The organism is Bacillus sp. JZ34, assembly GCF_053903205.1.
Genome location: NZ_CP096403.1, coordinates 115,343 through 173,013, shown reverse-complemented (window position 1 = coordinate 173,013; position 57,671 = coordinate 115,343). Strand labels below are relative to the sequence as shown.

Here is a 57,671-nt window from a genome sequence, read left to right as displayed (position 1 = left end):
CTCCGACAGGCCCGACAATAGCTGAAACAGGGATCCACAAGGTGGACCATCCTAAGTAAATGACGCCGCATGCAACGGACAAGATCACTGCCATCACGACTTCTTTCATGTTCCAATTCATCGTCTCACCGCCTCCATTTCCACAGGCCAATCTTCAACTGTATAAGCCATCTCCCAAAAGCCGTATTCAAGCTGACAGCTTTGCAAAAAAAGCTCCTTCATTTTTTCTTTTTCAGCCTTGCCCGCTGTTTCGGCCCATTCATCCAGGCGGGCGCAAAACTTCGTCGTGATTGAATCGGTTCTGTCTCCGTAAAAACAGATCCAGTCATAAAATGGATGCGACGGGTCAGGCTGAACGTCCATCATCAGTTTTTTTCCGATCTCCCAATATGTCCACGGACAAGGCAGCAAGGCGGCTAATATCTCTCCCAGCGTGCCTTCGTGCGCCGCCGTCAGCATATGGTGGATATAATGATGGGCAGAAGGCGCAAGCGGATAGCCCTGCAGAGATTCATACTCCACCCCCGCGGCCCGGCACAGGTTGTTGTGCGGGTGCACTTCGCTGTTTAATACAAATGAAATCTGCTCATGAAACATCTCCATGTCTTTCCGGTTTTGACACTTGGAAATCGCAATTCCGTAGATTTGAATAAAAGCGTTCAAATACTCGTAATCTTGCTTCACATAATGAATAAGCTGCTCCTTTTTCAGCTTGCCGGACGCCAGTCCCAATACAAACGGATGCTCAAAAATGGCTTCAAAAATAGGGTTTGCCTCGCGGCGAAGTTCTGCAGAAAAACTCATGTAGATAGCCTCCTCAGCAATCGGTTTTATAAGGAAGGCACAGGGGGAGCGAGCCGCTTTTTACGCAAAAAAGCCGCCCCAAAATGGAGCGGCCTTTGTATGATGAAATCATAAAGACACCGGCTCCACTTCCCTCCGCTAGTATGAACTAGATCAGGTTCAAAGGGTCCAAGATCGCTTCTTGTCTCAGCCGGCTTACGGCTCCCCTAGTGGACTTCCTATTACATTAACTTTTACTCTACACATCAATGAATATGATGTCAACCTGAGTTTTTCAGTTTTATTCTTGTATAGAACCGCCGGGTTTCATACAGAAGATGAGGTGGGTAAAAATATTTATGGAAAAATGTTAATTTTCTGAAACCTTTTGCGGGCTTGTTCGTCTAATATAGTGAAGACAAAAAAATTTGGAGGGGATATTTATGATGATGTTTATCTTGATTTTGACAATGGCTGTGTATTTGTTCTATTCTTTCAGCAAAGACAACCGGCCGGCCAAAAGAAACAACAAGAATCATCAGACACTGACTGTTATTAGGGAAAACCCTTTTACCGCCCCTTCCAATGATGTCAATTGCTAACTTGATAGACAACAAGCAAGCCGCCCCATGACGGGCGGCTTTTTACGTTTTTAGGATTGAAATTGTTCCGCTTCAGTCGATCCCTTCAGTGCAGTGGTTGATGAAGTCCCGCCTGTCACAACCTGGGCGACTTCATCAAAGTAGCTCGTTCCGACTTCGCGCTGATGCCTTGTCGCCGTATAGCCGTGGACTTCGCTGGCAAACTCGGCCTGCTGCAGATCAGAATACGCCGCCATTCCGCGGTGTTTATATTGACGGGCCAATTCAAACATGCCGTGGTTTAAGGCGTGGAAGCCTGCCAGTGTGACAAATTGAAATTTATAGCCCATTTCACTGAGCTGTTTCTGGAAGTTCAAGATGGTGTTGTCATCCAGTTTGGCCTTCCAGTTGAACGAAGGGGAGCAGTTGTAGGCGAGCAGTTTGCTCGGGAATTTTTCATGGATCTCCTGTGCAAACCGGCGGGCTTCTTCAATATTCGGCTCAGACGTTTCACACCAGATCAAATCGGCATACGGCGCATACGCCAAACCTCTCGCAATCGCCTGATCAAGACCCGGCTTTGTTTTGAAGAACCCTTCCGCTGTTCGCTCTCCCGTCAAAAACGGCGCATCATATGAATCGACGTCGCTTGTGATCAGGTCGGCCGCATTCGCGTCCGTACGGGCAATAAGAATGGTCGGGACTCCCATCACGTCTGCGGCGAGGCGCGCGGCAATCAAATTACGCACCGCCGTTTGCGTCGGAAGCAGCACTTTCCCGCCCAAATGCCCGCACTTTTTCTCAGACGACAACTGGTCTTCAAAGTGAACTCCCGCGGCGCCGGCTTCAATCATACCTTTCATCAGCTCGAACACATTCAGCTGTCCGCCGAAGCCTGCTTCAGCGTCGGCCACAATCGGGGCAAACCAATCGATGTCTTCTTTCCCTTCCATATGATGGATTTGATCGGCGCGCTGCAGCGTGCGGTTAATTTTTTTGACAACTTCCGGCACGCTGTTTGCCGGATAAAGGCTTTGGTCAGGATACATGCTCCCTGACAAATTGGCATCAGCAGCCACCTGCCAACCGCTTAAATAAATCGCTTTCAATCCGGCTTTTACTTGCTGCATGGCTTGGTTTCCGGTCAAAGCGCCCAGCGCCGGGACGAAATCCTCTGTGTGGAGAAGCTTCCATAGCTTTTCGGCGCCGCGCCTTGCAATCGTGTATTCAATCTCAAGCGTGCCTCTCAGCCGAATAACGTCAGCCGCCTGATACGGCCTTGTGATCCCTTTCCAGCGTTCTTCATGCTCCCAGCTTTCTGCGAGTTGTTTTTCTTTCAGCATCGCACATTCCCCCATCATATTTTTTCATAAGCGGGTATCGTTAGAAATTCCGCGAATTCATCATCCAAAATCAGCTGTTCAAATAACTGTCCGGCCTCTTCGAACCGGCCGCTCCGAAAACGTTCTATGCCGGCTTCTTCGAAGATTTTCTGCATTTCTTCCTCTTTCATCATCTTGACCATTTCGGCGTTGACTTTCCGGCCATCGTCAAGAACCCCTTTCGGATGGCGAATCCATTGCCAAAGCTGGGCTCTGGAAATCTCCGCCGTTGCTGCGTCCTCCATTAAGTGGTCGATCGGAGCGGCGCCTCTGCCCGACAGCCATGAAGCTAAATAGCGGATGCCGGCGCTGATATTGGTACGGACGCCTGCTTCTGTAATCCGGCCTTGCGGTACTTCCAGCAAGTCTTTTTCCTCGACCTTTACGTCTTCCCGCTTTCTATGAATCTGGTTCGCCGACGGCATATGCTGATTGAATACATCGAGCGCCGTTTGAATCATGCCGGGATGCGCGATCCATGTTCCGTCATGTCCGTCTTTTACTTCACGTTCCTTATCTTCGCGGATTTTGGCAAATGCGGCTTCATTGATCTCAGGTTTGTCTTTAGCGGGAATTTGCGCCGCCATTCCCCCGATCGCATGGACGTTGCGTTTATGACACGTTTGAATCGCCAAGAGGGAGTACGCCCTCATGTTTGGAACCGTCATCGTCACGGCTGAGCGGTCTGGAAGAATGACGTCTTCCCTGTTCCTGAATTTCTTAATAAAGCTGAAAATATAATCCCACCTGCCGCAGTTAAGTCCGGCTGAATGCTCCTTCAATTCATAGAGGATTTCATCCATTTCAAAAGCCGCCAGGATCGTTTCAACGAGAACCGTCGCTTTAATCATCCCCTGCGGAATGCGCAAGTCGTTTTGCGCATAAACAAACACGTCGTTCCACAGCCTTGCTTCCAGATGGTTTTCGATTTTTGGAAGGTAGAAATAAGGGCCGCTTCCTTTTTTGATCAGCTCTTTTGCATTATGGAAAAAATAAAGGCCAAAATCGAACAGGCTTGCTGACACGGGCTTGCCGCCGATCAGCACATGCTTCTCTTCCAAGTGCCATCCCCTCGGTCTTACAATGATGACGGCGGGGTTTTCTTTCAGCTCATAGCGTTTGCCCTGTTCATTCGTAAAAGAAATCGTCCCGCGAACCGCGTCCCGCAAATTAACCTGGCCTTCAATGCAGTTTTTCCATGTCGGCGAGTTCGCATCTTCAAAGTCGGCCATAAAGACTTTGGCTCCTGAATTTAAAGCATTGATGACCATTTTTCTGTCGACCGGGCCGGTGATTTCAACCCTGCGGTCCTCCAAATCCCGGGGGAGCGGCGCGACCGTCCAGTCCGCCTCGCGGATGTGCTTCGTTTCCGCCAAAAAACCCGGATTCTTCCCTTGATCAATTTCAGCCTGCCTGATCGTTCGCAAATGCAGCAATTCCCGTCTTCTTCCCCCGAAATGTCGTTCAAGACGTCCGATAAACTCCAGCGCTTCTTTTGTCAAAATCTCTTCATACTGCGGATTCATCGATCCGGTTATCTGAGTTCTCTTCTCCTCTGTTTTCATGTCTCCCTACCCCTTTACATGCATTGTTATAAAACAGTTTGCTTACTCGCCTTTTTTGGAAAGACAGCGCTCACATTCCATAAAGTAAGATTCAGCCTGCTCCTCCATCTTTTCACCGCATTCAGGGCAAGTTTTTTTTGGAAGCGTTCTGAAAAATTCCATCGGACTTTTCAAGCTCATTTGTGTCACTCTCCTTTTTATAGAACAGTTTTATATTTTTTATTTCTGTTGTAGTACAGTATACAGCGCAAAAAGAAAAAAGTACACACCTTTTTCCAAAAAATATTTATTTTTTTTCATTCAAACAAAAATAGATTGTTCTCTTTTTATTCATAACTTGTTCATATTTTTCTTCTAGAATAGGGAACATAAAGAGGTGAAAGTGATGATGAAAATAAAAAACAAACAACTTGATGTCACTCTGATTCTGATTTTGTTGGCAGCTCTTATTCTGAATACATATAACATTTGGCAGGACAATGCCGCCAACCAGTATTACTTGGCGGCGGTCAAAAGCATGACGCAAAGCTTCCACAATTTCTTCTTTGCGTCATTCGACTCTTCCGGGTTCGTATCAGTAGATAAGCCGCCCCTCGTTTTATGGATTCAGACCATATTTGCGAAAATTTTCGGCGTGCATACGTGGAGTGTGATTTTGCCGCAGGCGCTTGCAGGTGCGGGTTCCGTCTATCTGCTATACGCACTGATTAAACCGAAATTCGGAAAAGGAGCCGCCCGCATTTCAGCGCTGGTGATGGCGCTGACGCCGATCGCGGTTGCCGTAAGCCGGACGAATAATATCGACAGCATGCTCGTCTTCACGCTCCTTCTTGGTACATGGTGCCTGATGAAGGCGGTCAAACAAGGCAGGCTGCTCTGGCTGCTCGCTGCATTTGGCCTCATCGGCCTCGGGTTCAATATGAAGATGCTTCAGGCATTCATGGTGCTTCCCGCGTTCTTGCTGTTTTATCTCATCGCGGCCCATGCGAATTGGAAGAAAAAAATTGTGTCCGCTGTTTTATCGCTTATTGTTCTCACCGGCGTTTCGCTTTCTTGGGCGCTTGCTGTCGACTATACATCGGCCGACAGCCGCCCGTATGTCGGAAGCAGTCAAACCAACTCCGTGCTTGAACTGGCTTTCGGCTACAACGGCACAGAGCGGCTGCTCGGCCAGACGACGGGCAACGTCCGCGGCGATATGAACGGTTTTAGAGGAGACATGCAGCAGCCGAACGGCAATGCACACACTCAGAACAGGAACAATGCAGCCGACAGCTCCAATGGACAAAATGGCGCGATGCAGCCGCCGGGTGCAAGCAGCGCGACCAACGGCAATGCGCAAACTCAAGACGGAAGCCGTTCATCCGACGGCTCCGATGGACAAAACGGTGCAATGCAGCCGCCGGCTGCGGGCAACGCGACCGATGACGGTTCTCAAGGAGCAAACGGCGGCAGTCAGCCGCCAACCGGAGGCGGGCCCGGTGGCAATGGCGGACCGGGTGCAGGTCAAGGCAGCGGACAAAGCATGAACATGTTCGGCACCGGTGACGCAGGACCCCTGCGGCTCTTCCAATCTGCTTTATCGGGCCAAATTAGCTGGATGCTTCCATTCGCATTATTCGGACTGCTCGGCATGATCATCAGCTGGCTCCGCAGCCGCCGCGAAAATGCAGGCGAAATGAAAGAAACAATCTTTTGGGCTGCATGGCTCGTTCCTGTTGCCGGGTTCTTTAGCATCGCCGGATTCTTTCACCACTACTACTTGATTATGCTGGCGCCGCCGATCGCCGCACTGTCAGGAATTGGATGGTACGCGATGTACGCCCTTTACAAAAATCACAAAGACTGGGCAAGCTATCTGCTGCCGGCGGCCGTTCTGACAACGGCAGCATTCCAAGTGTATATTTTAAGCGCATATACAAGCCAAATCGGCAGCGCCTGGATGTATGTCATGGGCCTCTTGGGGCTGGGTGTCACCATCGCCTTACTGATGCTGAAGCGAAGTCATCCATTCGGAAAGCAGCTCACCATCATCAGCTTGTGCGTGCTTCTTTTGACACCGGTCTATTGGTCGGCAACACCGATCCTTTACGGAGGAAACAGCGTTCTTCCTGAATCGGGGCCTCAGCTGCAAAGCTCCAACGGAGGCGGAATGTTCAGCTCGGATGTGGACACAGGACTGCTCACATACCTCCGGAAAAATAATACCGGCGAAGAGTACCTGTTCGCGACATTGACAACAGTAACCGCAGCCCCGTATATCATCAATGCCGACGAAAATGTCATGGCGCTCGGAGGCTTCAACGGCACAGATCCGATCTTGTCGGTCAGTGAGCTGAAAAACCTCGTCAAGGAAGGAAAAATAAAATACTTTCTGATCAGTGACAACTCAGGCAACAGTGAGCTCGTCTCCTGGATTAAAGAAAACGGAACCGAAATTTCGTCTGATGAATACAACAGTACCACGAACAATACAGACAGCTCCGCACAACAGGGCGCAAGGGGCGGCCTGGGCGGCGGACAGCAGCAAACACTCTACAAGGTTGAGCTGTAGGAAATGAGGAAGCCCATCGGACTCACCCGATGGGCTTTTGATTATGCTTTTCTAAAAATAACCGGCGGGTGATGTTCAATATGGTCAAGAAGTTTTTCTCCATATAGGGTCATCGTTTTCCGCCGACCTGCACGAGATTCCACACGGCTCAGCTACAGCGCCGACTTGATCACTTTCTTACCGTAAAGAACGGACAGCAAACCGAAAATAGAATACAGAACGGTGTACAGCACCATCACGATGATCATCGGCGTCCGCACCTCTGCTCCGAATAAGAACCAGCCGGATTGGACGGCGAAGTAACTGTGAGACAGGCCGATAGCCAATGGAATGCCGAAGTTATACATTTGCTTGATTCGTATCCCCTTCAGAAGGTCCCCGCGCGTGAAACCAAGTTTTCTCAAGATCGTGTAATTCGGTTTCTCATCTTCGCTTTCATCCATTTGTTTAAAGTAAAGGATGCATCCTGATGTGATCAGAAACGTAAGTCCTAGAAATCCTACGATAAACATGGCAAGTCCGAAAAGCGATTTTTGAGCTGTGCTTGCATCGAGGAGCGATAAATGCTGATCGCTTTGATTCACTGTTGCAAACAATTCATTTGCCTGCTGAATCTGATCTTCATCTTTTAAATTGATCCCGTAAAAAAGACTCGACTTCTGCTGTAATTTTGGATCTTTGTCTTGGCTCAGACGTTTAAACAGCGCATCATCCACAACGGCTACAGGCAATCCGCCGCTGGTAAAGTTGAAGGATAAGAGGGACTCTTTTCTCAGCCCTAAATAGTTTAATGGAATCGTCTCATGCTCGCTCTTTACCTTAATGGCCCCCGTCTCTTTTAAAGCCATAAGTTTCTGGAGAAGGTCGTTATATCCTGAGAAAATGACGTCTCCTTTGTGCACGTCAATCCCGTCAATCTCTGCATCGCTGACTACGGCGAGGGGTAATTTCCCCGGGTCACCAGCCATATTTTCAGGATCCCCTTCGACAACTTGTTCCAGATTGAAAGTCGCCTGAATGACATGAATTTCTTTTTTGCTGTATGAAATGTTGTTTTCATCCAATAGTTGTTCGAACCGTTTTGCATCCTTTTGATTTGTCATAGCGAAATCAGCCGCCACATTTTGTTCGGCGGCTTTCTCTGCAGAGTAGTACGAAATATAGCACAAGGATAACAAACCGATCGCCAGTGCCGTAACAGTGGTGATGATCGTTAATAATAGAGCGTTTGATTTCAGCCGGAACATGATCGATGAAAGGGACAGCACTTCATAAATATTTAAGTAGCCTCCTTTGCTTTTGCGGATGATATTGGAGACAAAGCTGACCGATCCTTTATAAAAGAGGTACGTTCCGATGATAACGGTACCGAGAATAAAGCTCATCGCATAAAACAGCTCATCTATGGTCTTGAATTTTCCGCTGAACAACTCAGTGGAAATGTAATATCCCGACAAAATAAACAAGATGCCCAATAAGCCAATGATCATTTGAAAAACGGATATTCTCTTTACCTTATCTTCCGTAGCTGATGTCGCTTTAAATAATGACAAAATGCTTTGCTTTTTGATAAACGTATAATTCATCACCATCACCAGCAGGTAGATTCCGCAGAATACAATGACAGTTTGCATAAGCGCTTCTCCGGAAAAATTCAATTCGGTTTCAGCTTGAACATCAACTATTTTAAATAAAGTCATAAGCACGAGCTTTGAGATCGAAAACCCGGCAAACACCCCAATGACCAAAGAGCCGAAATACAGCATGACATTTTCCAAACTTAAAATACGGAAGATTTTTTGCTTCCTCATGCCGATTAGCTGGAATAAACCGATTTCTTTACTGCGCCGCTTAATAAAAATCGTATTGGCATACAAAATAAAAACTGCTACTACTGCCACTAGAAGAATGGAAGCTGCTTTCAAAGCCGCTGCACCTTTTATCGATGCCTTCACTTCATCGATCGCCGGATCATACTGCAGCGTAACAAACGCAAAATAAAGCGCCACGCTGAAGATTAACGCAAACACATAAAGGTAATAGTTCCGTATATTCTTTTTCAGGTTGCGGAAGATCAGCTGATTAATACTCATGCTGAACCCCGCCTAACACGCCTTGCGTTTTCATGATGTCCTGAAAGAACATCTGCCTGTCTTGTCCGCCTTTATTCAGCTGCGTATAAATTTGTCCGTCTTTAATGAAAACCACTCTGCTGCAGAAGCTCGCGGCGACGGGATCATGGGTGACCATAATGATTGTGGCCCGGCGCTTTTGATTTAACTGGCTCAGCTTGTTTAACAAGTCTGATGCGGATTTCGAATCAAGCGCACCGGTCGGTTCGTCAGCGAAAATAATGCTCGGTTCATGAATAAACGCCCTAGCTGCTGATGTGCGCTGTTTTTGCCCGCCGGAAATTTCATTCGGATATTTATTCTTCAGCTCAAAGATGCCTAATTCTTTCGCGACTTCCTCAAATTTTTGACCGGCTTCTTTTTTTGATATTTTCGTAATCGACAGCGGCAGAAGGATATTTTCTTTCACTGTCAGCGTATCGAGCAAATTGTATTCTTGAAAGATAAATCCTAAATGCTGCTTCCTGAATTCAGCAAGCTGTTTTTCCTTCAGATTCGTCATCTCAGCTTGGTTGATGTTAATCGTTCCGCCGCTCACCTGGTCAATAGAGGACAGAACATTGAGCAATGTTGTTTTGCCTGAACCTGACGGGCCCATAATACTGACAAATTCACCCTTTTGGATCTGAATGTCGATTCCCTTTAACACTTCGTGTTTATTGTGCTTATTTCCATAGCTTTTTCGTATTTTTTTCGCTTCTAAAATCATCATTTTTAAAATCTCCTTTTGACTGGATATTTTTATTATAGAAAGGAGGACAGCCGTTTTCCTTCGATTCAGCGAACAAAAAAGAAAAGCGTGTGACACTTTTGTCACACGCCAAGCACACGGGAAAATTCGTTCCGCTTCGGAAAAATCAGCGTAAAGGTTGTCCCCGTTCCTGGTTTAGAATCAACCTCGATATGAATCAGGAGCGGCTTTGCCGCTTTTTTCGCCAAATACAGCCCCATTCCCGTGGCGGCCTGATCATGATGCTCCGTTGTTGATGTGAAACCTTTGTCAAACACACGCGGTATATCTTTTGGATCGATGCCCCGTCCAAAATCTTGAACTGCGAGATGCACCTGGCCATCTTGTTCATAGCTTTTAATCAAAATATCGGATGCTTCGCTGTATTTCACTGCGTTTGTCAGCAGCTGCCTCATGATAAAAGACAGCCATTTCGCATCGCTGAGCACTTCCCCGGCCTCAAGCTGTATATCAAACCCGATCCCTTTTGGAATGCACCATGATTGCAAATCTTTTAGTTCTTTAAAGATTAAAGGTTTGAGCTCTAGAGCTTCAAGAGACAAGTCATTTTCGATAAACGACATCCGCTTTTGATGAAGCTGGCGATCGAGCAGCAGGTGAACGCGCAGCCATTCATAGTCGAGTCTCGATTTTAATGATTGATCGTCAATCGTCTCCATGATCAAATGCATGGCGGTAAGCGGCGTTTTGACTTCGTGTATCCAGGCCATGAGCTCATCTTTTTCATTCTCCAATGCCAGGCGATGCTGCGCCGCCTCTTGCTTTAACTGTTTCGTTTGTTCGGCTATGCTTTTTTCAATCATCGTTTCGAAAGGCGTTTCCGCCTCTCGAATGTTTGTCACATCGAGATTGTGATCCCATTCTTCCAGGCTTTTATAAAACTTCGTTTCCCTCCGAAAGCGGACAAGTACAAAAACGATAAAAATAAATGAAGACAAATAGGTCATATATAAAATCGATGCAAAAGGAATGGATGAATCGACATAAGCGATAAACAGAAAGACGATCTGCTGCAAGACAAATATGGCGATCCAGCTTCGCCTCTCGGTCAAAAACGCTTTCAGCATTCTCATCATCCTTCTTCTTTCGCCATATAGCCCTGGCCGACCTTTGTCTCAATATATTGCCCCAAGTTCAAGGTATCCAGTTTTTTTCTCAAACGGTTTACGTTGACCGTCAGCGTGTTATCGCTGACAAAACGCTCATCGTTCCATAAGCTTCTCATCAATTCTTCCCTGCTGACAATTTTGTTTTTTTGGTCGATCAATTGTTTTAAAATGAACATTTCATTCCTCGTCAACTCGATCGACCCCGCCTTATTGCTGACGCGGTTTTGCTCGGGATCAACGGTTGCACCGCACCACGCTTTCTTCAGAATCTCAGGCTCCGTATTATAGTCGTAAACACGGCGGAAAATCGCCTGGATTTTGGCAATCAGCACGTCAAAATGAAACGGTTTCTGAATATAATCATCTGCTCCAAACTGCATGGACATGACCATATCAGCCGGATGGTCGCGCGAAGATAAAAAGAGAATCGGAACGTTGGAACGGGAACGGATCTGCCGGCACCAATGAAACCCGTCATATTTCGGCAGCTGAATATCGATAATGACGCAATCGGGCTTAATCGCCGCAAACTCCTGCATCACTTCGCTGAAATCGTCGATGCCGTACACCTCGTATGACCACCCGGTTAACCGTTCTTTTATTTCCTGAAACAGCGATTCATCGTCTTCGATCAACAGCAGTTTAAACATTTGCCTCACCGCACTTTTTGTCTTTTTTCTAAGTCAAGTGTATAGCAAATCGTTTTCATGCGCTACAGAGAAAAAAGCTGTCCTGTAAAGGACAGCCATTTTAAATATCACAAACTCTCGCCATTCGTTTCGATCACTTTTTTATACCAGTAAAAGCTTTTCTTTCTCGTTCTTGCAAACGTGCCGTTTCCTTCATTGTCACGGTCGACATAAATATAGCCGTAGCGTTTTTTCATTTCGGCGGTGGATGCGCTGACCAAGTCGATCGGGCCCCATGATGTGTAGCCGATTAAGTCGACGCCGTCTGCGATCGCTTCTCTTACTTCTTTTAAGTGATCGCGCAAATAGTTGATTCTGTAGTCATCTTGTATCGAACCGTCTTCTTCGACGACATCGACGGCGCCGAGCCCATTTTCAACAATGAAAAGCGGCTTTTGATAGCGGTCGTACAATGTATTCAGCGTAATGCGGATTCCTTTAGGGTCGATCTGCCAGCCCCATTCGGACGATTCAAGGTACGGGTTTTTAACCCCTCCGAGCAAGTTGCCTCCCGTTTTTGCCAAATCTTCCGGATTCGTGCTCGCAACCATTGACATGTAGTAGCTGAAACCGATATAGTCGACTGTGTTTTCCTTCAGAATGTCTTCATCACCTTCAGCCATCTCAATCGCAATTCCATTTTCCTTAAAGAAGCGCTTCATATAGCCCGGATAAGCTCCGCGTGCCTGTACGTCCGAGAAAAACAGCGTTCTTCTCTCATTTTCCATCGCGGCGAGCACGTCTTCCGGTTTTGGCGTCATCGGGTATGTCGTCGTTGCGGCAATCATACAGCCGATTTTAGCGTCCGGAATAATATCCTTGCCTGCTTTTACCGCAAGGGCGCTTGCAACAAATAGATGATGCGCCGCTTGGTACATCGCATTTAACTGGTTTTCGCCTTCTTCAAATACAAGGCCACCGCCTGTAAATGGCGCATGCAGGACCATGTTGATTTCGTTGAACGTCATCCAATATTTCACTTTGTCTTTATAGCGGGTGAAAACCGTTTTCGCATAATGTTCATAGCACTCGATCACTTTCCGGTTTTTCCAGCCTCCGTATTTTTTAATTAAACCGAGCGGCATTTCATAGTGGGATATCGTCACGACTGGCTCAATATTGTATTTTAATAGCTCATCAAAGAGGCGATCGTAAAATTCGAGTCCCTCTTCATTCGGTTCACTTTCATCACCGTTAGGAAAAATCCGCGTCCAGGCAATCGATGTTCGAAACGCTTTAAATCCCATTTCGGCGAAAAGAGCGATGTCTTCTTTGTAGCGGTGGTAAAAATCGATGCCTTCGTGATACAGGTTCAATGACTCCATCGACTCATCGAATGGATACATGACCCCGTTCGGCGACACATCAGCTGTCGAGAGCCCCTTTCCGCCGACATTATAGGCGCCTTCTACTTGGTTTGCGGCAACCGCTCCGCCCCATAAAAAACCATCAGGGAATTTTTTCGTTTGTTCAGTCATATCCTTTCACCTCATCCAAATTTGTCGAGCTTTCCTCTCTCTACGCCAGCGCGATCAGCGCTTCCTCAATGTCAACGCTTTCATCTGTTTTCAAAGGCTTGATCGACTGGTACCGGTCCGTATTTGTGATGATAACCGGCGTGATTAACTGATAGCCCGCATCCTTAATCGCATCCATATCAAATGAGACAAGCTGGTCTCCCGGCTTTACAGCGTCTCCTTTATTGACATGCACGGTAAAGTGCTCACCGTTCAATTTCACCGTATCGATTCCGATATGAATAATAATTTCTGCCCCATTGTCGCTAGTGATGCCGAGGGCGTGCTTCGTTTGAAAAACGGTCGTGATCGTGCCTGATACAGGCGACACCACTTTGCCTTCTTCTGGCTCAATGGCAACACCTTTTCCCATGACTTCTCCTGAAAATGTCGCATCATCCACTTCACTCAATGCTTTGACTTCGCCTTTCAGCGGGCTTTGAATAATTTCACTACCGCCAGTCGTAGAAGAAGCAGCAGCCGGTTCATCGGATTCATCTGACGGAATGTCTTCAAATCCCAATACAAAAGCAAACGCTGTAGCGGCAAAGAACGCGATGACGATCCCGATCATGGCCTGTATAAAAGTCGGACCGATAAACGTTGTAATTCCCGGCAAACCGACGTTTCCGCCAATAATATATGCTGCTACGCCGGTGATGCCGTAAAATGCACCTCCGACAGCGGCGCCGAGAAGCGCAGAAACAAACGGCTTTTTCAGCCTCATGTTGACACCGTACATCGCCGGCTCTGTAATCCCCATCAAAGCCGTGATGCTTGTCGTCAGCGACAATGATTTGAATTTCTTATTTCTGGATCGCAGGAAGACGGCAAATGACGCGCCAGCCTGCCCCATATTCGCCAAGAACATCGCAGGTATCAAATAATCGTAGCCGTTTTGCGTAATGTTGTTGAACATAACCGGAATGAAAGCATAGTGCATTCCTGTCATGACGATCAGCGAGAACGTTCCTGCTAAAAGGATCATCGTGATTAAACCGGCGTTTTCAAATAAACCGTTCACACCGATTGACAGATAGTTCCCTGCAATCGCACCGAGCGGACCGACTGTAATTAATGTGACAGGCACGACAATCAGCAGCGTCAGTGTCGGTACAAAAATCATCTTTAACGAAGTCGGGGTGACTCTGTCAATCCATTTCTCAACATAAGATGCAATCCAAATCGCGAGCAGGATCGGAATGACTGTGGACGAATAAGTGGCAGCGGTTACAGGCAATCCGACAAAAGAAATGCTTTTCCCTGAACCGAGGAGCGCTGTCAGATCGGGATGCAGAATCGCCGCTCCGATCGCCGCCGCAACATAAGGATTGCTGCCGAATTTTCTCGCGGCGCTGACCGCCAGCAAAATCGGCAGGAAGTAAAATGCTCCGTCGCCGATAGCCGATAAAATGGTATGGACCTGGCTATTTTCACTCATCCAGCCGAACGTGACGGCGATAGCAATGATCCCCTTGATCATACCCGCTCCAGCAATCGCCGGGAGAATCGGCGTAAATACGCCTGATATCACATCAAAAATGGCGGACAGCACGTTTTTCTTTTTGTCGGCTTGCTGCTCGCCCGCTTTTTCATCGCTGAGCCCGCTGTTGGCAATGATCGCTTTGTACACCTTAGGGACATCATTTCCAATGATGATTTGAAACTGCTGGCCGCTGATGTTGGTGCCCATTACAGCCGGAAGACTTTCCAGTTTCGCGCGGTCTGCCTTCGCATTGTCATAAAGGTTGAAACGCAGTCTTGTCATGCAGTGAATCACGCTCTGTACGTTCTCTTCACCGCCCACGAGTTGTAAAATGTCCTTCGATACTTTATTATAATCCATATGAGTACCTCCTCTTTTGGGGGAATCTGCCGGACTGAAGGTGGCCGCCTTCACCCGGCTTTTTTATTGGCTTGGAACCGCAATGAATCCTCGGAATCTCACATCACCTCCTCATTTAGGGTATAAAAAAAACCTAAATTACGCCGGCTTGAACGGGACGATGTCCCAGAAAGCTGTACGCAACTTAGGTTTTGCCTGCAAAAGCAGTAACAATCCTTAAGAAACTTGCTGATATTAGTTTGTAACTATACTGTAGCACCTGTTTTTGTTCATGTCAACGCTTTCATTACAAATGTCTCATAAAAAATAGAATACACGTAAACTAGAAACCAAGACTTTATACCTTTATTTCTATGTTTTCTAGCTTTCGCCGCCTTTTTCATAAGCAATGCAGGGCTTCGCCTTGCTTTCCTTCGCGCTGCCGGCTGTGCAACTGCGTCTTTCGGTTCCTGCTGCTTATGAAGAATGAATCCGGCGGCCATGAACGGAATCCCTGATAAGTTTGTGAAAATGTTTTTAATGCCCATCGCTAAAATAAAAGAGCCCCATGGAGAAAACGGATCTTTTTTGATTTTCACGTAAGCGGTGATTTCCAGGGCAATAAAAATGACCGACTGTACTAAAATTACAATCAACAAGCTCAAAATGAACAAGAGAGCCAAATTAAACAACGTGCCTGAGTAGATCATCAACTTCAGCGCGGCCACGAAAGTCCCAGCCTCCATATATCCGTCCGTGACATTCGGATTCCAAACGGCATAAACGTCAAATTGATGTTTGAAATGAAAAAACAAAAATAATATAAACAACCAATATATGCTATGTAAGCTAATGCCTAATAAAATGAGTCTGTTTGCTGCTTTGTTTTGCAATATTGTTCCTTCTTTCGTTTATGATTGAAGAGAATGAAACGTCTCTTCCTGCTTTGGCGGAAACGCCTTTATTTCGTTGCTGTCCAGGTCTTCCTGTAATATGCAAACCTTTTGAATCTGCCTGTTTTGATAATGGTGAAAATAGTAGCTGCACGTCTCGCTGCACATCACCGCCGTATATTGGGTGTAATCGTCTTCGCCATTGTCAGTTATGACAATCCCTTTGGGAATATTCATATGGGAGAGAATATGAAACGCGGCAGAAACGCCTTCTGTTTCATCGGACACGGGCTTCATGTGCTCTTTCAAAACTGCTGCCCTGACAAAACGGGATGGCGGTGTAAAGTCTCCCGGCAATCCGGACAGCCCGGAACCTTGGCCAAAAGCCGACAGCGTCAGGTCTCCCATCTTTTTCGCGGCAAACTGTCCCGGCTGAAGACCGATATAATTGCGCAAATTGGTCAAATGCCAAGGAAAATCCGGACTGTTCGTCAGCACGCCGACCGGATTATCATGAATTTGAATGCCTCCGGCCGCCGGTTCAACAACGATGCTCGCACCGGAGCGGTCCGTTAATAGCCAATGAAGCGGCGTCACCGTACCGAGCAAGCTGACCTCTCTCTCAACAATGTTTACGGAAACAGCCGCTTTTTTCACTTCCTCCAAATCGCCGCATTCCGACAGCACCCATGTCACAAATTCGTGCGGCGCAAGATTGCGGCATTGCTCTTTCGTCTCGCTTTCATACACAGCATAATCCGGGAAATAAAGCGCCGCGCAAGACAATCCTTTTTCATTCACACCATCGGCAAACAGCGCATTATTGAGCCTTCTGCCCATCCCGATAAACGCATACCGGCCGGCATGCTCGCTGCCGTCTGCTTCACTTTTCCATTTGTAGCGACGCGGATGCAACAGCACTTCCCCGTTAAGCTCAAAATCAAAATCCATCGTCCTCGCCAATAAATGCTCCCGACCCGCAGTCGTCAACGTGATACTTGTACACATTGCGTCTCATCCTTTTCGTTTGATATTACACTTCGTGAACAATTTATTTCCATGTTATCGAATTGGAAATGATTCGTCAAAATGAAAGGGATTAAGATAAAAATGACCTCCAGAACAGAGGTCATTTTTAATCACATCATTTACTCCCCCAAACCGCATCTCCCTCATGAGACAACGCACTAAACGTCATCACCTTCCGCTCAGAAGCCGCATCCCACTGGCGCAAAAATACGCCATCATATGTTTTTCCGTCGAGCTTGAGTTCGATTTTGTTGTCTCCCGTGTTCTTCCACGTCCCGGCCGCTGCGCCGGTTATTTTGCCGTTTTGATTTAAGCGGATTTCTTTCGATTCTTTAATATCTGCAGATATGTCTTTTCCATGACGCACCAATTCGTAGGCGCCAATCACATCTGACTTTTTCACCTTGTCGAGCTTCTCTCCGGCATAGCGGTGAGGGGCGGCAACCGGCCAGCCTTGTTCGTTCATCAACAGTTGGTGGACGCGTACTTCGTGCTCCTCGCCCCGTCCCGGGAAGCGGGTGTGGAAGATTAAATACGATTTGCCGCTTTTTTCATCGTAAAAGGCAGAGTTATGGCCCGGCGATACATAGCCGTTTTGATTGCTAAATGAGAAATTCCCCATCAGTTTGACACCGTACGGTTCGATTGAGCGATCGTCAAAAAACGTTCCTTCTTTGCCGCGGACGTCAATCATCGCATGGCCTTCTGCGTCATAATAAGGGCCGTCAGGGTTTTTTGAGCGGGCGACGCGAATGTTGTACCCGCCGTCAGCGGCAAGCCCTCCGAAGGACATGTACAGGTAGTAATACTGTGTTTCAGGATTGTAGAGAATGTATGCGCCTTCAATCCGGCTGTGATTGCCTCCGATCAGCTTTTTGCCGTACCCCTGTCCCGGAAGCGGAAGTCCGGTTTTCTTATCCATTTCTAAAATAAAAATTCCCCCGGAATAGGAACCGTACACCATCCACAGCTTTCCTTTTTGATCAAAGAATGTATGCGGATCGACGACATTTGGGTGCTTTGTCGCGTCATAAGGCGTGCCGTCATTGCTGATCCCGTCCATTCCCGACTTTAGGAAAATGCCTTTATTTTTGTATGGGCCTTCAATGTCGTCCGCGACAGCAAGTCCGAGCGCAGATCTCGGAGAATCCCCGCGGCAGGCGTTGTAATACATATAAAACTTGCCGTCCTCAAGCTGGGTGACATCAGGCGCCCACAACGTATCAGATTCAGCCCATTCAAAGGCCTCTTTTAATTCTTCATACACGTTCGGAATCAGAGGATTGCCGTCGTGGACACTCGAGGAAATTTGCGTCCATTTCATGAGGTCCGTCGATTTTGCCGAAGCTAAATGGGAGCCGAAGACATAGTACGTGCCATTCGCTTTAATAATGGATGGATCGTGAACCGCCACTTCTGAAAATACAGGTTTTTGAGTTTGTGCAGAAGCTTGGTTTGGCGCGAAACATGCAGCCATGATGAAAAGCAATGCAAGGACTTGGATGAAACACTTTCTCATATTCATTTGTTCTCCTTTCTTTTGAAGCGCTTTCATTTTTTGACAATTCATCATATGCTGCTTATCCAAGGTTTATTACGAACAAAAAAGCTCCCGACAAAGTCGGCAGCCTAAGTTCATTTCCTCGCTTTATGCACTTTCAGCAATTTCCCTTTCACGGTTGTGTTTTTCATCGCTTCTAAGACGAGCGGTCCTTTGCCGTTTAAAATTTCAACGAATGAACCTTGCTCTTGTATCGTGATAATCCCAATATCCTCAGCGGAGACGCCGTCAATTTTAGCAATCGTCCCAACGAAATCAACAGCTCTCAGCTTCTTCTTTTTTCCCCCGTTAAAGTAGAGCCTCATAATTTCTTTATTTAACGATTCGCTCTTGTCCTGTTTAAGCTCGGGCTTCCTATTGATTTTCTTTTGAAACGCCGCTTTTGCCCGTGCAATTTCTCCTTTTGACGGCGCCTCAATAATAGGAATGGAAAAACCGATATAGTCTTCAATGTCAGCGATCATCCTTTTTTCACGCGGGCTGGCAAGCGTAATCGCTTTTCCCCGGCTGCCGGCTCGGCCTGTTCTGCCGGTACGATGCACATAGCTTTCTTGATCTAATGGCAGCTCATAGTTGATAACATGTGTGATGTTCTCAATGTCGATGCCCCTTGCCGCTACATCTGTCGCGATTAAATAGCGAAACGCTCCCCGTCTAAAGCGGTTCATCACGGCAAAACGTTCCTCCTGAGGCATGCCGCCGTGAATTTTCGCGCACGGATAACCCAAACCGGCTAAGCGCCGCTGCAACTCATTCACTTGCTCCTGTGTGCGGCAAAAGACGATGCAGCTGTCCGGATTCTCAACAATGAACAGATCCACTAAAAGCGAAAATGGATCATTTTCATTTACAATGATCAGTTGATGCTCGATATCTGCAGTTGTCGTACCGCCTTCTTGAATCTCGATTTTCAAAGGGTCTTTCATATATTGAAGGGACAGATGCTCTACATCCTCCGGAAAAGTTGCTGAAAACAGCATCGTCAGCCGTTCTTCAGGCAAATGGCGGATGATCGCTCCTACTTGATCGATAAATCCCATATTCAGCATTTCATCGGCCTCATCGATGACAAGGTATTTCAGTTTTTCTAATGGAAAGGTCCCTTTTTCAATGTGATCCAATACGCGTCCAGGTGTCCCGACAACGATATGGCATTTTTGCTTGAGCTCTGTTTTTTGCCGTTCAAAGGACGATTTCCCGTAAACAGCCGCTGCTTTTATTCTTTTATAGCGGCCGATGTTCGTCAAATCTTCCTTAACCTGAGCGGCAAGCTCGCGCGTCGGTGTCAAAACCAAAGCTTGTGGTTTGTTCTCTTCCCATTCGGTCAGCTCGCAAAGCGGAATTCCGAACGCGGCCGTCTTCCCGCTCCCCGTTCGCGACTTCACCACAACATCCCGCTTTTTAAGCGCTGCGGGAATCACTTCGCTTTGCACCGCAGTCGGCTGCTTATACCCTAAATGATCGAGCGCTTTCGTAATATCGCCGCTTAATGCATAGTCTTTAAAACTGGCTTTGCTCATGCATGAACTCCTTTTGGTCATATGATTTCCAATGAATGATGGTGTTATGAATGTGATTATACGCGAATCATGACTGATTTCAAAAAGACATGAAAAAGAGGCTACAATAAACGCAGCCCTAAGAAACACCCTAATTAACTTATAAAGCTGTTAACACAAAAGAATGATAAAAGAAACGACTGTTTTTTAAACATTCAATTTCCCTTTTAAAACATTGAAGAAATCAAAAATATATTTATGAGCAAAACAAATATAAAAATAATACCCATTAACCGTTGCAACAGAAATGGGAGCCGGTATAAAACAACTTGAACCTCATAGTTAACCGACCATGCGAAAAACAAAAAAAACCGAAGCAAATCGCTTATCCACCCATTCGGCACTTCATATATATTGTATTCATATATTTTTATTACCCATGAGGGAGCGATTAAAGAGTATATAGCCATTATTAAGTTGACAGTTAATGAAATATAAAGTAATGAACTTGGAAAAGGTACCATATCATTTAATGCATAACTAAAAAAGATACTTATGAAAAGAAATACTAAAATACCTTGTATAACATTTGACTTCTTAAGTATTCTTTTTCGTGGGCTGGTATATGTTTTTTTTGTTTTAGTACCGTATACCAAAGAAAGTAATATTAAGAAGCATTCAGATACAAAAGCAAATAAAAAAATTGAGATACCGCTCTCATTCTCATTTCTATAAGGCAAACTTGCTAACAAAAAAGCTATAAACAATAATATAACAACGTTGCTTCTTAACCAAAAAAAGAAGCTTTTTTTTATTGAAAACATAAAATTAGTCCTTTCTACATTCTATAAATCATAAAATTCATTCATAACGGCCACTATTTTCTCAAAATATTCACCCACTGCTACCGGCTGAAGATAAAGAGAACCGGTTTTTTTAATATTCTCATAATCTAAATGCCAAATGAAATCGTCGCTTTTTAATAAAAACACAACTTGATCTAATCTTGTTTGGTTTTGAATATAGTCACTTTCAACAAAAGAAATATTATCAAGTTGTTGATCGTTCGCTAAAAAATCAAAAGAAAATTGACTAATAGACGGATGCGTTTTCGGGTCTTCCGCCATTCTCTTGATGACTTCAGCTTCCACCTCATGAAACTCATCAAATGAATCTTCATCCATTTCAAAAATTTCATGTTCTGGTTTTTTATCCGTATATGAATGATAAAATGTTTTCAACATTTCTAAAAATCGGTCTCTGCTTCTTAAAATCGAAAAACTATGATTTTGTTTTTCAATCTCCTGCACAATGAATTCATTATTTTGAACATGGTGTACAATCAACACCCTTTTTCGATGGATACAGCGGACTTTTCGCTTTGATTGAATGAGCAAGTGAATTAAGTTTTCTAACCCTTTTTGTAAATTAGATTCTGTGTCATCAGCCCAATATCCTCTTTGTTTTAAAAGATTTTCAGTTTGAGTTGAAAAAGGTTCAATATCTTTTTCATTTTGAATTAATAGCTGATCATTAATTATATCCTCCGCGGCTTTATCATACCTACACAGTAACAATGCGGCAACGAGTTCATTTGTTGTTAATATAATTTTAGAATCAATCATTAAAACTCCTCCTCTTTAACGGAACCAACTAGTCACAAATTCCTTGGCCTTTGAAAACCCATCTGATACTGAATCTGAAATATTCGAAACTTGTTCTTCTGACCATTCCTTCACATCATTTAGTTTATCTTCTACCCATTCACCTGTGTCTTCTCCCCACTGTTTCACTGAATCTCCAGAAACTATAGATCCGGTAATACCAATTCCTGCTCCAATCGCTCCTCCAATAAGGGTTCCTGGACCTGGACAAATAAGGGACCCTATCGCGGCTCCACCAGTTGTTAAGCCCGCAACTCCGACATCCATTCCTATTCCTGCGGAGAACCTTCCCCATTTTTCCCCATTGCTTTTATCTCTGTTTTCATCACTAAAAAACTCAGATGAATTCGTTAATAGAGAAAATGCAGTTCCAAAACCAGGAACCCTTTTAACTAACTTTCCAGGAGCTACTTCATCCTTAAACTTCCCAAGAGTCCCTTTCACATCAAGCTTAGTCTTATAACTCTTCAGTTCCTCTGGCTTATGCTTTAGGAAACTTTGGCTTTCTAAAATCTTTTCATATGATATTCTTGTTGTGTTAGGCCCCAACCCAACAATCTTTCTCAAAAGGCCGCTTGGTTTATTTTGAAATTTGCCGAGCCATTTTTTGATTGGTTTGCTTGAGTTTGGATCGCCTTTTTTCAGGATATTGTAAACAAACTGAGCCACCTTGGAATCGTATTTTCCGTTAGCTCCCTGCGTCCATTTCGGAGAGGCTTTCACACGGAAGTTTCCTTTTCCGTCTTTTTCAAGCTCAAGCATTTTCGTCGCCAGTACATTCACGGCTATGACGCCTTTTGTTACAGCCAAAGCGCCGTTTCCTGTACCGATTAAATCGAGCCATTCAGCGATTCTGCCCATCATTGTCGGATCGTCTTGTTTTTCTGCTAAATCAACGGCTTCGTCAATCATTTGTTTAACGACATCTGTTTCAGAAAAGTAGTTTTCAACCTCTTTAATCGTTTTTTTAGATAGGATCGCGCCTCCCTTTGACCAAGTGTTCACTTTTTCAGTGAGCTTGGAAAGCTGAGCGATCGAATTTGACGATTGTTTTAATATAGAATTAGTATCACGATCAAGCTCTTTTAAATCAGACACTGTGTTGTTCACATGTTTTTTTGCTTCGGAAATATGCTCATTAAATGACGCCAAAGAGATAGATCCGCCCCCAATCAACTGGCTGATTTTATCAAATTCGTCATTAATCGAATCAACCGTATCATTGGTTTGACGTTTCAGTTCTGTTAAGCCCTTTTTGACATCATGCGTCAGAAACTCTTCTTTTACAAAACCCTCTGTTGATTCATAGGTTCTGATTTTTGCTTTAATATCTTTTAAATTCTGTATGTATTGATCAATAAAGTGCTGAAAATAAAGCAGCACAGGAAGATGAAGAACCGAAAAGTGTTCTTTGATCGCATTTCCGCCTTCTCCTTTTAATGCATCATCAAGCTCTGCAATTTTTTGTACACTTTCCCTTATGGCATTGATTTCTTTTTCCTCTTGCTTTTTTTCCTTAATCAATTGGTCTATCGCGTCAATGACTTCAGAGACATCTAAAACTTTCAAGAGAAAACCAGCCCTCCTTATTTCATTTTTTGAGAGATGTTTTTATCAGTATCAATCAGGACTTTAATGTTTGACCATGCGTCCTTTTCAACTGAAGATAGCGCCTCCTTGTATTTTTTTAATAGCTGCTCGTATTCCTTTTCGATTTTTTTTATTTTGTTCACTACATCCATTGAAGAATTAGTGATATCGGCTTTTGAACCTGCTATCGAAAGTGCGCTGATTTTTGTCTGAAGGCTTGAAAACGCCGTTTTGACTTCTTCTGCTTTTACCTTTATTTCTGCCATTCTTTCACCTCAATGATTGACTTGTTTTTTTATATCTGTAAGCTGTTGTTTTTGTATACTTAGAAACATCTCCATATTAGAGATTTGCATTTCAAGATTTTCAATCTCTTGCTCAATATGTGAAATCAGACCATCTGTTTCTCTCTGTATATTTTGATAGCTGTGTGCAATATTTGATCTTATATTGATAAATTGATTTGTATGTCTACCGTTCCATATATGCGAAGTAATATCTGGCTGATTGATGAGATTGGCATTGTTTGAAAGGGTGTGAAGTTCACCGGTAATAGCTGTTTTTGCTTTTTTCAGTTCAGCGATTTTGCTTTGTGTATCCTTTATATTGTGAGATAAAGAAGAAATATCTTTTTCCAAAGAAGCGATTTTAGCAGCATGGTTTGACATATCGGGTTCACCTCGTTTTTCAGAAAATAAACGTCTGCACGTTACTATTCGCTTATTCCACAGTATTTCGGTTAGGTATATTGTTGCTTTCCGATTGAATCCAACGTTCTTATAAATCAGACCTTTTTCATATTACAATATCATCCAAAATAGGTAAATAGGATAATGGACTTGGTTTTCTTGGATTTTCTTGAATTGATCCATTCAAGCTTCTCACAATGTTCTTTGAAATAGCATTAGGTGCTTAGTTCAAATGACCTTCTTCAAATCTTGCCATTAAACAAACAGCACACACCCAAGGTTTTCTCAAAATATCCGTTTTTAAAAACCGCCGGATTTTCCGGCGGTTCTCTTTTAACTGCTCCATTTCTTGAATTTTTTAAAATATATACAAAAGGAAATGATTCCGCCAATTATGCCTGTCAAAATTGCCAATATGAATGAAATAAACAACAAACCCAAATACCCCCATCCCAGCGCTTCATCCTGGGAAGGTTCGCCCGTCACAAAAGATTGCATGTAAAAATGCGACAGTATGGCATATAGGATAAATGAGCATATACCTATAAGGATAAAGATTAAAACACTAATACCAGAAGATACTAGAATACGTTTGGCCACGTTTAAAAAAACCTCCTATTTATCTATACCTTTCCGTCCATGTAAAAAGATGACACCTAAGACGTATTCATGCTACAAGAAAGATTAAAATAGGTAAATGAGAAAAAAGGCCCATAAAAACAGCACACACCCAAGGGTATGTGCTGTTTCTGCATGCTCTTCTATTCCGTAATCACCGTATGCACGAGCTTCGGCGCTTCGGCTTTTTCAGCGATTTGAATGTTGTCGTAGACTTTTACGATGACGTCATCGACATTTTCGCGGTTTGCGTATAGGGTAACCAATGGTTCGCCTTTTTCGACTGCGTCGCCGACTTTTTTGCGAAGCATGATACCGACGGCGAGGTCGATTTTGTCTTCTTTTGTTGCGCGGCCGGCGCCCAGCAGCATGGCCGCGACGCCGATTTGATCGGCGACGATTTCAGACACGACGCCCGCTTCTTTGGCGGGAATGTCGATTTTGTAGGCAGCCTGAGGCAGCTTTTCAGGGTTATCCGCGACAGAACTGTCGCCGCCTTGGTTCTGAAGGAAACCCTTGAATTTTTGCAGCGCTTTTCCGTTTTTCATTACATCGATCAGTTTCTCTCTTGCTTCGTCAAGGGTCTCTGCCTTTTTGGCGAGAACGACCATTTGGCTGCCCAATGTTAAGACAAGCTCAGTCAAGTCTTCCGGACCTTCCCCTTTTAATGTATCGATCGCCTCTTTCACCTCAAGGGCATTTCCGATGGCAAACCCCAGCGGCTGGGACATGTCGGAGATGACAGCCATCGTTTGGCGGCCGACATTGTTTCCGATGCGGACCATCGCTTTCGCAAGGTTGACGGCGTCTTCATCGGTTTTCATAAAGGCGCCGGCGCCTGTTTTGACGTCAAGGACAATCGCGTCCGCCCCTGCGGCGATTTTCTTGCTCATAATCGAGCTGGCAATCAGCGGGATCGAATTGACCGTGCCTGTCACATCGCGAAGGGCGTACAGTTTTTTGTCAGCAGGCGTCAAGTTTCCGCTTTGGCCGATGACGGCAACCTTGTCGCGGTTGACAAGTTTGATGAATTCGTCTTTAGAAAGTTCCACGTGAAACCCTTTGATCGCTTCGAGCTTGTCAATTGTTCCCCCTGTGTGTCCAAGGCCGCGGCCCGACATTTTGGCGACCGGGACGTCGAGAGCCGCAACAAGCGGCGCAAGTACGAGCGTCGTCGTGTCGCCGACGCCTCCTGTTGAGTGTTTGTCGACTTTGATGCCTTCAATCGCGGAAAGATCGATCGTTTCGCCTGAGTTGACCATCGCCATCGTGAGATCGGCCCGTTCTCTGTCCGTCATGTCCTGAAAATAGATGGCCATCGCCAGAGCGCTCGCCTGATAGTCAGGAATGCTGCCGTCTGTGTAGCCTTTAATGAAAAATTGAATTTCTTCTGTTGTCAATTCTTCTCCATTTTGTTTTTTAGTGATGATATCAACCATTCTCATTGTGATCACCAGTCCTTTTTTCAATGTTTATCAATAGATCAATCCTACAACGGTCGCTGTCAAGAAACTGACGAGCGTTGCGCCGTACAGCAATTTCAAGCCAAAGCGTGCGACGACGTTTCCTTGTTTCTCATTCAGTCCTTTAACAGCGCCGGCGATAATTCCGATCGATGAGAAATTGGCAAATGAGACGAGGAAGACAGAAACAATCGCTTCGGTGCGGCCGCTGAAATGGAAGCTGCCTTGTGCGAGAGACTGCATCGCGACAAATTCATTTGAGACCATCTTGGTTGCCATGATACTTCCAGCATTCACCGCTTCATGCCATGGAATACCCATCAGGAAGGCAAACGGCGCAAAAATAAACCCGAGCAGTTCCTGGAATGATATGCCTAGTGCGGCGCTGAAAATGCCGTTAATCATTGCGATGATCGCGACAAATCCGATCAACATGGCGGCCACGACGACGGCGACTTTAAAGCCGTCCATAATATATTCGCCCAGCATTTCAAAGAAGGATTGTTTTTCCTCTTCCTGTACCTCTACCATATCATGTTCTCGATCGACTTCATAAGGATTGATAATCGAAGCGATAATAAATCCGCCGAATAAGTTCAATACGAGCGCGGTGACAACGTATTCTGGCTTCAGCATCGTCATATAGGCGCCGACGATAGACATCGAGACGGTTGACATCGCTGAAGCGCACAGCGTGTAAAGTCTGTGCTTAGGCAGCAGCCCCAGCTGCTTTTTTAACGAAATGAATACTTCAGATTGCCCCAGTATCGCCGAGGCCACGGCATTGTATGACTCAAGTTTGCCCATCCCGTTGATTTTGCTAAGCGCAAGACCAATATATTTTATAATAAACGGAAGGATTCTCCAATATTGCAAAATACCGATTAAAGCAGAGATAAAAACAATCGGGAGCAGCACGCTGATGAAGAATGTGGATTCATTCACATTCACCAGCCCGCCAAAGACAAAATTTACACCTTCTGCGGCATATTCAAGCAAATACCCGAAGCCTTTGGCAAACCCGCCGACGAGATAGTTTCCGACGCCCGTGTTCAGCAAAACATATCCCAATGCAAATTGCAGCACGATCATGACGATAACCGGACGGTACTTCACTCTTTTTTTTCCGCTGCTGACCAGCCATGCAAGCCCTAAGACGACAAATAAACCGATGAGCCCGATAAGATATTTCATGTTTTGATCCTCCTGGGGATGTATTCGCTTACATTTTTGTATCTGTGCGCAGGAAGCTTTCGCTTCCCGCCGCACTGGATCTTAGTAGTTATCTTCATTTTTCCCTTCTGCTCCGCTGACGATGGAAACGCCTGCGCTTGCACCGATCCGGGTCGCTCCGGCTGAGATCATGCTTTCAACGTCCTCTTTTGTTCGAATGCCTCCAGATGCTTTGACACCGATGTCGGGTCCGACTGTTTTCCGCATGAGGGCAATATCTTCCGCTGTCGCTCCGCCGGTTGAGAACCCGGTTGAAGTTTTGACAAAGTCGGCACCGGCAGCAACAGCCAAGCGGCAAGCCCGCTCTTTTTCCTCGTCTGTCAACAGACACGTTTCAATGATGACTTTAACAAGCGCTTTACCTTTTGCGGCTTCAACGACTCCGCGGATGTCCGCCTCGACAAAGTCATCGTCTCCGTCTTTTAAAGCGGCGATGTTGATGACCATGTCCACCTCTGTCGCGCCTTTTGCGATCGCGTCCTTCGTTTCAAACGCTTTTGTTTCTGTCGTGTTGGCGCCCAGCGGAAAACCGATGACTGTGCAAACATCGATTTCCGTTCCTTTCAGCTCTTTGGCGGCGAATTCAACCCATGTCGGGTTGACGCAAACTGAAGCGAATTGGTGCGTTTTCGCTTCTTCTATTAATTTTTCAATCTCGGATTTTTGTGTATGCGGTTTCAATGCTGTATGATCAATGAGATTTGCAATCGTCATATACTAGCACTTCCTTTATATAAGATAGTTTCAGCATAACCGATTTTTGAACAAATGTAAATTACCATATGAAATTTTGTTCAATAGAAAATAAAGTAAAATCCAGGCTGTTCTTCCTGGACACTTTAATCATCTAGCAGTTCTTTCGCCGTATGCTGATCAATAATCAGCACATTGGCATATTTGCCTTTTAGTGCACCATGAATAGCGGCTTTTTTCCGGCTGCCGCCCGCTACGAGAATCGACCGTTCTTTTTCCCTCAAGTCAGCCAATTCAATGCCGATCGTCCGCGAGTCGATAGCATGGCTGCAAATGTTTCCCTCCGCATCAAAAAAGCGCGAACAAATATCGCCGACTCCACGTTCTTTCAGAAGGGCTTTTTCCTCTTCATGAAAATACCCCAGCCTGAACAGCAGGGCTTCATCACGGACCGTGCCGACTGTAAATAACGCAATGTTCGCCTGTTTGCCCATTTCTATGATCCGCTTAATGTGCCTGTCCCGCTCAACCATCTGTTTAACTTCCGGGTTGTCAAACACGACCGGAAGCGGCAGATACCTCGGCATCGTTTGAAAGGCTTCGGCAAACAGCTGAATCGTTTCAGACGAATAGGTGTTGACACTTGAGTGGCTGATTCCGCCTTTCAGTTGTACGACCTCTGCGCCCTTCACCTGTTTGGGCTGCATATTTTGGGCGATTTGGTACATTGTCGTTCCCCAGCTGACGCCGACAATGTCGCCGTCCTTGACTGCGCCGTGCATGTATTCGGCTCCGAAGCGGCTGAGATAATGCGTGATGGTCGTATAATCCGCGGTCGGCGAAAAAACAACATGTGCTTCCATGAGCCCGTATTTTTCCTCAAGCATCGCACCGAGCGCATCCATATCTTCAAACGGATCCATGACGCGGATTTGGACATACCCCTTTTCCTTGGCGAACTGCAGCAGCCTTGATACCGTCGGTCTTGAAATCTGCAGCTGTTCGGCGATTTGCTGCTGGCTGTAGTCAGACTGATAATAGAGCCTCGCAGCTTCAATGCTCAATTGCTGTTTTTCCTTGTCCATCACGTTCCTCCCCTTTAGTAACGCTTTAACCCATATTATATAGGTTCATGCTCCTTCTTATCCAGCTGAATTCCGTCCGCGACCCTGTGTCGTCCAATTCGGTGAGATACAGCAGATCGTTCGTGAGCGTCTTCATGCGCTCCGTCTCCGACTTGATATGATGCAGCCACTTGGCCTGCTCGTTTATTGTATCCTCGCCATTAGGGGTAATACCAGCGTCGCTGATACCACCCGCAAACTTCTGTAAATAGAAAACATCTGTAGAAAGTTCCTGAAACGGTGAGTATCGGAATAAAATTTCCAGTGGATCGTTTGAATTTTGGAACATCGTTAATTCGTTGTGGTTACGGTATTTCTGATACGTTATCAAACTACTTTACGGTCTGTGTCAGCTAGAGACTCCTTGGGTTACGCCCAAGGATACCTGAAAATTAAAGATGTCATTATGGGAATTGAAAATACTTTTAAGTCCTATGAGTCGGAAGTGCTCAAAATAAATTGATCAAGCTAGTAGCTAGTATGTAAAAAGACCGGAAAAACTTTGTGGGTGAAGTCCGGTCTTTTTATCAACTTGCTCTATCGGTGAATAACTATGTTAAAAATATCTTTTTGGCAACATTTATAGCATTCAAGACTTTAGGAAATCCCGTGTATGGGTAGCATTGCAGTAATGCCTCAATCACTTCTTGTCTCGTTAAACCTACACGAATGGAGGCATTGAGATGAACGTGCAACTGTGGCTCGCATCCACCTTGAGCAGTTAAGGCTCCTAATGTGACGAGTTGGCGCTGTTTAGGGTTTAGTCCTGAGCGGCTGTAGATTTCACCAAACGCAAATTCAATGATTTGTTCAGCTAATCCAGGGGCAATCTCGGCAAGTGAATCGGCAACCGCCTCACCATGTTTGCCGTCGATTTCTTGAAGTTTTACTATGCCTCTTTCCCGTCGTTCCCCTACAGAATCTAGTAGTTCGTCCTCGATATTTACTTCGATATTTTGTTCTGCAAAAAGTTGTTTCGCAACGGTAATGGCATTTAAAGCACGAGGAGCGCCGCAAAACGGAATACAATGGGTAGCAATTTCAATAATTTCGTTCGGCATAATCCCAACTTTCAAACCGAAGTTCATGTGCCATTTGAGTTGATTTGGAGTATCACCTAACGATGTTAACGCAGAGATCACGATCATTTCTCTTTGTTGATTGGTGAGTACGGGATTATTGAAAACTTGCCCAAAAAATTCAATAACGTACCGACTTATGTGGGGAGATACATCGCTTAAAGCATGAATAACCGCTTGGATTCCTGCTTCATCAGTTTCTTGAAAAAGTTTTTTTCCATTTTCATAGTTTGAGTTCATCGCTTAATTGCCTCCAGTTTTAAGGTTTTCTATTTCCCGGTACTTCTAATGTAGTTTATTATTGCTACACGAAGTCAAATATAAGTTTTCACAATAGAATTTTCCTATTAGCTAGAGGTTACTAAAGCATTTTTCTATTTTTTTGATCTGCATTTCGTTATAGTAACTATAACGAAAGGGGACGGATCGGATGTCATTTTCAATGAAATATGTAGTCGATAACTTACATGTGTCTGCAAATACACTCAGATTTTATGAAAAGGAAGGGTTGTTAAGAAATATTTCTCGAGATTCAAATGGTCGTAGAATATATAATGATGACGATTTGAGATGGATCAACTTTATCCGCTCTCTGCGGTTGACAGGAATGCCTATTTCTAAAATAAAAGAATATATCGATCTTTATGAATTAGGCGATGAAACATTCCTGCAAAGAAAAGAAATGATGATGCAGCATAAATTAGAAGTGCAGAATAAAATCAATGAAAACCTAAAACATTTAGAAGTAATAAGTTATAAGGTTGCGATGTACGAACTTCAAGAAAGAAAAGACACGCAGAAAATTTAGTAAACTGGACTGTAAGATAAAAGCTCGGCTGTATGCCGAGCTTTTCCAATGATTACACAGTTGTTTCAACATGGTTGTTTGTTACACGTTCCCCCGCCATATGCTTTTTAGTCCAGTCCAGCTGAACATAAAACGTCGTCTTCTCGTTCGGCACACTCTTCGCATAGATCTTACCTCAGTGCTGCTCAGGCGATCAATTTGGCGATGGCGAGGCCGTAGCCGCCATTCTGCCGCGAACGCGAGGGATCGGCTCGGTAGAAGCGGTCAACGCTCTCGACAGCTTCGCTCAAGTTGAACGGAACGTGAAACAAAAATACGGCCCGTATGCCGACTCATGCGTCACTACATATGTCCATGTCATGTCTTTATCCGTTATATATGCATCTTCTTCTGCTGTCAGATCTGAGGCTGTCAGTTTTCCAACGTGTTCAAAAATATAGGCGTCATCCGTGTGCTGGTAGAATAAAAAGCAATCGCGCTTCGGCTGTTCGTTAAAGGCTTGATCGGCCTGTCCGCCGGTAAAACACGGCTTCATCTCATAGCTGAATAAATGCCACAAAAAATGGCTCACCAAGATCGTGTCCCTTTCCGGAAGCTCCATGCTTGCAGCAAATCGGTTTTCCCACGTTTTACGCAAATAAGACCCCCACTTCGGTATTTCTGTTACTTTCACATTTTGTCTTTCAAGCTTGCTGATAATGTCCATTCACGTCCTCCGTTTATTTCTTTTGGTATTTTTTTATGAAAATCAATACGAAAATCCTTCTATTGATGGAAAAACATTTTATTATTGGACTTACGTCCTCTTTTTGGATAGTCCAAAAAGATCAAAAAAATCTAGCAATCTCCATTTTTTCATTTATAATAAGTAAGTCAAAATTATTCTCAAAAAAACATTCGGGGTGATCTATCGTGAAAGCACCCGTGAGGTATATATGGATTGGTATGATCCTGTGCTTTTTATCGGCCAGTCTGGCCGTCGGTTGTATCAAAGCTGAAGATCAGTCAGATGATGACAAAAATGATGAAGCGCTGCAGCCTGCCGAACACTTCGTTTACCATCATTTAATGAGCGATCAGGGGCTGATTAAAACCAGCTTTTCTGACCAGCCTGTTTACTTGTCGGAATCGCTTGGCTTGTGGATGGAATTTTTGATCAGTAAAAAAGACGGCGAGCATTTTCATGAGCAATATCAGCACCTGACCGAATCCTTCCTTATGAAAAACAACCTGGTCTCATGGCAAATCCAAAACGGCCAGGCAAGCGGGGTAAACGCCTTGATCGATGATCTCAGAATCATGGTGAGCCTCGATCAAGCGGCAGCTCTATGGGGAAACAGCGAGTATAAACAAACCGCTCTGAACATCGGTTCCGCATTAAAAACGCACAACATGAACAACGGGATATTGACGGACTTTTACGACTCCGCCTCTCAATCCGCATCAAAGGATATCACGCTTTCCTATATCATGCCAGATGCGCTATCCGTCTTGAAAAAAAACGGAGTGATAGATAAGGATACCGAAAGGCGGAACGCCAACATTCTTTACCGCGCCCCTTTGAAAAACGGTTTTCTCCCGAAAGTGTACAGTACAGAAACGAAAGCATACACCTATGACCATGAAGTCAATCTCATTGATCAGCTTTACACAGCTTGGCATTTACCGCCGAAGGATCAAAAAGCCGCTGTATTAGCGGATTGGCTCAAACAGACGTTTCAAACCGGCGGCAAACTGTATGGCCGGTACTCGATCGATACAAAAAAGCCGGCGGTTCAATACGAATCTCCATCCGTCTACGCTTTGACGATATTATTTTTCATCAACCAAAACGAAGATCAAGACGTCATCAAAGCGCTGTATGATCGAATGAATGATTTTGAAATTCTTGATTCGTCTGAGACGTATTATGGGGGATATATGAGCGGAAATGATACGCATTCTTTTGATAACCTGCTGCCTCTATTAGCCGAAAGGAAGCTTTTAAATGAAAATATCATTCAATGATTCGCAAAAAATGTTCGCTTATATGACGGGAATAGCAGCAGCTCTTGCGTTGTTCATCCATTATGTCTCAGCCCCGCAGTCCGAATCCATTCTCATCATTTGCATCACACTTGCCATCATCGCAGCGGGAATATGGCTCGGATCGATTTACGCACTGGCTGGGACGATCATCGTCCTGTTTGTTCTCGGAACTTTGATGATGTTTCTTCACACAGACGCTTCGTCTGAAACGGAATTGCAAACCCTCGTCATCTGGGGAATAGCGCTTTTGCTGTTCTCCTTCATGTCAGGGAGAATCCATGACATCGCGATCGGACTTCACCGCTCTGTCAAACACCTTCAAGACGAGATCAATAGCTTCGTTGCAATTGACTGGGTGACAGGCTTTGATAATAAACAGAGGATGAAGCTGGAGCTCTCGGAAGAAATCAAGCGGGCGGAGCGGTATGGCAACTCATTTGTTTTTTTACTGCTGCAAATGCATTATTTCAAAGAGTTCAAATCCCTGTACGGAGAAAAAGAAACCGACCGTCTCTTTCAATTTGTCAGCAGTCAAATCAGATCATGTGTCCGGGAAACGGATAAAAAATTCCGGCCTGCCGAAGAGCGGTTTGGCATCCTGCTGACACACACGCCTGCTGAGCATATGCCTGCCGTCCTTGAAAAACTGAAGAAACAGCTGAACACATACCAGCTGAAAAACGGCAAGTATGTCACCTTGACCTTCCACGTGTGCCACTTATCATATCAAAACGATTTAAAGACTGCTGAGCAATTTTTAGAAGAACTAGAAAACGAGATGATGATGAATGAACTGTAAGCGGATATTACTTCTATGCGCGGCTGTCCTTATCCTGGCTGCGGTTTTTCATGTTCCGGACACCGCCGGGGCAAAGCAGCAGAAGCGCGGCATTCTCATCATCTATTCAACATTGGACGGCAAAAAATCAGCCGATGTGAAAATGCTCGACCTTATCGCCGGCCATTTTACATCCCATGTGACCGTTGTAAATGATGCGGATGTCAAAGCTGCGGATCTGGCAGGAAAAGACCGCGTCATCTATTACGGACAAACGAAAAGAAAGCTGAACAAAAAGCTCGCGCAGCTGATCAGCTCCTTCCAAAAACCTGTGACAGCGATCGGCTTTAACGCCGGGCAGTTCAGCCAATTTGCAGATCTTTCGCTGAAAAGCGAAGACAATGTGTATCAGATTCGCAGCACAAATGAGGAACACGATACCTCTTTAGAAAGCGGAATTCGTGTCCTTGAGGTATCAGGCTTGAAGGGAAAAGCGTTGTACACATACAAAGCTGACGACGGAAAAGCTCACCCATTCGCATGGAAAACCGGCAAAAGTAACGTGTACATCGGTTTAACCGATTTGCTCAACAACAACCTCCTCGCCGCTAAGCAGCTCAGACAGGCATTTGGTGAAACCCCGGACAGCACGCTGTTATATTTGCGGCTTGAGGATATCAGCCCAATGTCGGATGAAAAACTGCTGCTCCAAGCCGGGGCTTATCTGCATAAACGAAATATTCCTTTTATCCTTTCTGTGATTCCGGTATATGTCAATCCTGAAACGGGCGACAAAGTCTATATGTCTGAAAAGCCGAAGCTTGTCAACGTGCTGAGAAAGCTGCAGGATATGGGCGGCAGTGTAATTGTTCACGGGTATACCCATACATACCGCTACAGCGAAACCGGTGAAGGATTCGAGTTTTGGGATGCTAAAGCCGATCAGCCGATCACATCGCAAAATGCGAAAGAGCCCGCGACCCTTTTGCAAAAGGAACAGAACTTTCCGAATGAAGAAGCATATCAAAACTATTTGAAGCCGTTCAGAAAAAATGAGGAAACGTACACGCGGCAGAAGCTGACGAACGCTATTGAAGATCTCACAGCAGAAGGACTGTATCCGCTCGCGTTTGAAGCGCCGCACTATACGATGTCAGAGCACGGCTATCAGATCGCCTCACAGTATTTTACAAGCTTGTTAGGCCAGGTTCAGCTTAGCGATACAACATGGAAAACGTCAGGCGCCGGGCCTTTTGTTACCAAACCGGCAATACTCCATGGGATGACGCTCTATCCTGAGACCATCGGCTATGTTGATCAATCGGATCAAAATCCGCTCGGCAAAGTCGAGGAACGCATCTCTCAAATGATCGATTTTGAAGGCGGAGTAGCCGGCGCATTTTATCATCCTTATCTTGGAATGAAATATCTCCCTGAGCTGGTTGATCAAATGGAACGCATTCCGAACAGCGAATGGCTCGATATTAAAAAGACAAAGCAAACCGTTAAAACAGATAAAGTGGAAATTCACACAAGCGGAGATGGAACGATTCAAGTTAAAAGCAAAGTCAGCGCCATTGAGACGTTTTTCGATCATCACCAGCAAAGCCCGCTGGAAAAGGCGCTTTGGATTCTCTCTCTTATTGTGCTCTTGTTTGTTGTCATGTTTGTGAGCTATACCCTTTACTTGAGAGCCACATTAAAAAAACGAATCTTTAAGGAGAGAAAAAACCGTGGGTAATGTTCTGTTCCTAGTCTCTTTAAGCTTAATATGGGTCATGCTTCTGTATCACATGTTTCTGATGCAGGGCGGATTCCGCCACTATATGACCTTCGAACGGAACATGCCGAAGTGGAAAGAGAACGTGAAGGATCTTCCGAAGGTCAGCGTTCTGATTCCTGCGCATAACGAAGAGGTCGTGATTAGGCAGACGCTGAAGGCGATGGTGAATCTCTATTATCCGAAGGACCGGCTGGAGATTATCGTCATCAACGACAATTCATCTGACCGGACGGGCGACATTGTAGATGAGTTTTCCAGACAATACGACTTTATTAAAATGGTCGTGACCAAACCTCCGCATGCCGGAAAGGGAAAATCGACGGCGCTCAATTGCGGTTTTGCCGAATCAAGCGGAGATGTCATTTGTGTGTATGACGCCGACAACACGCCCGAAAAAATGGCTGTTTATTACCTTGTCCTCGGGCTCATGAATGATCAGAAAGCCGGAGCAGTGGTGGGAAAATTCCGCGTCATCAATGCGGCGAAAACATTGCTCACAAAATTTATCAACATCGAAACGATTTGTTTCCAATGGATGGCACAGGGCGGGAGATGGAAATGGTTCAAAATCGCCACGATCCCCGGCACCAATTTCGCCATCAGGAGAAGCATTATCGAACAGCTGGGCGGCTGGGACGATCAGGCGCTCGCGGAGGATACCGAGCTTACGATCCGGGTCTACAACCTCGGCTACCACATCCGCTTCTTCCCGGCGGCCGTCACTTGGGAGCAGGAGCCGGAAACGTGGAAAGTCTGGTGGCGTCAACGGACAAGATGGGCGCGCGGCAACCAGTATGTCGTCCTGAAATTTTTGGCTCAATTTTTCAAGCTGAAGAGGAAACGGATTATTTTTGATTTGTTTTATTTCTTTTTTACGTATTTTTTGTTTTTCTTTGGCGTCATCATGTCAAATGCGCTTTTTGTGATCAATTTATTTTATAATCTGCATCTTTCATTCGGTTTTTTGTCTATCATCTTATGGGTTTTGGCTTTCTTTCTATTTATGACGGAGGTCATGATTACACTGAGCATCGAAAAAACAGAAATGAACAGGCAGAACTTTTTCATCGTTTTTCTGATGTACTTTACATACTCGCAGGCTTGGATTGCGCTCGTGATTTATTCTTTATTCGTCGAAATCAAGCACCGCCTGTTCAAGCAAGAGGTTAAATGGTACAAAACAGAACGATACAATCAAAAGAAAAGCGGGTGACTTTTTTGAAATATATCATCATATGTCTGGCAAGCCTTATGCTGATCACGGCGACGGGACAAGCTGCAGCTGCCAAAGACGTTACAGTAGACGGCTCGATCCTCGGGAAAAACAGCCGGGAACAAGCCAAACAGCAAGTTCTTACAAACGATCTCTTAACCTTGTACGGGGCAAAAGACAGCGCCGAGTTGACGTATCAAATTCCAGCGGGCGCCTCCTCTGCCCATCAGCAGCTCACACTTGAATACGAGGCCTCAGACCTTTTAATTTCACCGTCTTCTTTAACAGCCGAGATTGATGGCGAACCGGTCAAAACGGTTAAGCTTGCAGGGAATGCCGGGAAGAAAACGCTGAAACTCACACTAAACAAAAGCCAGTCGTCTCCAGGGTTTCACAGCCTATCACTGAAGTTCTACGGAGTGGTTCATGAAGGCGTCTGCGTCACACAGGACTCTTCCGGGAACTGGATCAAAATTTACCCGGACAGCCGTCTGAATATCGGGGAAAAGAACGAATCTAAAGGAGTGACGCTCGAACATTATCCTTATCCGTTCGCCCAGTCCGGCAGCTCCGTGGAAAAAACGGCAATCGTCATTCCGGACCATCCAAGTTCGGCTGAAATCGAAGCTGCAGTTAAAACAGAAGCCTACCTTAAAACGGTTGACAATAGCATCAGCACGAAGATCTTTGGTGAATCTGACCTGGCGAAAATCGACAGGCCGACGATTGTGATCGGCGTCCAGCATCACTGGAGCGGCAAAGTGAAAAAGCTGTTGAAACAAGCAAAGCTCGAAGCAAAAGAAGACAAGCTTTTGCTTGCGGAACGGATGCTCAAAGCAAAGGATAAGCAACAGCCTGTATTGTTTGCAGCTGCATCATCTGATGATGTTCTTTCTGAAAAGATCAGCGTCATTACCGACAAAACGTATGCCGCCCAGCTCAGCGGCGACACGCTGGCAATCGGCAAACTTCAGCAGCATAATAAACGGGAAGGCGGCAAGCTGACACTCGAGGATTTCGGGACGGGGGATTTGACAATCGGGTCCGGACAAACATCTTCCGAGCATTTTTATTACCCCGCACCGGCGCTATTAGACAAGAATCAACCTGCAAAGCTTTCGCTTACGATGAAAAAATCGGAGACGATTCAAAAGCAGGCCCGTCAAAACGACTTAGCTGCGGAACAGGCGGAGCTGAAGGTCATGATCAATGGTCAGCCTCATTCCGTCGGACTTGACGATTTAGGAAAAGAAGACAAAAACGGCTTTTACCATGTTTCTTTAAAAGTCGATCCGAAACTTTTGCAAAAAAACCGTTACATCGATATTCAATTTGCCACTTCAGGGTTGAAAGAGAACAACCCCTGCTATGCGGGGAACGGTGACAAGTGGATTTTCATCGATAAACAGAGTGCATTGTCTTACCACGTCAGCGACACATCAGCTTCAGCCGATTTTCAAGAGTGGCCGCTTCCCTACGCGGGAGATCAGGACAACAAAACGCTGATGATCCTGCCCGACAAGGCGGATCAGTCAAAGCTTCATGAACTTTCACTTGTGGTCGGCTCCTTCGGCAGCGAAGCCAGGCAGGCATTCACAGTGAAAACATCCGCTGAAGTCAAACCGGATGACATGAAAGGAAGAAACATCATCTTCATCGGAAGTGTCGATCAATTCTCTCTGCTGAAGGAAAAAACATCCGAATTGGCTGTTCCGACGGCGAAAAACGGGGCATTTGATGTGTCATCTTTTCAAATGCTGAATGAAACGACGAAACAAATCGCGTTTACTCAAACATCGCTTTGGGATTCAAATTACTCGATGGCTGTTTTCGCGCCGTTTAAAGGGCAAGGCACAGCTGTCACAAAAGAAATGATCAACTTTTTAAACAGCAATGACTTCGCAGCAACCGTCGTTAATGAAACGGACAGCCATCAGCTGTTTACAAACCATCAGCAGCTGACAGCAAAATCAGCTGAAATCAAGACGGATGATAAACAGGAAAGCAATCAGCAACATGTGATGTACATTGCCATCCTGATCGTGATCATAGCGGCAGCGGTTATTCTGATTTTGACAACCGCCAGGCGGAGAAAAAGAAAGGCCAATGGCGGCGGAAAGATTGACGAATAAAACAGGGGCTTGCTTCTAGCCCCTGTTTTTTTATAAGTATTCAACCTGCTTCTCATATACATCCTTCACAATTTTAGCTAAAATATCGATTCCCCTTATGATATCTTCATCCGCCGCGGTTAGGCTGATTCGTATACACTGGTGCGAATGCGCCATGGGGCGGGATTGGTGGTGAAAGAAAGATGAGCCGGGAACGATGATGACTCCGTCGGCTTTCATATACTCATACAGCGCCGCATCAGTCACCGGCAGGTCTTCAAACCACAGCCATCCGAAAAGCGCCCCTTCCCCTTGATGCAAATACCATTTGATGTCTTCAGGCATCTTGCCTAAAAGCGTATCCTTAAGCAGCTTGAATTTATTGCGGTAATACGGCCTGACTTCATTTTGCGACACGTCGGCGAGGCGCCCGTCATTCAAAACAGATGCCGCCATATACTGCCCCAGCCTCGAAGAATGGATCGCCGCATTAGACTGGAATGCTTCCATTGCCTGAATATACCGGGACGGCCCGATGGCGATTCCGATCCTTTCACCAGGCAGGCCTGCTTTTGAAAGGCTCATACAGTGGATAATCTGATCGTTGAAAATCGGTTCCATGTCGATAAAATGAATCGCCGGAAAAGGCGGAGCATATGCGGAATCAATGAACAGCGGAACATTCGCTTCTCGGCAGGCGTCTGAAATGAATGCTACATGTTCGCCAGGCAGGATGTTTCCGCAAGGATTGTTCGGCCGTGAAAGCAAGACAGCGCCAATGCACGGATCGGTCCTCATCCTCTCTAAAAACGCCTCACGGTCGAGCTCATATCGAAACGTATGATCATCCAATACCGAAATGAGAGGAGGTATCCCCTCAATCATCTCCCGCTCCAACGCCGCTCCGCTGTATCCTGAATAGTCGGGAAGCATCGGAATCAAGGCTTTTTTCATCACAGACCCGCTTCCCATTCCGCAAAACGAATTAATCGCCAGAAAAAACAGCTGCTGGCTTCCGGCTGTAATCAGCACATTCTCTTTTCGAATGTCGGCGCGATACCGCTCTGAAAAGAAGCGGACAACACTTTCAATCAGTTCATCGGTTCCATAGCTCGATCCGTATTGGCCGATTACTGAAGAAAACCTGTCATCGTCGAGCAGATTGGCAAGAGCCGACTTCCACATGGCTGACACGCCGGGCAATATCATTGGATTGCCCGCACTTAAATTAATGTATGACCGATCTCCGCCGGCCAGGACTTCCTGAATATCGTTCATCACAGCCCTGACCCCTGTCTTCTCATTCATTTTCTCTCCGATTTTGCTTAATGCCGGCTTCACGCTTCCAGTCTCTCCCGCTCAAACCGAAGACGGGCGGTTTCGATTTTCTTATTGATCTCGTCAATGAAATATTGTTCCGGAACGCTGAACTGCTCGCCTTCACGCCCGGGAGGCAGGTATTGTCTGACATAGCGTTCCGCCGCCTCTTTGTATGCAGAGTCATCCTCGATCTCTTCCAGCTGTTCGATTTCAGCCACAAGCTTTTTTAAATCGTCCATGCATCGGGAAAGATCAAGCGACACGGGTTTCTCTTCTCCTCTTTGAATGGAATGGCCGTTTTCAATGATCCAGCTGAACAGAAAATAGCCTGTCCCGGAATCAAAATTCCGCGTTGCATTATGCTGGCTTGGATAGCGCAGCAGCCGTTCATACAAAACAAATTCGATTATTTCCTCCCAGCCGTCATATTGCCGCTCCCACAAAGTGAGGATCGCTTGGCAATCGACCTTGACTTCTTCTAAAATGCCTGCGAAAAAATTCATTTTCGCCTGAATATGCAGGTGAAAAGGTTTTTTTCCGCAATGATGAAAATAGTCATGAAGGTAGCCCCACAGCACCCTTGCTTCATATGTGCGGTCGGGGGAAAGCTGAGCCGACTTGAAAGGCGCATGTTCAAAAATGGCCCTCGCTCTTTTCAGCGTATCCTCATGGTAAATGTGATAAAACTTATTAAAATAGAAAATCGCGAATGTCTGTGATGTAATGTTCTCTTTTGTTTTCACATTTTCCGGGAAGAATACGATGCATTTTTCTTCCGTGAACCCCTTTGTTCCGGCGAGAAGCTTGAGGGATTGGCAGCCGTTTTCAGGATGGGGCAGCTCTTCTTCTATCGGCCTCATCATGGCAGGTTCTTCACGAACGGCCAAAAAGGCTTCAAAATAACAGCCTTTCGCATGTGGCCCATTCGGCGTCACGATCGGCGCCGCAAAAAAGGTCGTCTCCTGATCATTCGGAGCCCGGTAAGCCGTCAATAACCGGTCAAAATACGGCGTCTCCTCTAATCCGCGTCCGATCCAATCCAAGACGTCCTGTTTAAACGCCTCTTTTGCAGCCGTTAGGTGAACCGCTTCATAAATGGTTCCAGCGTCTTCTATCAATTGCAGCAGAAGCTGTTCCGCCCTTTCGCGACGCTCTGTAATCTGTCCTTTATCATTTTGGTACGTCTGTAATTCATGAATGTTCGGTACAATCTGCTCGTTGACCAAGTTTACAATGTCCCCTGTCAATGTCGTCATCGGCTTCCTCCTTCGATTGATTTAAGCCCGTGGATCGTAAAACACATCGGCACTTCTCCAAAATCTTGAATGACTTTCAAACGGTGTTCATCAGCTGCTTTAATCGTCGTGATACAGCCGTCAGCCGCGTTTGAAGCGCAGGCCAGGGCCGCTTGTGCATTGCTGGTGACAAATTGGACTTGACTGCTGAACAGCTCCGCCAGATGGGCGGGAGCAGGGTGTGAAGCGACGGTTTGAATGTCAGATGCCATCGTGTGCTGTTTTGCGGCAAAAACCATGTTGTATGTCGGCATCACAAAACTGTCTATGATCTTTAAGTCAGCGAGATTCTCGAATACAATTTGATGCAAAAACGGGTAAACGGCGCAGCCTAAAAGAACTGAATTTTCTGTCGATTTAACATGAGGGAGCGCTTCTTCCAACGTTTCATAAAGTCTGACTTCCCCGCGGACCCCTTTGTTTTTGAGCCAAAGCAGGCCGGCTTTTTCGCAGTTCGTGCCTTTGGGACCGAGCGTATGGACAATCATCACGGCTTGTTCTTCCTGCACTTTAGTCGAGATCATCTTAACCTCCTATTGTACCCGTCAAATTATTTTGATATATGATATGAAGCTCATCATCCAGTTCCCGGTAGAAAGCTGCGCATTCTTCATATGAATGATGGCTTGTGAATATAAATCCGGGATAACCGGAAAAATGCGGGTACGGCAGAATTTTCGCGCCTTTTCCAATAAATTGAAACACCCGTTTTACCTCCGGCCTCTGTTTGACTTCTTCCAGTCCGTCGATTTTTTCAAAAGTGCCGGAGCCCTGTACAGGAATGATATAATTGCCGGCTGTCCTTACAGGCCGGATCTCTTCTTTAAACTCGCTGCTCTCCAGCGGCTTTATTGCGTTTTGCAAGACAAGCTGCATAAAATTGATGCCCGTGCTCTCTTTGACGATGTAATGCGAAACCCCTGAACCGCCGATTCTGGCGCCTACCTCGATAACATAAGGTGTTCCGTCCTTGTCCAGCCTCAGCTCCGTATGAGCCGCCCCCTGATGAATGCCCAGCGCTGAAACGGCTCCTGTCACTTCCTTAACAATCGCAAGGCGCGTCTCTTCTTTCAATTGAGCCGGAGCAATATAGACGCCTTCTTCAAAAAACGGACCTTTGCTGTTCCCTTTGTATCCAATCGAAAGAACATGTACGTTTCCTTGAATCGACAGCGTTTCAATCACAAATTCCGGCCCATCGATAAATTGCTCGGCTATGATGCCCGTTTTGCCGTGTACGAATCGATTAAGGTCCGTCTCGTTAACAGCCTCGACTTTCCTGACGGCCTCCTCAAGCTCCTTCCTATCATCAACACGGACGACGCCCTGGCTTGAAAAGCCGTTGACCGGCTTAACAACTAATGGATAAGTCAGTTTCCTGTCTTCGAGATCAGCGAGCGTATGGAACTCGTGGAAAACCGGCGTATTCAGGCCGTTTTGCTGAAGGATGCTGCGGGTATTATTTTTATTGCGGCAGTTTTCCATTGTTGTGAAAGAAAGCCCCGGCAGATTCAAAGCTTCAGCGGCTTTTGCCGTGAAAGGCAATGCCGGCTCAAACAGTGTCACAACGCCGTCAAACGGAAATTCGACAAATGTCTGTTTGACGATTTCCAGCGCCGCTTCTTCATCTTCAAATAACGGCAGCGGCACACAGCGTTCCACAGCCGGAAGATTGCCCGGGAAATCTTCGGCTGAATTGTAAAAGAACGTGACATTCAATCCTAAATGCTCAGCTTCTTCAAAAATAAATGGCAAGTGCTTATTTTGACAAATGATGGCCAAGTTTTTGTTTCGTATCGTCAATTTTCGCGATCCTCTCTTCTTTTTTTAAGTTGATGAACATCACACCGAATATGACAAACAGCGTTCCTAAATAAATATTCGCATTCAGTTTTTCATCCAGAAACAGAAATCCGATATAAAGCGCAATGACGGGGGAGATAAACAAGTGGGAAGTCGCTTTTGAGATGTGCCATTTTTTAAGCAGATAAATGTTGATCCAAAAACCCAATATCGAGCCGACAACCGCTAAATAAAGCAGCGCATAAAGGCTCACGCCGGAAAACGTTCTTGTCCCGCTTTCAAAGATGAGGCTGCTGATGAGCAATACCGCTCCGCCGCTCAGCATCGAAAGGGAGTTAAAGCTTAAGATCGGAAGCGAACGAATTCTCTGTTGTACTTTGATTTGAATAAAAGCCGAGCCAAACATCGCACACAAAATCACAATCATGGCGACGATTTCAATAACATCGACTTTGATCAACAGCTGATTGCCAAACACGATTGTAATGCCAAGCAACGCAAGGCAAATGCCCCATTTCTGCAATTTCGTCGCCGGTGTCCCTTTGACAAGGCGGTTGATCATCAGGGCAAAGACTGAAATGCTAGCCGCTAATATAGACACCAACCCGCTCGGCAAATAAAGAGAGGCCCAATAAACAGATCCAAATGGAACGGAAAAATACATGAGGCCGTTCAAAAACGACAGCACCAGCAGTTCCTTTGACAGCACAAACTGCCTTCGTATCAAAAGAAACGCCGCGATCAAAATGCTTGCGATCATAAACCGCATGCCCGCGGACCAAAATGGAAGGCTGTCACTCAACCCGGCTTTTTGAAAAGCCCATGTCGTCCCGCCGATCAAACATAATACAATAAATAAAATATGAACCCGATACTTTAAAACGTTTGTCCGCATAGCATTCACCTGATTTTGTTATTGTCTTGCTGTCATTTATTTTCAGAAAATAAAATCTTTTCTGATCAAAATGGATTATGAGGGAAATTATAACTATTATATCAATTACAGTCAATCATTCTTTTGAACCTTTAGAATATCTTTACAAATACTGCGCACAAAAAAACACTCACTTCGATAAGTGAGTGAGGCGATACGGGTCTAGATTATATTTCTATCTTTTGGGTGCATACCGCTTTTCCGGATGACCCGAATTCTCTCATTTTATGTTTGACCGTTTCTTTGACTGCGCTGATCCCTGGCGTCATATAGGCGCGGGGTTCATATAAATCGGGATTGTCTTTAAACATGCTGCGCGTTTTCTCGGTCCAGGCGACCATGCATTCGGTATTAATGTTGATTTTCGCATGGCCCAGACGGATCGTTTTAGCGATTTGATCAGCCGGGATGCCCGAAGCTCCATGAAGAACAAGCGGAATGTCCGTCACCCGTGAGATTTCTTCCATTTCCTTAAATCCTAAATTAGGCTCGCCTTGATATTTTCCATGAACAGAGCCGAGCGCGGCTGCTAAAGCATCGATACCGGTTTCTTTGACAATGCGTTCGCATTCACCGATGTCGGCATACTGCACCCCGCCGATGAGCCCGTCTTCCATGCCCCCTACGGTGCCAACCTCTGCTTCAACCGAAACATTGCGAATTCCGGCGTATGACACGACCTCTTTTGTCATGGCGATGTTTTCATCGATTGGTGAATGCGAGCCGTCGATCATGACTGAGCTAAAACCGGCGTCAATCGCTTGCTTGCAGCGCTCCGGATTTTTGCCATGGTCAAGGTGAAGGACGACGGGAACGGAGATCGACATTTCCTCAATCAAAGCCGCAACCATTGCGGAAACCGTCTTAAATCCGCCCAAATAATCGATGAGCCGGTCTGAGGCGGCTACGATGACAGGTGAGCGTTCCTCTTCCGCCGCCTGTAGAATCGCTTTTGTCCATTGAAGGCCGTTAATATTAAATTGACCGATTGCATAATGATGTTCCTTTGCTTCTTGAAGAAGTTCTTTCATGGAAACGAAAGCCACGTTCACCCCTCCTATCCCGTATTAAATCTTGAAGTATTTTGAAACAACTTCAACTGTTGTTTCTTTGGCCGTTCGAATCGTTTCTTCCGCGCTCAGCTTATAGTATTCAGGTCTGAACAATTCAACTGACACGACATCCGAAAAACCGATGTCTTTCAAAGTTGATAAGTGGGCATCCAAGTCGATGGCCCCCTGTCCCGGCCAAACGCGGTCTTCATCTCTTAAAAAGCCGATTGGGAAGTCTTCCGTATCATCGATATGATAAATGAAAATCTTCTTGCCGTCCGCCTTTTTCAAATCCTCAATGTCCGAACCCATTGCATGGAAGTGGAAGCTGTCAAGAACAAGGCCGACATTATCGCGGTTCACGGTCATGACGATATCATAGGCCTGGCTGAACGTATTGACTGTGCACTCCGGATGACCGACAAACTCGACAGCGATCTTTACACCGTACGGCTCCGCGATGTCTGACAGCTCTGTCAGCACTTCGACGGAGCTCGCTTTAATATCTTCTTTTAAGATTTTTTGTTCGGTGACAAGCGGTACCGCGACCACATATTTCACACCAAGCGTTTTGCATGTTTCCATCATGCCTTTAAATTCTTCGATGATTTCACGGTGCCCTTTTTCATCGCGGTTGTTGAAAAAGACAAGGGCATTCAAGGCCAGCGGCTTAATATGATGCGTTTGAAAATACTCGGCTAACTCTGAGAGAGAATGGTCTTTTAAATATTCGGGCAGCTTATCCATCGTCCGGATTTCGATATAATCGTATCCGTGCTTCTCACAGTATTCGAGGTCTTTTGCTAGGTTTGAATTTTCTAATGTCGTTGCTTCATTAAAGCATAGCTTCATATTAGATTCTCCTTATCTAAATATCCTTGTGAAGAGAGAGTTCGGCAGGGCGCCGAACTCAGGGGCTTATCCTAGTAATTCCTGTTTCAGCTTTTCAAGCATGAATCTGCTTGATTCATCCGCTCTTTCGTCAACCCAGGCAAACACGGCATTCGTCGCTATTCCGTCAAACTTCATCTCTCTCAGCTTTCTGAAAATCGTATCAAAATCAACCTCACCTTGGCCAATGTCCAAATGCTGGTGAACCGTTACTTTCGCGTCAGGCGGATTGACGATGTAGCGAAGGCCATGAGCCGCTTTATGATTATAAGTATCTGCAAATAAAACATGCGTGAGGCGGTCGCCGGCTTCGTCAAACATTGTCTCGATGTCGCCTTTTCCGTCGTCATAGAAGAATGTGTGCGCAGTCGAGTAGACAAGATTGATCCAGTCCTTGTCAAGCGCTCGGATCATATCCATCGCACCTTTGTGTGTTTCGATAAAATCGTATGGATGGGCTTGAAGATTGAGTTTAATACCTTCTTTTTCAAAGACTGGCAGAAGCTCATCCATGGATTTGATAAATTTTTCTTCACTTGTTAAAGGATCGTATTTTGAACCGCTGAATTCGCTGTTCATCAAATCGACTTCAAGCTCAACCGCAATTTCGATCGCCCTTTTCCAATTGCGCACCGCTGCCTGACGGCGATCTTCATCAGGACCGGCCCAGTGGTAAAGCGGAAGGAGCGATGAAAGCTTAACACCGGTATCTTTTAAAAGCCGCTTTAATTGTTTGATTTTAGCTGAATCGACTTTCGGATATTTATAGAATGGACAAAAATCTTCGCGCGGCGATAGTTCGATATATTTGTAGCCAAGCTCCGCCGTTTTATAGACCGTTTCCTCCAAAGTTAAATCATCGCGATACATCGATGGATCCAATGCTAATTTCATACTTTTCACTCCTCGGAAAGTTTTTATTTTTGAACAGTTGTAAACGTTTGATAGAATTTCGGTTTCTCTTGAAGCGCCACAGGTTCTTTCTGTCCGGATTCCTGAGCTTTTACGCAGGCATCCGTCGTCACGGCGGCGATATAGCCGTCCCATGCAGTCGGCCCGCTGACCTCGCCTTTCTGTTGGATCGAGTCAATGAAATCTTGGATTTCTACATCATAAGCGTCTACAAAGCGGCGCTGCCAATCCATGAGAATATCCGTCGAGAATTTGCCGTCTTTTCTGAGAGAGATGCTTGATGGTTCAGGAAGCTTCACGATTCCGTCTTCTCCGACGATTTCACACTGGATATCGTAGCCGTATTTGCAGTTGACATAGATTTCCGCATTGATCACGACTCCGCCTTTCGTTTCGATGATGACGATTTGCGGATCACGCAAATGAGGGAGCGCGTTTTTCGATTTTTTCGGATAAATGACCTGAACGGATTCGTAATCGTCATTGATCAGCCAGTGCAGGGCGTCTATTTCATGGACAAGCGTATCGACAACAGCCATATCTGTCGTATAGTTGTCGCCTACAACCGGGTTGCGGTGCGCACAGTGGATCATGAGAGGCTCGCCGATGACCCGGTTGTCGATCGCTTCTTTCAGCTGTACGTAACCGCTGTCATAACGGCGCATAAAGCCGACTTGAACGAGACGTTTGCCCGCTTTGATTTCTTCATTGACGATCCGCATGCATCCTTCCGCAGTCGTCGCCAGAGGCTTTTCGCAAAATACGAATTTGTTCGCTTTAATCGCTTTCAAAACGCTTGATTCATGTGCCGGTCCCCAGCTTGTGACTAAGACTGCGTCTACATTTTCGGCTGCGATGAGACTGTCGTCATCCGGGTAGACCTTTGCATTCAGGCTGTAGTCTGTTACAACTTGCTGAGCTGCCTCCTGGTTTACATCGGTGACCGCGACAATTTCGCCGCCGGCTAATTTATTCGTGATGCGGTTGATGTGTTCTTTTCCGATTGCTCCTGTACCAATAACACCAATGCGTAATTTCATTGATAGCCACTCCTTCAAAATAATTACATAATTTTTCTTGTTTGCACTTGCCCAGCTTGAGCCGGAGGAGTCCCATACAGCTCTTCCTGAATTTGTTCAAGCGACTTACCGGATGTATTCGGTGCAAAAAAGAGCCCGATGAGCATGCTGGCCGTTACACATCCAAGGAGAATGGCCGCCATAAATGCAATTCCAAAATTCGAGATGATCATTGGAACGAAAAGGCTCCAAGCCCCGATTGAAATACGAACGAGGAAGAACATCAATCCTTGTGCAGATGCGCGATATTCCGTCGGGAAAATTTCACTCGCCCATAATTGATAATTGGCCTGTTGCCCGGCCCCATTGTTTAGGCCGATCATCACGATAAAGAGGATGAGGATCGGCATGCCCTCTGCCGGAAGCAGAAACAATGACCAGCCGATCACCGCTGCAAATGCGGAGATCCCAAACACTGTCTTCCTGTATTTGTCTGCAAACGGCATGAAGATAAAAGCGACGCCAAGCCCGGTGAAAATAAACAGCCCCATCTGCAAAATGTTTGCCATGGTCGCTGACACATCGCCGACCTGCTGATAAATGTAAGGCATAAAAAACCCCATGACACCTGCAGCCAGATTCCAAACCAAGTACACGCCCATTAAAAATAAAATGCTTTTCAAATACTTAGGCTGAAGCAAATCGAGATAAGACGCCTTCGGCTTCCTGACGGCTTGAGCCGATTCGGATTGACCCTGCCAGGCATCGGATTCCGGCAGCCTTTTTCGCAGAACATATGTGATCAGTGCGATAACGAGCAAATGCCCAAACACGATTTTATTGCCCAATAAGCCTATATCACCGAGGAGGACCGACAGCAGCAGGACCACCACCGCTCCCGCCGCCCATGCGACCTGCGCAACACCGCAATGACGGGCCCTGTTTTTCTTAGGTGCGTTCTCCGCGATGATCGTCCAGGAAGCCGTAATATCAGCTCCTACCGATAAACCGATAATAATGTAACCGCTTAACAAAAAGGGAAAGCTGGTGCCGAACAATACTAAACAAATCCCCAGTGCATAAACCAGCATACTGTTCGTATAGACAGCCTTTCGGCCAATCTTGTCGGCCAAAAAGCCTCCGAGCAGCGCTCCGATTGCCGCTGAGATGGCGTTGGCGCTAAACGCGCCGAGCAGTCCGATCTGTGTATCAGAAAGCTTTAGGTAACTGACCCATAAAGATAATCCTGCCGATCCTGCGACAATGGAGCCTGCATCAATGTAATTTGCCAAAGCTGCTGCGACGGTTCGTTTATTGAATGGTGAGACTGCTGCACTTCCATTGCTCAATTTAGAGCCCCCCTAATTGGTTGCTGGGACATTCAACAAGTGACGATCGATGTACTTTCTGGCGATCAATGCGTATTCAAGCGGGTTGGCAACATCGGGATCCTGCTCGGCTTCCACAACGATCCAGCCGGAATAGCCGTGCTTTAATAGCGTTTGATAGACTTCTCTAAAATCGATGCAGCCATCGCCTGGAACAGTGAACATCCCTTGCAAAAACGCCTGTTGGAACGATTTTCCTTCCCGCTTGCATTTCTCTATGATCTTGTGGCGCGCGTCTTTAAAATGAACGTGGCCAATACGGTCCATATGCTTCTCTAGTATGTTCATATAATTTCCATCTGAAATGTAGGCATGCCCAGTATCATACAGAAGGTGCACGAGGGCCGGGTCAGTTCCCGCCATGAGCCGGTCAACCTCTTCCTCTGTCTGCACGCCTGTGCCGAGGTGATGATGATAGACAAGCTTCAGGCCGTACCGGCCGGCGATTTCCCCGAGGTGATTTAACCCTTCAAATAGCCGCTGCCATTCTTCATCGGTGAAATAAGGTTTTTCTTTAAACACGTTTTTATTCAGGCCCTGCACGCTGTACGTCTGTTCTGATACGACCGCAACATCGGCATGGACGTCTTTCAAGTACTGGCAGTGAGCCGCAAATTCCTTGGCTGCTTCTTCAATGCCGTCCCGAATGATATAGCTGCTGAACCACTTGCCGGCAATCCTTAGATTTCGCAGCTCGAGCTCTTTATTGAGAATGGCCGGTTCCGGAAAAAAGCCGCCCACTTCTGTGCCTTGAAAGCCTGCAACAACAATGTCGCTCAACAAATGCTGAAGTGTGTTTCCCGCGCCGATTTCCGGAATATCATCGTTCCGCCACCCTATGGGGGCGATGCCCCATAGAATTTGTGTCTTGCCCATCCTGGTGCCTCCTTTAATACTGCTTTGCAGATTTCAGCATTTTTTCTTTTGCTTCATACGCCTTTTGCACGCTTTCCTGTTCGGAAACCTCTGCAACACCTACGTGCCACCAGCTGTCATAGCCGTCCGTCATCGTCTTCGGCAACACCTTCATTTCGATCAATGTTGAGACATCTTGTTTTTTGGCATCTTCAAGCGCCGCTTTTAATTCTTCAATCGTGTTCGCTTTGTAGGTTTTTGCTCCATACCCTTCGGCCACTTTCGCGTAGTCGACATTGAGAATCTGATTGTCTGCTGTTCTGAATTCGCAGAAGTAGCTGCCGCTTCCATGGTCCATTTGCAGGTTGTTGATACAGCCGAATCCTGAGTTGTCAAAGAGCAGCACGTTGATTTTTTTATTATATTGAATTGCTGTAATGAGCTCTGAGTGGAGCATCAGGAAGCTTCCGTCTCCGACCAGTGAATAAACCTCTCTATCAGGATGAGCCAATTTCAAGCCGAGTGTTCCCGATACTTCATATCCCATGCAGGAATAGCCGTATTCCAAGTGGTACGTATTCGGTTCGTTTGAATGCCACAGCCGCTGCAGATCCCCCGGCAAAGAGCCTGCTGAACAAATGACGACGCTGTCCGGATCAACTGTTTCATTGATGGCGAGCAATGCCGTTGTTTGCGGCAGTTCGGTTTGCAGCACATCCGCGTATTCGTTGAGTATTTCTTGAGAAAAATGATCTTTAATTTCAGGTGTGAAGTTTTCACGCTTAAATGTTACCTTGCTCAAACGGTCACGCTCAGCAAGCCACTCGTCTTTCAGCTCCTTGATGATCGAACCGAATTCGCTCTTATAGCCTTCCAATAAACCGTGCAGCTTGCCGAGTGTTACTTTTGCATCGGCAACGACTTGGAAAGCATCCAGTTTATATGCCTGCATTCTGTTGACATTGATGTTTAAAAACTTTGAGTTGTCAAAGTCAAAAGCGGTTTTTGATGATGTCGCGAAGTCGGTATAGCGCGTGCCGATTCCAATGATCAAGTCAGCCTCGCGAGCCGCTTTGTTTGCCGCTAGCGTACCTGTGATGCCCATTCCACCCAAGTTGTTGGCAAAATCAGCTTCCACTGTAGATTTTCCGGCCTGGGTTTCCACCAGCGGAATATTGTACGCTTCAGACATGGCGATCAGTTCGTCGCGCGCTCCGGAATATTTCGCTCCGCCGCCGACCAAGATGAGCGGTTTTTTGCTCGACTTGATCAGCTCTGCCGCTCCCTTCAATTCACGCTCACTCGGCTCTTTGCGGTCAATATAGTGAACGCGTTTCTCAAAAAAGCTTTCATCGAAATCATAGGCTTCCCCTTCAACATCTTGAGAAATGCAAACCGTTGCAGGACCCGCTTTTGCAGGATCTGTCATCACTTCAAAAGCGCGAATCAGACTGCTCATCAACTGTTCAGGGCGCGTAATCCGGTCCCAATACCTCGAAACAGGCTTCAAAGCATCGTTCGTCGTAATCGCCGCACTGTATTCCTGTTCTACTTGCTGAAGAACAGGATCAGGCTGTCTCGTTGCAAATGTATCAGCCGGAATCAAGAGAACCGGAATATTGTTCGCAAGCGCCGTACCTGCGGCGGCCACAAGGTTAGCTGCTCCCGGTCCGACTGATGTTGATACAGCATAGATCTTCCTCCTCAGCATCTGCTTGCTGTAAGCCATTGCGGCATGTGCCATTCCCTGCTCATTCTTGCCTTGAAACACCTTTAAATGACCCGCATCCTGTTCAAGCGCCTGGCCGATGCCAACGACGTTCCCATGGCCGAAAATCGTAAAGATCCCCTCGACAAACGGTGTTTCTTCACCATCTACATGGATGTACTGCTGATTTAAGAATTTAATTAACGCTTGTGCTGTGGTTAAACGTATTTTCTTGCCCACAAACGATCCCACCTTTATTCATATTCTTCATTTAAGACTGAGCCGCGATAAGCTCTTCAATCTCGGCGACTGTCGGCATCGCTTCAGATGAGCTGTGCTTGGAAACAACAATGGATGCAGAAGCGCTTCCGTATTTCAGCGCAGTTTCAATATCTTTGCCTGAAACGAGTCCGTAGAGGAAAGCGGAAGCGTATGAATCCCCCGCTCCAAACGTTTTTAAGACCTTCGTTTTGTATGCTTTCGCCCGGAAGATGTCTCCGGATTTGCTGTATGCATATGAACCTTCGACACCGTGCTTGATAACGACAAGATCTGCGGAATGTGCAAACAAATGCTGAACAGATTCTTCATTGCTGCCGCCGCTCTTATTTTCCATTACATCAAACTCATCACGCGTTCCGATGACAATGTCTGATTGTTCGGCAACAAGCGTATAGTAAACGGACGTTTCCTCCGCAGATGTCCACGTATATGGACGATAGTCAAGCTCAAAGACCACTTTCACTTGATGCTTTTTCGCCAGCTGCACGGCTTTCAGCACCGCTTCGCGGGAAGGGCTTTTAGCCAGCGCCGTACCTGACACAAGAAGCATCTTCGATTTTGCAATATAGTCTTCGTTCACTTCAGAAGGGGCAAGGTAAAGATCTGCAACATCATCCCTGTACATTAAAATGCTGCATTCTTCAGGGCTTAAAATTTCTGTGAAAGCAAGCCCCGCTTTATGTCCGTCTTTATCGACCGCCATTTGTGACGTATCGACACCCGTATTTCTCATATAGGTTTCGATGAATCTGCCGTGCTGGTCATCCGGAATCTTGCCGATAAAGCCGGTCTTCAATCCTAATTTGGAACTGCCGATTGCAATATTAGCCGGGGAGCCGCCGACATATTTTGAAAATGTCATCGTCTGCTCCATCGGTCTGTTGTATTCGACTGCGTTTAAATCGATACATGCGCGGCCGATCGCTACAATGTCAAATTCTTTCTCTTCATTAAACGTATACTTCATCTTCAACAGCCTCTCCTTGCCTTATTGTTAGCGTTCCAAAATCCATTCATGGTCAGGGTCGTTATGAAACTTCCATTTCCGCGTCGGCCCTGCCATCACGTTTAAATAATAGGATGTGTATCCGTCAGGCACCCCGACAGGATGGTATCCGGCCGGCACGATGACAACGTTTCCATTTTCAACAGTCATCGTCTCGTCGATAGAACGGTCATCTGTGTAGACGCGCTGAAATACAAAGCCTTGCTGCGGGTCAAGTTCATGGTAGTATGTTTCTTCTAAAAAGGACTCTTCAGGCAGGTTGTCTTGATCATGCTTGTGCGGCGGATAGCTGGACCAGTTTCCGCTTTCAGTGTAGACTTCGACGACTAAAAGGCTGTTCGCTGAAGGATCTGAATCCGGAAGTATGTTATGAACGGTTCGTTTATTGCTGAATTTCCCGCGGTTTTCAATACCGTTGTCTTCAGCTTTGATCAGTTTCGTCGGCAGCTGATTTTCAGAAGGGGAATAGCACAGGGCAACTCTTGCCTCTGTAACCGCGGTAATGCCGAACTTGCGGTCATTTGACACATACACGCTGTCGGTCGGCTTTCTTTCGAAAACGCTTTCTCTCGTGCCGATATTTTCAAATGTCTGTTCATGATCGGTTACGGTAATCTTTCCGGTAAGCGCGACGATGCAGCATTCTTGTTTGCTCAGCGATTCTTCATAGCTGGATCCCGGTGCGAGATCAAGGACTTTAAACTCGACATAACTGAGATCCGAATTCGATTTTTTCACTTCGTGTACAAGCTTCACGCCTTGTGACAGCTCATTCGCCTGCGGCTTGCGCAACAAATGACTCATGGATAAAGCCTCCTTTTCAAACTTGAAACATGATCCGAACAGCGCGGGAACCGCGCCGCTCGTTTTTTTCACAATTAATTGAAGTCAGGCGCCGGATATCTTGCAGTGACGACCTTTTTGCGCGTATAGAAATCGACGCTGTCTTTTCCGTTCGCATGCAATGTGCCAAAGAACGAAGACTTCCATCCTGAGAACGGGAAGAATGCCATCGGAGCCGGTACGCCCAAGTTGATACCGAGCATTCCCGCATCAATGTTTTCACGGAAATAGCGGATCGCATTCGAATTCGATGTGAACAAACATGCGCCGTTTGCAAATTCGGATTGGTTGGCGATGTCAACCGCTTCTTTCAAGTTCTTCACACGGATGACTGACAATACAGGAGCAAAAATCTCGTCTTTCCAGATCGTCATATCAGTTGTGACATTGTCAAAGATTGTCGGGCCGACGAAATAGCCTTCATCTGTCACATTTTCACGTCCGTCGCAGACAAGTCTCGCACCCTCTTCAACTCCTTTTTGTATATAGCCGAGTGTGCGTTTCTTGTTGTCTTCGCGAATGACAGGTCCGAGGAATACACCGTCGTCAAGTCCGTTTCCGATTTTGACTTCAGATGCTTTCTGAACCAATTTCTCCATGAATTCATCTGCGATCCCTTCCTCAACCGTCACTACTGCACATGCCATACAGCGTTCGCCGGCAGATCCGAAAGCAGCGCCGATAATATTTGTTACCGTGTCTTCAAGATTGGCATCGTTCAGAACGATGGTGTGGTTTTTAGCGCCTGTCAGCGATTGAACGCGTTTCAGGTTTTCGCTTCCTTTTTTATAGACATATTCTCCGACCGGTTTTGAACCGACGAATGAAATCGCTTTAATTTCCGGGTGTTCGAGAATGCCGTTTACTACATCATGAGCACCGTATACGACATTGAAGACCCCTTTAGGAAGTCCGGCTTTTTCAAACAGTTCAACAAGCTTTTCCGTCAGGAGCGGCGTCCGCTCGGAAGGTTTCAGAATAAATGTGTTTCCTAACGCAATGGCCATCGGGAACATCCAGCACGGTACCATCATCGGGAAGTTAAATGGGGCAATTCCGCCGACGACTCCGATCGGGTAACGGTAGTTCGCCGCTTCAACATCGGTTGCAATTGAAGCAAGTGAATCTCCCATCATCAGGGATGGCGCTCCAGCTGCAAACTCGACATTCTCGATGCCGCGTCCAACTTCGCCCAACGCTTCTTTCGTGTTTTTTCCGTTTTCAATCGTGATGAGGTGGGCGAGCTCCTCTTTATGCTGAGTCAAAAGCTGCTGAAAGTTAAATAGAATTCTTGCCCGGCGCGGAACGGCTACTTTTGACCATGTCTTAAACGCTTCAGCCGCTGTTTGCGCTGCGTATTCGATATCCTCGCGCGTCGAAATCGGCACCTGGCAAAGCACTTCTTTCGTCGCAGGATTGACTACATCTTCGTATTTGTCGGTTTTGCTTTCAACCCATTCTCCATTAATATAGTTTCTTAACTTTCTGATTTCTGCCATTCTTATAACCTCCTTGAATATTAAACATCTCCTGGTACAGATGGGGCAGGTTCCAGCCATTATGTATGAATGCCGAACGGCTCTTCAGTGCATAACGGATTTTCGCAAAAAACAGGAATTAAACGCTTACAAAAGAAATTAATGAATAGAACGATGATTTTATCAAAAGAACCGCAACGCAATAAAACGTTTACACTCAGAAATTTCTCAACTTTATCACGTTTTGGTCACTTCTTGGTTATATTCTAATCCGGTCTTACCCATAAGTCAATCAAAATCATTAAATTTTTCTTTTGTAAGATTTATAGGAAACCTTAAAATGATTTAGAAAAACATTGTATAATAAAAAGAAACAGGACAAATCTTGCAAAAAACAGCCACTAATGTTATCATTTTTTAAGCAATTATTGGTTAACTTTTGGGTTTATTATATATATTTAGCCAAATATACTAGAAGGAGATACTTGGTATGAAGTTAATGCGGATCAAAGAAATGGAAGAATATATTTTGACCAATGGCACCGTTTCGCTTGATGAGCTTTGCCAGGTCTTTAATGTTTCCAAAAACACGGTCAGACGCGACATTAACAAGCTGACCGAGAAAGGAGTCATAAAAAAAGTCTACGGCGGCGTAACGGCGATCGAAAAAACGGCCTTAATCCCATTTGAAAACAGAACCATTCAAAACAAGGATGCCAAGATGAAAATCGCGCACTACGCTTCACGCTTTATTGAAGACCATGACCTGATCTTTATCGATTCCGGCACAACGACTCAATCCATATTGGAAACTCTTGATCCAAATAAAAATGTAACCGTTTTAACGAACAGCCTCGACATTATCAACGCTGCTGCCGCGATGCAAAATATAAACTTGATCATCATCGGCAGCAACTACAAACGGAAAACGCAGTCCTTCGTCGGCATGGATGATCCAGGAACATTGGATAAATATAATATTAATAAAGCTTTCATGTCGGCAACAGGAGCAACACTTACCCATGGACTGACGAACTCCGATCTGCTTGAATATGAAATTAAAAAGAAAATATCCGAAAAAGCAAAACAAGTATACTTGCTGGCCGACCATTCCAAATTCGGGAAGTCGACCTTGCTGACGTACGCGCCGTTTGACAGATTGCACGCGATCGTCACATCTCAGGCGCTGGATGAGGAATATCACGAGTACTGTAAAGAGCGCAACATTGAAATCCATTTGGCAAAACATGTATAGTTGAAGTGGACACCCTTGACCGGCTGTATCCAAGCGGCCGGCCAAGTTTATTGATCAACATATCATTTCAGGAGGGGAATCCAATGAAAAAAGTTAAAGTTGGCAAATCAGATTTGCACGTATTCCCGATTGGTTTGGGAACCAATGCCGTCGGAGGACATAACCTTTATCCGAATCTCAATGAAGAAACGGGAAAAGAATTGGTGCGGGAAGCGATCAGAAACGGCGTCACATTTTTAGATACCGCCTACATATACGGCATCGGCCGTTCCGAAGAATTAATCGGCGAAGTCCTCAAAGAATTCAACCGCGAGGATGTCGTGATTGCGACAAAAGCCGCCCATAAGAAAGAAGGCGACGATTTTGTCTTTGACAACTCCCCTGCATTTTTGAAAAAGTCCGTTGAAGAAAGTCTGAAGCGTCTGCAAACTGACTACATCGACCTTTTCTATATCCATTTCCCTGATGAGAACACGCCGAAAGACGAAGCGGTTCAAGCGCTCCATAAACTGAAGCAGGAAGGCAAAATCAGAGCGATCGGGGTATCCAACTTTTCGCTTGAGCAGCTGAAAGAAGCGAACAAAGACGGATTGGTGGATGTGCTCCAAGGCGAATACAACTTGCTGAACAGGGAAGCTGAGGCGACATTCTTCCCGTATACACAGGAGCATAACATCTCATTTGTTCCTTACTTCCCGCTTGTCTCCGGATTGCTCGCCGGAAAATACAGCGAAGATACAACGTTCCCGGAAGGCGACCTGAGAAGAGAAATGGAAAACTTCCAAGGCGAACGCTTCAAAGAAAACATTAGAAAAGTGAACCAGCTTGCTCCGATCGCGGAAAAACACAATGTTGACATCGCCCATATCGTCTTGGCCTGGTACTT

The 57,671-nt window shown here is 45.7% G+C and carries 51 protein-coding genes and 1 riboswitch (2 of these 52 running past the window's edge); of the genes, 10 read left to right on the top strand and 41 right to left on the bottom strand.

The window, feature by feature from the left end; all coding sequences use genetic code 11:
* Both M1D90_RS00830 and tenA read right to left on the bottom strand, forming a co-directional pair.
* Nucleotides 1–121, bottom strand: partial view of an ECF transporter S component gene (locus tag M1D90_RS00830; protein ID WP_020453501.1) — the start only. 479 nt of this gene lie to the left of the window's left edge; the window shows 121 of its 600 coding nt (coding positions 1–121); its start codon is at nucleotides 119–121; the stop codon falls past the left edge of the window.
* Nucleotides 118–804: a thiaminase II gene (tenA, locus tag M1D90_RS00825; protein ID WP_456283074.1), complete on the bottom strand. Its 687-nt coding sequence runs from the start codon at nucleotides 802–804 to the stop codon at nucleotides 118–120. The genes M1D90_RS00830 and tenA overlap by 4 nt, the downstream gene beginning before the upstream one ends.
* Nucleotides 805–917: 113 nt before the next feature.
* Nucleotides 918–1,022: riboswitch (TPP riboswitch) on the bottom strand.
* Between the two features lie 204 nt (nucleotides 1,023–1,226).
* Between tenA and M1D90_RS00820 the strand changes: the two genes are divergently transcribed.
* Nucleotides 1,227–1,385 (top strand): hypothetical protein, encoded by a 159-nt coding sequence (locus M1D90_RS00820; protein WP_020453503.1) that lies wholly within the window; start codon nucleotides 1,227–1,229, stop codon nucleotides 1,383–1,385.
* Nucleotides 1,386–1,435: 50 nt separating this feature from the next.
* Here the strand turns inward: M1D90_RS00820 and aceA are convergent, their stop codons facing one another.
* Genes aceA through yhfH form a run of 3 tightly spaced genes read right to left on the bottom strand, consistent with a single transcriptional unit; the run spans nucleotide 1,436 to nucleotide 4,491 of the window.
* The gene (aceA, locus tag M1D90_RS00815; RefSeq protein WP_103749449.1) at nucleotides 1,436–2,707 is read right to left on the bottom strand and encodes an isocitrate lyase; all 1,272 of its coding nucleotides are present in this window, start codon (nucleotides 2,705–2,707) and stop codon (nucleotides 1,436–1,438) included.
* 14 nt (nucleotides 2,708–2,721) lie between these two features.
* Complete coding sequence (gene aceB / locus M1D90_RS00810) at nucleotides 2,722–4,311, bottom strand: malate synthase A (RefSeq protein WP_456283073.1); 1,590 nt, start codon at nucleotides 4,309–4,311, stop codon at nucleotides 2,722–2,724.
* A gap of 42 nt (nucleotides 4,312–4,353) precedes the next feature.
* A complete protein-coding gene (yhfH, locus tag M1D90_RS00805; protein ID WP_023856901.1) occupies nucleotides 4,354–4,491 on the bottom strand; it encodes a protein YhfH in 138 nt (45 codons plus the stop codon).
* A 214-nt stretch (nucleotides 4,492–4,705) separates the two neighbouring features.
* On the opposite strand from yhfH, the gene M1D90_RS00800 reads away from it, so the two are divergent.
* On the top strand, nucleotides 4,706–6,865 hold the full coding sequence (locus M1D90_RS00800; RefSeq protein ID WP_456283536.1) for an ArnT family glycosyltransferase: 2,160 nt from the start codon (nucleotides 4,706–4,708) through the stop codon (nucleotides 6,863–6,865).
* 152 nt (nucleotides 6,866–7,017) lie between these two features.
* On the opposite strand, the gene M1D90_RS00795 is transcribed toward M1D90_RS00800, so the two are convergent.
* From M1D90_RS00795 to M1D90_RS00700, 20 genes are all read right to left on the bottom strand, one after another.
* Nucleotides 7,018–8,958 (bottom strand): ABC transporter permease, encoded by a 1,941-nt coding sequence (locus M1D90_RS00795; protein WP_224146276.1) that lies wholly within the window; start codon nucleotides 8,956–8,958, stop codon nucleotides 7,018–7,020.
* Nucleotides 8,948–9,709, bottom strand: a complete 762-nt coding sequence (locus M1D90_RS00790) for an ABC transporter ATP-binding protein (protein ID WP_020453508.1) — start codon at nucleotides 9,707–9,709, stop codon at nucleotides 8,948–8,950. Before M1D90_RS00790 ends, M1D90_RS00795 begins: the two co-directional genes overlap by 11 nt.
* A 101-nt stretch (nucleotides 9,710–9,810) precedes the next feature.
* Nucleotides 9,811–10,815, bottom strand: coding sequence for a sensor histidine kinase (locus M1D90_RS00785; protein ID WP_020453509.1), 1,005 nt, complete (start codon nucleotides 10,813–10,815; stop codon nucleotides 9,811–9,813).
* Between the two features lie 5 nt (nucleotides 10,816–10,820).
* The gene (locus tag M1D90_RS00780) at nucleotides 10,821–11,507 is read right to left on the bottom strand and encodes a response regulator transcription factor (protein WP_020453510.1); all 687 of its coding nucleotides are present in this window, start codon (nucleotides 11,505–11,507) and stop codon (nucleotides 10,821–10,823) included.
* A 107-nt stretch (nucleotides 11,508–11,614) separates the two neighbouring features.
* Nucleotides 11,615–13,024, bottom strand: a complete 1,410-nt coding sequence (locus tag M1D90_RS00775) for a glycoside hydrolase family 1 protein (protein ID WP_023856895.1) — start codon at nucleotides 13,022–13,024, stop codon at nucleotides 11,615–11,617.
* Between the two features lie 40 nt (nucleotides 13,025–13,064).
* Complete coding sequence (locus M1D90_RS00770; protein WP_456283072.1) at nucleotides 13,065–14,909, bottom strand: beta-glucoside-specific PTS transporter subunit IIABC; 1,845 nt, start codon at nucleotides 14,907–14,909, stop codon at nucleotides 13,065–13,067.
* Between the two features lie 269 nt (nucleotides 14,910–15,178).
* The gene (locus M1D90_RS00765) at nucleotides 15,179–15,718 is read right to left on the bottom strand and encodes a hypothetical protein (protein ID WP_456283071.1); all 540 of its coding nucleotides are present in this window, start codon (nucleotides 15,716–15,718) and stop codon (nucleotides 15,179–15,181) included.
* Between the two features lie 81 nt (nucleotides 15,719–15,799).
* Nucleotides 15,800–16,789, bottom strand: a complete 990-nt coding sequence (locus M1D90_RS00760; RefSeq protein ID WP_318602512.1) for a choloylglycine hydrolase family protein — start codon at nucleotides 16,787–16,789, stop codon at nucleotides 15,800–15,802.
* Nucleotides 16,790–16,925: 136 nt separating this feature from the next.
* Nucleotides 16,926–18,335 carry a glycoside hydrolase family 43 protein gene (locus M1D90_RS00755; RefSeq protein WP_144497521.1) on the bottom strand — a complete coding sequence of 470 codons (1,410 nt, stop codon included), beginning with the start codon at nucleotides 18,333–18,335 and terminating at the stop codon, nucleotides 16,926–16,928.
* Between the two features lie 110 nt (nucleotides 18,336–18,445).
* A complete protein-coding gene (locus M1D90_RS00750) occupies nucleotides 18,446–19,891 on the bottom strand; it encodes a DEAD/DEAH box helicase (RefSeq protein WP_429673957.1) in 1,446 nt (481 codons plus the stop codon).
* Between the two features lie 824 nt (nucleotides 19,892–20,715).
* Nucleotides 20,716–21,495 carry a hypothetical protein gene (locus M1D90_RS00745; protein ID WP_026580362.1) on the bottom strand — a complete coding sequence of 260 codons (780 nt, stop codon included), beginning with the start codon at nucleotides 21,493–21,495 and terminating at the stop codon, nucleotides 20,716–20,718.
* A 15-nt stretch (nucleotides 21,496–21,510) separates the two neighbouring features.
* Nucleotides 21,511–23,103 carry a ribonuclease YeeF family protein gene (locus M1D90_RS00740; RefSeq protein ID WP_456283070.1) on the bottom strand — a complete coding sequence of 531 codons (1,593 nt, stop codon included), beginning with the start codon at nucleotides 23,101–23,103 and terminating at the stop codon, nucleotides 21,511–21,513.
* Nucleotides 23,104–23,120: 17 nt separating this feature from the next.
* Nucleotides 23,121–23,390 carry a YwqI/YxiC family protein gene (locus M1D90_RS00735; protein WP_020453522.1) on the bottom strand — a complete coding sequence of 90 codons (270 nt, stop codon included), beginning with the start codon at nucleotides 23,388–23,390 and terminating at the stop codon, nucleotides 23,121–23,123.
* Between the two features lie 9 nt (nucleotides 23,391–23,399).
* The gene (locus M1D90_RS00730) at nucleotides 23,400–23,792 is read right to left on the bottom strand and encodes a DUF5082 domain-containing protein (RefSeq protein ID WP_023856887.1); all 393 of its coding nucleotides are present in this window, start codon (nucleotides 23,790–23,792) and stop codon (nucleotides 23,400–23,402) included.
* A gap of 354 nt (nucleotides 23,793–24,146) precedes the next feature.
* Entirely contained in the window at nucleotides 24,147–24,413 is a 267-nt protein-coding gene (locus M1D90_RS00725) for a hypothetical protein (RefSeq protein ID WP_026580364.1), read from the bottom strand.
* Between the two features lie 161 nt (nucleotides 24,414–24,574).
* The gene (locus M1D90_RS00720) at nucleotides 24,575–25,876 is read right to left on the bottom strand and encodes a pyrimidine-nucleoside phosphorylase (RefSeq protein ID WP_456283069.1); all 1,302 of its coding nucleotides are present in this window, start codon (nucleotides 25,874–25,876) and stop codon (nucleotides 24,575–24,577) included.
* 30 nt (nucleotides 25,877–25,906) lie between these two features.
* Entirely contained in the window at nucleotides 25,907–27,088 is a 1,182-nt protein-coding gene (locus M1D90_RS00715) for a NupC/NupG family nucleoside CNT transporter (protein WP_020453525.1), read from the bottom strand.
* Between the two features lie 81 nt (nucleotides 27,089–27,169).
* A complete protein-coding gene (gene deoC / locus M1D90_RS00710) occupies nucleotides 27,170–27,841 on the bottom strand; it encodes a deoxyribose-phosphate aldolase (RefSeq protein ID WP_020453526.1) in 672 nt (223 codons plus the stop codon).
* 125 nt (nucleotides 27,842–27,966) lie between these two features.
* Entirely contained in the window at nucleotides 27,967–28,905 is a 939-nt protein-coding gene (locus M1D90_RS00705; protein ID WP_020453527.1) for a sugar-binding transcriptional regulator, read from the bottom strand.
* Between the two features lie 590 nt (nucleotides 28,906–29,495).
* On the bottom strand, nucleotides 29,496–30,263 hold the full coding sequence (locus M1D90_RS00700) for a carboxymuconolactone decarboxylase family protein (RefSeq protein ID WP_146875301.1): 768 nt from the start codon (nucleotides 30,261–30,263) through the stop codon (nucleotides 29,496–29,498).
* 190 nt (nucleotides 30,264–30,453) lie between these two features.
* Here M1D90_RS00700 and M1D90_RS00695 point away from each other — a divergent pair, with 190 nt between their 5' ends.
* Entirely contained in the window at nucleotides 30,454–30,831 is a 378-nt protein-coding gene (locus M1D90_RS00695; protein WP_145623998.1) for a MerR family transcriptional regulator, read from the top strand.
* Nucleotides 30,832–31,117: 286 nt separating this feature from the next.
* Here the strand turns inward: M1D90_RS00695 and M1D90_RS00690 are convergent, their stop codons facing one another.
* A complete protein-coding gene (locus tag M1D90_RS00690) occupies nucleotides 31,118–31,537 on the bottom strand; it encodes a DUF4275 family protein (protein ID WP_075212838.1) in 420 nt (139 codons plus the stop codon).
* Nucleotides 31,538–31,776: 239 nt separating this feature from the next.
* Here M1D90_RS00690 and M1D90_RS00685 point away from each other — a divergent pair, with 239 nt between their 5' ends.
* The 5 genes from M1D90_RS00685 to M1D90_RS00665 are packed head-to-tail and all read left to right on the top strand — an operon-like array spanning nucleotide 31,777 to nucleotide 38,765.
* Nucleotides 31,777–32,838, top strand: coding sequence for a lipoprotein YdaJ (locus M1D90_RS00685; protein WP_391509326.1), 1,062 nt, complete (start codon nucleotides 31,777–31,779; stop codon nucleotides 32,836–32,838).
* Nucleotides 32,819–33,658, top strand: coding sequence for a diguanylate cyclase domain-containing protein (locus M1D90_RS00680; protein WP_456283068.1), 840 nt, complete (start codon nucleotides 32,819–32,821; stop codon nucleotides 33,656–33,658). The genes M1D90_RS00685 and M1D90_RS00680 overlap by 20 nt, the downstream gene beginning before the upstream one ends.
* Nucleotides 33,648–35,378, top strand: coding sequence for a DUF2334 domain-containing protein (locus M1D90_RS00675; protein ID WP_161517472.1), 1,731 nt, complete (start codon nucleotides 33,648–33,650; stop codon nucleotides 35,376–35,378). Before M1D90_RS00680 ends, M1D90_RS00675 begins: the two co-directional genes overlap by 11 nt.
* Nucleotides 35,371–36,633 (top strand): glycosyltransferase family 2 protein, encoded by a 1,263-nt coding sequence (locus M1D90_RS00670; RefSeq protein ID WP_106071159.1) that lies wholly within the window; start codon nucleotides 35,371–35,373, stop codon nucleotides 36,631–36,633. Before M1D90_RS00675 ends, M1D90_RS00670 begins: the two co-directional genes overlap by 8 nt.
* Nucleotides 36,634–36,638: 5 nt before the next feature.
* Nucleotides 36,639–38,765, top strand: a complete 2,127-nt coding sequence (locus M1D90_RS00665; protein ID WP_456283534.1) for a cellulose biosynthesis cyclic di-GMP-binding regulatory protein BcsB — start codon at nucleotides 36,639–36,641, stop codon at nucleotides 38,763–38,765.
* Nucleotides 38,766–38,795: 30 nt separating this feature from the next.
* Here the strand turns inward: M1D90_RS00665 and M1D90_RS00660 are convergent, their stop codons facing one another.
* The 15 genes from M1D90_RS00660 to iolA all read right to left on the bottom strand — a co-directional run bounded on the left by M1D90_RS00660 (nucleotide 38,796) and on the right by iolA (nucleotide 55,551).
* A complete protein-coding gene (locus tag M1D90_RS00660; RefSeq protein WP_456283067.1) occupies nucleotides 38,796–40,085 on the bottom strand; it encodes a valine--pyruvate transaminase in 1,290 nt (429 codons plus the stop codon).
* Complete coding sequence (locus tag M1D90_RS00655; RefSeq protein ID WP_456283066.1) at nucleotides 40,082–41,320, bottom strand: DUF6421 family protein; 1,239 nt, start codon at nucleotides 41,318–41,320, stop codon at nucleotides 40,082–40,084. Before M1D90_RS00655 ends, M1D90_RS00660 begins: the two co-directional genes overlap by 4 nt.
* Nucleotides 41,317–41,883: a prephenate dehydratase domain-containing protein gene (locus M1D90_RS00650; protein WP_023856878.1), complete on the bottom strand. Its 567-nt coding sequence runs from the start codon at nucleotides 41,881–41,883 to the stop codon at nucleotides 41,317–41,319. The genes M1D90_RS00655 and M1D90_RS00650 overlap by 4 nt, the downstream gene beginning before the upstream one ends.
* A 1-nt stretch (nucleotide 41,884) precedes the next feature.
* A complete protein-coding gene (locus M1D90_RS00645; protein WP_456283065.1) occupies nucleotides 41,885–43,162 on the bottom strand; it encodes an ATP-grasp domain-containing protein in 1,278 nt (425 codons plus the stop codon).
* A complete protein-coding gene (locus M1D90_RS00640) occupies nucleotides 43,119–44,057 on the bottom strand; it encodes a DMT family transporter (protein WP_456283064.1) in 939 nt (312 codons plus the stop codon). Before M1D90_RS00640 ends, M1D90_RS00645 begins: the two co-directional genes overlap by 44 nt.
* Before the next feature lie 206 nt (nucleotides 44,058–44,263).
* On the bottom strand, nucleotides 44,264–45,142 hold the full coding sequence (fba, locus tag M1D90_RS00635; protein WP_095323587.1) for a class II fructose-1,6-bisphosphate aldolase: 879 nt from the start codon (nucleotides 45,140–45,142) through the stop codon (nucleotides 44,264–44,266).
* A 21-nt stretch (nucleotides 45,143–45,163) separates the two neighbouring features.
* A complete protein-coding gene (iolI, locus tag M1D90_RS00630) occupies nucleotides 45,164–46,000 on the bottom strand; it encodes a 2-keto-myo-inositol isomerase (RefSeq protein ID WP_023856875.1) in 837 nt (278 codons plus the stop codon).
* 66 nt (nucleotides 46,001–46,066) lie between these two features.
* Complete coding sequence (locus M1D90_RS00625) at nucleotides 46,067–46,933, bottom strand: sugar phosphate isomerase/epimerase family protein (protein WP_456283063.1); 867 nt, start codon at nucleotides 46,931–46,933, stop codon at nucleotides 46,067–46,069.
* A 23-nt stretch (nucleotides 46,934–46,956) separates the two neighbouring features.
* A complete protein-coding gene (locus M1D90_RS00620; protein WP_020453541.1) occupies nucleotides 46,957–47,991 on the bottom strand; it encodes a Gfo/Idh/MocA family protein in 1,035 nt (344 codons plus the stop codon).
* A gap of 23 nt (nucleotides 47,992–48,014) precedes the next feature.
* Nucleotides 48,015–49,319: an MFS transporter gene (locus M1D90_RS00615; RefSeq protein WP_020453542.1), complete on the bottom strand. Its 1,305-nt coding sequence runs from the start codon at nucleotides 49,317–49,319 to the stop codon at nucleotides 48,015–48,017.
* A gap of 12 nt (nucleotides 49,320–49,331) precedes the next feature.
* A complete protein-coding gene (gene iolE / locus M1D90_RS00610) occupies nucleotides 49,332–50,234 on the bottom strand; it encodes a myo-inosose-2 dehydratase (protein WP_216919123.1) in 903 nt (300 codons plus the stop codon).
* Between the two features lie 13 nt (nucleotides 50,235–50,247).
* Complete coding sequence (gene iolD / locus M1D90_RS00605; protein WP_025810536.1) at nucleotides 50,248–52,161, bottom strand: 3D-(3,5/4)-trihydroxycyclohexane-1,2-dione acylhydrolase (decyclizing); 1,914 nt, start codon at nucleotides 52,159–52,161, stop codon at nucleotides 50,248–50,250.
* 31 nt (nucleotides 52,162–52,192) lie between these two features.
* Nucleotides 52,193–53,170, bottom strand: a complete 978-nt coding sequence (iolC, locus tag M1D90_RS00600) for a 5-dehydro-2-deoxygluconokinase (protein WP_095323585.1) — start codon at nucleotides 53,168–53,170, stop codon at nucleotides 52,193–52,195.
* 27 nt (nucleotides 53,171–53,197) lie between these two features.
* The gene (iolB, locus tag M1D90_RS00595; protein ID WP_020453546.1) at nucleotides 53,198–54,013 is read right to left on the bottom strand and encodes a 5-deoxy-glucuronate isomerase; all 816 of its coding nucleotides are present in this window, start codon (nucleotides 54,011–54,013) and stop codon (nucleotides 53,198–53,200) included.
* A gap of 74 nt (nucleotides 54,014–54,087) precedes the next feature.
* Nucleotides 54,088–55,551 carry a methylmalonate-semialdehyde dehydrogenase gene (gene iolA, locus M1D90_RS00590; RefSeq protein ID WP_020453547.1) on the bottom strand — a complete coding sequence of 488 codons (1,464 nt, stop codon included), beginning with the start codon at nucleotides 55,549–55,551 and terminating at the stop codon, nucleotides 54,088–54,090.
* 469 nt (nucleotides 55,552–56,020) lie between these two features.
* Here iolA and M1D90_RS00585 point away from each other — a divergent pair, with 469 nt between their 5' ends.
* Together M1D90_RS00585 and M1D90_RS00580 are read left to right on the top strand one after the other, a co-directional pair.
* Nucleotides 56,021–56,785 carry a DeoR/GlpR family DNA-binding transcription regulator gene (locus M1D90_RS00585; RefSeq protein WP_025810534.1) on the top strand — a complete coding sequence of 255 codons (765 nt, stop codon included), beginning with the start codon at nucleotides 56,021–56,023 and terminating at the stop codon, nucleotides 56,783–56,785.
* 83 nt (nucleotides 56,786–56,868) lie between these two features.
* On the top strand, nucleotides 56,869–57,671 hold the 5' portion of the coding sequence (locus tag M1D90_RS00580) for an aldo/keto reductase (RefSeq protein WP_456283062.1). The gene runs 133 nt beyond the window's last position; only the first 803 of its 936 coding nucleotides appear in the window; it begins with the start codon at nucleotides 56,869–56,871; its stop codon lies off the right edge, out of view.

Bases quoted from the DNA above. Each gene is read 5' to 3' on its own strand.
- tenA (WP_456283074.1), bottom strand. From the start codon at position 804: ATGAGTTTTTCTGCAGAACTTCGCCGCGAGGCAAACCCTATTTTTGAA.
- M1D90_RS00820 (WP_020453503.1), top strand. From the start codon at position 1,227: ATGATGATGTTTATCTTGATTTTGACAATGGCTGTGTATTTGTTCTAT.
- aceA (WP_103749449.1), bottom strand. From the start codon at position 2,707: ATGCTGAAAGAAAAACAACTCGCAGAAAGCTGGGAGCATGAAGAACGC.
- aceB (WP_456283073.1), bottom strand. From the start codon at position 4,311: ATGAAAACAGAGGAGAAGAGAACTCAGATAACCGGATCGATGAATCCG.
- yhfH (WP_023856901.1), bottom strand. From the start codon at position 4,491: ATGAGCTTGAAAAGTCCGATGGAATTTTTCAGAACGCTTCCAAAAAAA.
- M1D90_RS00795 (WP_224146276.1), bottom strand. From the start codon at position 8,958: ATGAGTATTAATCAGCTGATCTTCCGCAACCTGAAAAAGAATATACGG.
- M1D90_RS00790 (WP_020453508.1), bottom strand. From the start codon at position 9,709: ATGATGATTTTAGAAGCGAAAAAAATACGAAAAAGCTATGGAAATAAG.
- M1D90_RS00785 (WP_020453509.1), bottom strand. From the start codon at position 10,815: ATGCTGAAAGCGTTTTTGACCGAGAGGCGAAGCTGGATCGCCATATTT.
- M1D90_RS00780 (WP_020453510.1), bottom strand. From the start codon at position 11,507: ATGTTTAAACTGCTGTTGATCGAAGACGATGAATCGCTGTTTCAGGAA.
- M1D90_RS00775 (WP_023856895.1), bottom strand. From the start codon at position 13,024: ATGACTGAACAAACGAAAAAATTCCCTGATGGTTTTTTATGGGGCGGA.
- M1D90_RS00770 (WP_456283072.1), bottom strand. From the start codon at position 14,909: ATGGATTATAATAAAGTATCGAAGGACATTTTACAACTCGTGGGCGGT.
- M1D90_RS00760 (WP_318602512.1), bottom strand. From the start codon at position 16,789: ATGTGTACAAGTATCACGTTGACGACTGCGGGTCGGGAGCATTTATTG.
- M1D90_RS00755 (WP_144497521.1), bottom strand. From the start codon at position 18,335: ATGAATATGAGAAAGTGTTTCATCCAAGTCCTTGCATTGCTTTTCATC.
- M1D90_RS00750 (WP_429673957.1), bottom strand. From the start codon at position 19,891: ATGAGCAAAGCCAGTTTTAAAGACTATGCATTAAGCGGCGATATTACG.
- M1D90_RS00745 (WP_026580362.1), bottom strand. From the start codon at position 21,495: ATGATTGATTCTAAAATTATATTAACAACAAATGAACTCGTTGCCGCA.
- M1D90_RS00735 (WP_020453522.1), bottom strand. From the start codon at position 23,390: ATGGCAGAAATAAAGGTAAAAGCAGAAGAAGTCAAAACGGCGTTTTCA.
- M1D90_RS00730 (WP_023856887.1), bottom strand. From the start codon at position 23,792: ATGTCAAACCATGCTGCTAAAATCGCTTCTTTGGAAAAAGATATTTCT.
- M1D90_RS00720 (WP_456283069.1), bottom strand. From the start codon at position 25,876: ATGAGAATGGTTGATATCATCACTAAAAAACAAAATGGAGAAGAATTG.
- M1D90_RS00715 (WP_020453525.1), bottom strand. From the start codon at position 27,088: ATGAAATATCTTATCGGGCTCATCGGTTTATTTGTCGTCTTAGGGCTT.
- deoC (WP_020453526.1), bottom strand. From the start codon at position 27,841: ATGACGATTGCAAATCTCATTGATCATACAGCATTGAAACCGCATACA.
- M1D90_RS00705 (WP_020453527.1), bottom strand. From the start codon at position 28,905: ATGGACAAGGAAAAACAGCAATTGAGCATTGAAGCTGCGAGGCTCTAT.
- M1D90_RS00700 (WP_146875301.1), bottom strand. From the start codon at position 30,263: ATGAACTCAAACTATGAAAATGGAAAAAAACTTTTTCAAGAAACTGAT.
- M1D90_RS00695 (WP_145623998.1), top strand. From the start codon at position 30,454: ATGTCATTTTCAATGAAATATGTAGTCGATAACTTACATGTGTCTGCA.
- M1D90_RS00690 (WP_075212838.1), bottom strand. From the start codon at position 31,537: ATGGACATTATCAGCAAGCTTGAAAGACAAAATGTGAAAGTAACAGAA.
- M1D90_RS00685 (WP_391509326.1), top strand. From the start codon at position 31,777: ATGATCCTGTGCTTTTTATCGGCCAGTCTGGCCGTCGGTTGTATCAAA.
- M1D90_RS00680 (WP_456283068.1), top strand. From the start codon at position 32,819: ATGAAAATATCATTCAATGATTCGCAAAAAATGTTCGCTTATATGACG.
- M1D90_RS00675 (WP_161517472.1), top strand. From the start codon at position 33,648: ATGAACTGTAAGCGGATATTACTTCTATGCGCGGCTGTCCTTATCCTG.
- M1D90_RS00655 (WP_456283066.1), bottom strand. From the start codon at position 41,320: ATGACGACATTGACAGGGGACATTGTAAACTTGGTCAACGAGCAGATT.
- M1D90_RS00650 (WP_023856878.1), bottom strand. From the start codon at position 41,883: ATGATCTCGACTAAAGTGCAGGAAGAACAAGCCGTGATGATTGTCCAT.
- M1D90_RS00640 (WP_456283064.1), bottom strand. From the start codon at position 44,057: ATGCGGACAAACGTTTTAAAGTATCGGGTTCATATTTTATTTATTGTA.
- iolI (WP_023856875.1), bottom strand. From the start codon at position 46,000: ATGAAGCTATGCTTTAATGAAGCAACGACATTAGAAAATTCAAACCTA.
- M1D90_RS00625 (WP_456283063.1), bottom strand. From the start codon at position 46,933: ATGAAATTAGCATTGGATCCATCGATGTATCGCGATGATTTAACTTTG.
- M1D90_RS00620 (WP_020453541.1), bottom strand. From the start codon at position 47,991: ATGAAATTACGCATTGGTGTTATTGGTACAGGAGCAATCGGAAAAGAA.
- iolE (WP_216919123.1), bottom strand. From the start codon at position 50,234: ATGGGCAAGACACAAATTCTATGGGGCATCGCCCCCATAGGGTGGCGG.
- iolC (WP_095323585.1), bottom strand. From the start codon at position 53,170: ATGAAGTATACGTTTAATGAAGAGAAAGAATTTGACATTGTAGCGATC.
- iolB (WP_020453546.1), bottom strand. From the start codon at position 54,013: ATGAGTCATTTGTTGCGCAAGCCGCAGGCGAATGAGCTGTCACAAGGC.
- iolA (WP_020453547.1), bottom strand. From the start codon at position 55,551: ATGGCAGAAATCAGAAAGTTAAGAAACTATATTAATGGAGAATGGGTT.
- M1D90_RS00585 (WP_025810534.1), top strand. From the start codon at position 56,021: ATGAAGTTAATGCGGATCAAAGAAATGGAAGAATATATTTTGACCAAT.